Below are 56,922 nucleotides of genomic sequence, written 5' to 3'. Positions count from 1 at the left end.
GCGAGCGCAGGGTCGACCCCGAAATGCATGCCCAGGCCATGGAACGCCTGGGCCTGAACAAGCCACTGCCGGTCCAGTACCTGGACTATGTCGGCAAGCTGGCACAGGGCGACCTGGGTGAGTCGCTGCGCACCCGCGAAAGCGTGTGGAGCGAGTTCATCACCTTGTTCCCGGCCACCCTGGAACTGGCCTTCGCCGCCCTGCTGTTCGCCGGCATCGTCGGCTTGCTGGCCGGGGTAGTCGCCGCGCTCAAGCGCGGCTCGCTGTTCGACCACGGGGTGATGGGCATTTCGCTGGCTGGCTACTCGATGCCGATCTTCTGGTGGGGCCTGATCCTGATCATGTTCTTCTCGGTCAGCCTGGGCTGGACCCCGGTTTCCGGGCGCATCGATCTGCTCTACGACATCGAGCCGAAAACCGGCTTCATGCTCATCGACACCCTGCTCAGCGATGAAGAAGGCGCGTTCAAGGATGCTGTGATGCACCTGATCCTGCCGGCCATCGTGCTCGGCACCATCCCGCTGGCGGTGATCGCCCGCATGACCCGTTCTTCAATGCTCGAAGTGCTGCGTGAGGACTACATCCGCACCGCCCGCGCCAAAGGCCTGTCACCGGCCCGTGTGGTGTTCGTGCATGGTCTGCGCAATGCGCTGATCCCGGTGCTGACCGTGTTCGGCCTGCAGGTCGGCACGCTGCTGGCCGGTGCGGTGCTGACCGAAACCATCTTTTCCTGGCCGGGCATCGGCAAATGGCTGATCGAAGCCATCGGTGCCCGTGACTACCCCGTGGTCCAGAACGGCATCCTGTTGATCGCCTGCCTGGTGATTCTGGTCAACTTCGTCGTGGACATTCTCTACGGCCTGGCCAACCCACGCATCCGTCATCAGCGCTGAGGCCCAAGCCATGACTAGCCCGATTCCAAAATCCGTGTCGCCGGCCAGCCCGGTGGACCAGAGCCTGCTCTACCCCTCCCCGTACAAAGAATTCTGGCAAGCCTTCGCGCGCAACAAAGGCGCGGTGATGGGCCTGGCCTTCATGTGCCTGGTGGTGTTCTGCGCGCTGTTCGCGCCGTGGGTAGCCCCGCATGACCCCAGCGAGCAGTACCGCGACTTTCTGCTGACCCCACCCGTGTGGCTGGAAGGCGGCACCTGGCAGTTCATCCTGGGCACCGACGAACTGGGCCGTGATCTGCTTTCACGGCTGATTCAAGGTGCACGGCTGTCGCTGCTGATCGGCCTGTCGTCGGTGGTGATGTCACTGATCCCGGGCATCCTCCTGGGCCTGCTCGCAGGCTTCTTCCCGCAGTTGCTCGGCCCGTCGATCATGCGCCTGATGGACGTGATGCTGGCGCTGCCGTCATTGCTGCTGGCTGTGGCCATCGTCGCCATCCTCGGCCCTGGCCTGATCAACACCGTGATTGCCATCGCCATCGTTTCCCTGCCGTCCTACGTGCGCCTGACCCGCGCCGCGGTAATGGGCGAACTTAACCGCGACTACGTCACCGCTGCCCGCCTGGCCGGCGCCGGTTTGCCACGGTTGATGTTCGTCACCGTGCTGCCCAACTGCATGGCACCGCTGATCGTGCAGGCAACCCTGAGTTTTTCCTCGGCGATCCTCGACGCCGCTGCGCTGGGTTTCCTCGGCCTCGGCGTGCAGCCGCCTACCCCCGAGTGGGGCACCATGCTGGCTTCGGCCCGGGATTACATCGAGCGCGCCTGGTGGGTGGTGAGCCTGCCCGGCCTGACCATCCTGCTCAGTGTGCTGGCAATCAACCTGATGGGCGACGGCCTGCGCGATGCGCTGGACCCGAAACTCAAGAACGCCGCCTGAGGAGGACGCCATGTCACTGTTGCAGATCAACAACCTGAATGTGCGCTTCGGCGACGCCAACGCAGTACCGGTGGTCGATGGCCTGGACCTGGCGGTGGACGCCGGAGAAATCCTGGCCATTGTCGGCGAGTCCGGCTCGGGCAAGTCGGTCACCATGATGGCCCTGATGGGCCTGATCGATGCCCCAGGGCGCATCACCGCCAATGCCCTTACCTTCGACGGCACCGACATGCTCAAGCTCAGCGGCCGGCAACGGCGCAAGGTGGTGGGCAAGGACATCGCCATGGTCTTCCAGGACCCGATGACCGCGCTCAACCCCAGCTACACCGTTGGCTACCAGATCGAAGAAGTGCTGCGCCAGCACTTGGGCCTGAAGGGCAAGGCCGCGCGCCAGCGTGCCCTGGAGCTGCTGAAAAAGGTCGAGATCCCGGCCGCCGAAAGTCGACTGGATGCCTACCCGCACCAGCTGTCCGGGGGCATGAGCCAGCGCGTGGCAATTGCCATGGCAATCGCTGGCGAGCCCAAGCTGCTGATCGCCGACGAACCGACCACCGCGCTGGACGTGACCATCCAGGCGCAGATCATGGAGCTGCTGGTGAACCTGCAGAAGGAGCGCAATATGGCGCTCATCCTGATCACCCACGACCTTGCCGTCGTTGCCGAAACGGCCAAGCGGGTGTGCGTGATGTACGCCGGCCAGGCCGTGGAAGTGGGCCAGGTACCCGACCTGTTCGACGTCCCCGCGCACCCCTACAGCGAAGCCCTGTTGGCGGCGATCCCTGAGCACAGCATCGGTGCCGAACGCCTGGCCACCCTGCCCGGCATCGTCCCCGGCCGCTACGACCGCCCCGCTGGCTGCCTGCTGTCGCCGCGCTGCCCGTATGTGCAGGACAACTGCCGGCGCCAGCGCCCGCCCCTCGACCCTCAGGCCCATAGCCTGGTGCGTTGCTTCTACCCGCTGAACCAGGAGGTGGCGTGATGGCCGTCGTTCTATCTGCCCGGGAGCTGACCCGGCATTACGAAGTCTCCCGCGGGCTGTTCAAGGGCCATGCCCTGGTCCGTGCGCTGAACGGCGTGTCGTTCGAGCTGGAGGCCGGCAAGACCCTCGCCGTGGTTGGCGAGTCGGGCTGCGGCAAGTCGACCCTGGCCCGCGCCCTGACGCTGATCGAAGAGCCATCGTCCGGCTCACTGCAAATTGCCGGCACCGAGGTGAAGGGCGCCAACAAGGCAGAGCGCAAGCAACTGCGCCGCGATGTGCAGATGGTGTTCCAGAGCCCCTACGCCTCGCTCAACCCACGGCAGAAGATCGGTGACCAACTGGCCGAACCGCTGCTGATCAATACCTCGCTGAGCAAGGCCGAGCGCCGCGACAAAGTGCAGAAGATGATGGAGCAGGTCGGCCTGCGCCCCGAGCACTATCAGCGCTACCCGCACATGTTTTCCGGTGGCCAGCGCCAGCGTATCGCCCTCGCCCGGGCGATGATGCTGCAACCGAAAGTGCTGGTGGCCGACGAACCGACCTCCGCGCTGGACGTGTCGATCCAGGCCCAGGTGCTGAACCTGTTCATGGATTTGCAAAGAGAGTTCAACACCGCCTACGTGTTCATCTCGCATAACCTCGCGGTGGTAAGGCATGTGGCGGATCAGGTACTGGTCATGTACCTGGGGCGGCCAGCAGAAATGGGGCCGAAGGAGGACATCTACGAGAAGCCGCTGCACCCGTATACCCAGGCGCTGCTGTCGGCAACTCCGGCGATTCATCCAGACCCGTTGAAGCCGAAAATTCGTATCGTCGGGGAGCTGCCCAACCCGCTGAATCCGCCGGATGGGTGTGCGTTTCACAAGCGCTGCCCGTATGCGACCGAACGGTGTGCCAAGGAGGTGCCGGCGCTGAGGCAGGTGAGTACACGGCAGGTTGCCTGCCATTATGCGGAGCAGTTTCTTTAACTGTTAGAAAACTGGGCAGCACTCAATGCGAAAAACAGCAGTTTGCTTTGCTGCCCAGTCACTCTTCCTGACCACCGCGCACTTAGCAGGGCTAATAGTGTAGGACTGAGCATGCGTTCCAGCCCCGACGGCCTTGACGGAACACAGCTGCATACCGTTTTGAGTTCAGTGAAAAGCAAAAATTGGAAATTCACTTCGGCGCACGGCGTGTGTGAGGTCGGTGTTTCGGGCCGGGGTGAACGCGACGGCCGTGTTTATCAAGGTAGCTGGTCGATGCACAGACAACAAAGTCGACAGAAAACAATTCGCGTGCCACCAGCCCTAAGGGTGGGCTATCAGTGACTCTTATGCCAACGTCGACACCCTCGTTAATGAAGTCAAAATCCCCTTCATTAGAAATGAGCTGGACATTGACGCTGGGGTAGCATTAAAGAAACTCAGGAACGAGTTGATGACACAACACATACAACGAACGTGGCACCGCGACACGGATAAGCCCTTACGGGCTTTCGAGAAATCGCTCCTTTAATCGAAATATATTTGCTGACGACTCACGCAGCTATATCAACATAAACTTTCGCAAGGCAGCATTGATAGTCCATTGCCCTGAGCACTCATATCTACAGGACCACAGCGAAGACATGCGCCACTGGCACAACTCCCAAAAAATCTACAATTTTACATACCGAAAAAATCTCACCCATACAGGTGCAGAAGCAAAGCCCCTGACAGCACTAGGCTAACACCGCCGATCTGGATAACTGACAGCCGCTCGCGAAAAAAGAAGTACCCCAGGATCGCGGCAATACCACCCGACAAAGTACTGATGACGGTGACAACGGAAACCGAGCCATTTAGCGCCCCCCAAGAAAACGCAGAAAACCCTCCCAAGTTGAAAAGACTGGCCCCGCACAGTGAGCCATAGGTCTTCAGCGTTATCGTCGTATGGTCCCGCAGAAACCTGACGGCTTCACGGATCAGGAACATGACCCCTACCGCATACCCTAGCGCCAGCATGTTCACCGGTCCCAGCGCCGGCAAGGCGAATTTCCCCTGAATCCAGAAGCTGATGCCGTAGAGCATGGCCGCCAACAAAGCAAACCACACAGACTTCACACTGGTGACCTTACGATCGAAATCACCACCCTTATCGCTGCGGCAGGCCAACAGCACGCCGAAAAAGCAGACAAGGATACCGACCACCTGCCAAGCGGAGAGGGCATCGCCACCCAGCCATGCCAACAGCGTTGTAAAAACACCATACGAAGTGACCAGGGGCGCCACGACGGCTGTCTTGCCAATAGCGAAAGCTTTTGAAAGCGCCAGCGCTCCTACTACGGTGCTTAGAGAGGCGACAACTCCTAACCCTATGGTGAGCCAAGGTGCAGATATAAACTTTTGCCACTGATCGGCTGAAACAGCAATCAATACTGCCATCAAGAAAAGCCCTAGCAACTGCCCGAAAAATACCGCCCGCTTTACTCCGACCGCTCTTGCGTTCACGCCGACCAAGAAGTCGGTAGCCCCCCAGAACACCGCAGCCAGCAACCCCATGAATACGTCCATAGTAACGGCCTTTAATTATGAGTTATTCCTCAACCTCCCCAGACAGTAATCGGGAAAACAGCAGAAATCAAACATCTATTTTGGACGAGCGCCTACAGATCGACCTATTTCTGCACGCCCACCAGCCTAGCAACGCCATTAACGGGTTAGTTAGTACCGTAGAGACAATGGGAAGCGCCAATAGCATACTGTAGGAACTTTCAGACAACACACCCGCCTTTACTCCTACACTAAGTATCACTAATTCAAAGAGACCTTTGGCGCTCATCAGCACACCAACTTCTATTGAATTTATTGGTCTCAAGCCCCCAAAGCTTCTGGATTCGCGAAGGCGATAAAGTCAAAAAGCATGGAGAATTTCGTCGGGATAGAGGACCTGCATCTTTTGCGATGAATTCGCCGGATGGGTGTACGTTTCACAAGGGCTGTCCGTATGCGACCGTACGGTGCCAAGGAGGTGCCGGCGCTGAGGCAGGTGAGTACGCGACAGGTTGCCTGCCACTATGCGGAGCAGTTTCTCTAGGCGTTGAGTTGTCGGGTCTGCTTCCCAGCCCTTTTGCGACACAAGGCCCCACCTTGATCGCGCCAGCTTTCAGGTGTTGTGCAAGCCAGTTGTCTCCTCAGGAACTGCTCAAGCCTGCGGCGTACCTGAGCGGGCTTGCCCGCGAATAATCCAACACGGTGGATAGCACCGGCTCCGCCGGTGTTCGCGGGACAAGCCCGCTCCCACAAGGATCACGCTAGATTCTAGAAATTGAGCAAGACAGTTGCTCCCCCCAGGGTGGGAGCAGAGCAGCCTTTTGTCGCGAAGGGCGGCCTAAGCCGCCCTTCTGATCAGTGCATGAACAGGGCAATCAGGATGATCACGGGGATCGGTACCCCAAGCATCCACAGCAGTATCGAGCGCATAGTGATTCTCCTTGCTTAACGTTGAACGGTGCGGTGAGTAACGTAGTCGCCTTCAACCCACTGCACCCGGTCACGCAGACGACCGCCATACAGGGCAGCCAAGCTGGCGAAGAAGGCCCCACACAGCAACGCGACGAAGGTCCACAGCGCTGTCCAGGCAGCAACTTTGGCAGCGGTTTCAGCCGCTTGTTTGGCATCGGTTTTCAGTTGTTGTACCTGGGCCATCACCTGGTCCACGCGCGCTTCAGCTTCGGCCTGGGTCAGGCGAGTGCGTTGCGCAACCAACTGCGCCAGGTAAGCACGGTCTTCGGCGGGCAACGCACCGTCCCCTGCAATACCCTTGGCCAGAATGCGTGCGGCTACGCCATTTGCAGCATCCTCGCTGACCGGCGCCGGGCCGTCGCCACGGAACAAGCTATCGACGAAGTAGCCCATCGAGTCGTTGTCGCTACCGGTTGCCGACGAAGCACCCGCGGCGGCGGATACGGTGGCCGCCTGGGAAGCCGCACTGGCACCGGCACCCACCAGATTACCTGCAGCACCCAGTATCAGCATCGCCGCCACCAAAGTGGCCACCGCCCAAGACAGGAAGCCATGCGCGGTATCACGAAAGTACACTTCATCGCCGTGCAGGTTGGCCCACTTCACCCGCAGCCGACCCGCGATATAACCGCCAAGGCCTGAAGCAATGATTTGGGTCACCAGCAGCCAGACGATGGTCGAAACGCCCAGGGCTTTCGCACTCGCGCCTTCGTCAGCCCAAGGCGAGGTGGCCGCAAAGCCAAGGCCGGCGCCCAGTACCACCAGTATCAGGGACACCGACGCGGCGGCAGCCGCGCCAGCGAAGATCGCCGCCCAGGAAACACCTGAGCGGCTTTGCGTATCTACAACGGGATAGTCGGCAGGGGTGATCATGATGTGTGCGCCTTATGTTGTTAGCGAAAATTCCATTCGCGCATTAACCATTGCAGCGGCTGTGCCAGTTGTGACAAAAAATGACGCCCATACAAATCAATGAGTTAGAAAGCTCCGCTGAATCAGGACCGTGCAAAATGCGCGACTGGCGCTAATGCATCAGGTGTTCTGCATTCTTGTAACAAGGCCAGTCGACGGGGCATGATTCGGTCATGACGCTTCCCGACGACGCTGCCCAGACCCCGCTCACCGCCGACACCGTGCTGCGCTACCACCTCTGCTGGAAGCATCGCGACCTCGACGGTGTCATGGCGCTCTACCACCCCGATATCCAGTACCACGACTTCTTCCAGAACCGCGTGCTCGGCCACCAGGAACTGCGCGACTACGTACGCGCCTGCCTGCCCCATGAAGCCGGCGAGGACATCGTCCACAGCGACCGCATCCGCGTCGATGGCTGCACCGCGTTCATCCAGTATCAGGTCACGGTGCAGGGCGGCGACGGCCTGGTGGCGTTCCAGTCCAGCGAGGCGATCACCGTCAGGGACGGCCTGATCTGGCGGGTCAACGAGTACGCCACGCTGGTACGCCAACATGGCAATGGCCTGGTCAGCAGCGGCCCGCGCCCGGCCACCAGCCGCCTGGGCCTGTCACCGCGGCAGCTGTCGACCATGGCCCAGGACCTGGAGCACTACTTCCAGCGCCAGCGCCCGTACCTGGACCCAGAACTGGACCTGCAGCAAGTAGCGGAAGCCAGCGGGTACAGCCGCAACCAGATTTCCTACCTGCTTAACCAGGTGCTCGGGCAAAGCTTCTACCGCTACGTCAACCAGGCGCGGCTGCAGCACCTGATGGCCTGCCTGGACGACGACAGCGTCGAAACGCCGATCGACGACCTGGCATACAACGCCGGTTTCAACTCGCTGTCGGCGTTCTACAAGTGCTTCCGCGAACACACCGGGCTCACGCCCAAGGCCTACCTGAAGCAAATTTCCCTGCGTGCACGCACGTAAGACAGCCGCCCACTGACACCACTAGCATCGCCCACAGACCTTGACGGATGTGGAGCCAAACCCGATGCAACCCCTGCGCACGCTCAGCCTTTGGATGGACCAGCTCGACGAGCCACTGTGCGCCCGCCCAGCCCTGCGCGACGACCTGGACGCGGATGTGTGCATCATCGGTGCCGGCTACACCGGCCTGTGGACCGCCTATTACCTCAAGCGCCAGGCACCCCAGCTGAACATTGCAGTCATCGATGCCAACATCGCCGGTTTCGGCGCCTCGGGGCGCAACGGCGGCTGGCTGATGGGCAACCTGCTTGGCGAAGACCGCCTGCTTGCCAGCCTGTCGCCACAACAGCGACGCAGCAGTATCGACCTGCTGCACGGTATTCCCGATGAAGTACACCGCGTGCTGCAGCGCGAAGGCATCGACTGCGACTACCGCAAAGGCGGTGTGCTGTACTGCGCCGCGCGCTACCCGGAACAGGAGCGCAGCCTGCGTGGCTACCTCGATGACTTGTATCGCCAGGGCATGACCGAGGACGACTATCGCTGGTTGCGCCCCGAACAGCTGGACGCCCAGCTGCGGGTCAGCAACGCCTATGGCGCCATCTACAGCCCGCACACCGCCACCATTCAGCCCGCCAAGCTGGTGCGCGGGCTGGCCCGGGCAGTTGAGGCGCTGGGCGTACCGATCTACGAGAACACCCCGGCCATCGATTGGCAGCCCGGCGAGGTACGTACTCCGCTGGCGCGCATCCGCTGCCAATGGATGGTGCCCGCCGTGGAGGGTTATGCAGCCAGCCTGCCGCCGCTGGGCAAACATCAGCTGCCGGTACAGAGCCTGCTGGTAGCCACCGAGCCGTTGCCGGAAACCACCTGGGAGCAGATTGGCCTGAGCCAGGGCCAGGCCTTCAGTGAAAGCAGCCGCCAAGTCACCTATGGCCAGCGGACTGCTGACAACCGCCTGGTGTTCGGCGCACGGGGTGGCTACCGCTTTGGTGGCCGCCTACGCGAAAACTTCAACCTCGACGAGCACGAAATCGAGCTGCGCCGCTACCTGTTCAGCGAGCTGTTCCCACAGCTCAAGCACGTGCGCATCACCCATTCGTGGGGCGGTAACCTCGGCATGGCGCGGCGCTTCCGCCCGCACATGCTCTGCGACCGCCAGCGCGGCATCGCCCTGGCCGGCGGCTACGGCGGCGAAGGCGTCGGTGCCACCAACCTGGGCGGACGCACCCTGGCAGCGCTGATCCTCAACCAGCACAACGAGCTGACCGCGCAACCCTGGGTACTCGACAACCGACCCGTATCAAGCCTGGCCAGCTGGCCACCCGAACCCTGCCGCTGGCTGGGCTACAACGCGATCATCCAGAGTTTCGTCCACGAGGACCGGACCCTCGCCAACCCCGCCAGTGCGCCGTGGAGGCGGCGCCTGGCCAGCAACCTTGCGGACCTCATGGAAGGCTTCATGCACTGACTTCCCTTTTACCCGACACAGGATCCACCGGTCATGAGCATCACCCAGTTCAAGAACACCGACAGCGCCGTGCTCGACAGTTCCAACCCCGTTGCGGTACCGCTCGGCGAGCCAGTGGCCGTGACCTCGGTCAACAGCGTGGAGCGCAGCGATGGCGTCGAAACCGGCATCTGGGAATGCACCCCAGGGCGCTGGCGGCGGCAGATCGTGCAACAGGAGTTCTGCCATTTCATCAAGGGCCGCTGCACCTTCACCCCGGACGGTGGCGAGCCCTTGGTCATAGAAGCCGGAGACGCACTGATGCTACCGGCCAACAGCACCGGCACCTGGGATATCCAGGAGACCGTGCGCAAGACCTACGTACTTATCTTCTGATCCGCTGATCGCCTGCCTTCGATAACAACAGACAAAGCAAGGTAAACCCGACATGCGCACACTCCTTCTCGCCCCCTTGATGCTGGCCGCCAGCGTGGCCGGTGCCGCCGAAACGGTAAAGATCTACAACTGGTCCAGCTACGTTGCCCCGGACACGCTGAAGAACTTCCAGCAAGCCAGCGGTATCGTGCCCACCTACGACGTATACGACAGCAACGAAACCCTCGACGGCAAGCTGATGACCGGCAACTCCGGCTACGACGTGGTGTTTCCCTCCAACCACTTCATGGCCCGGCAGATTCAGGGCAAGGCCCTGAAGCGCCTGGACAAGTCGCAGTTACCCAACTGGCACAACCTCAACCCGGTGCTGCTCAAAGCGCTGGAGGTCAACGACCCGGGCAACCAGTACGGCTTCCCGTACCTATGGGGCAGTACCGGCATCGGCTACAACATCGACAAGGTCAAGGCGGTGCTCGGCGACAACGCGCCCGTGGACTCCTGGGACCTGATCTTCAAGCCCGAGTACATGAGCAAGCTGAAAAGCTGTGGCGTCGCGGTGCTGGACAACGGCCCCGAACTGCTGCCGATCGCCCTGCACTACCTGGGCCTGCCGCACCACAGCCAGAACCCGGCGGACTACGACAAGGCCAAGGCGCTGCTGATGCAGGTACGGCCGTACATCAGCTATTTCCACTCGTCCAAGTACACCGGCGACCTGGCCAACGGCGATATCTGCGTGGTGGTGGGCTTCTCGGGGGATGTGCTGCAGGCGAAGAACCGTGCCGACGAGGCGAACAATGGCGTGAAGGTGGGCTATTCGATTCCCAAGGAAGGCGCGCCGATGTGGTTCGACATGGTGGCCATGCCGGCCGATGCACCCGATGAAAAGGCCGGGTATGCCTACATGAACTACCTGCTGCAGCCGGAGGTGATGGCCAACATCAGCAACCATGTGCAATACGCAAACGGCAACCTCAAGGCAGATGGGCTGGTAGACCCGGCAATGAAGGGCAATACGATGATTTACCCGAGCGACGAGGTGATGGGCAAGCTGTATGCGCTGGAGGCGATGCCGGCGAAGATCGACCGTATTCGTACGCGAATCTGGACCAGTATCAAAGCCGGTAACTGATTTCAGTCGTTACGACGTCCTTGTGGGAGCGGGTTTACCCGCGAATGCAGTGTTGAATCTACCGATGCATTCGCGGGTAAACCCGCTCCCACAGAGGTCAAGAGCAAGCTCTCGAGATCAGTGGTGCTCCCGGGTAGCGCGGAACTTGATGTCCGGCCAGCGCTCTTCCATCAACGCCAGGTTGACCCGGGTCGGCGCCAGGTAGGTCAGGTGACCGCCGCCGTCGATGGCCAGGTTTTCCATGGCCTTGGTCTGGAATTCCTCGAGCTTCTTCTTGTCATCGCAGCTGATCCAGCGCGCCGACCAGACGGTGATAGGCTCGTAAGCGCACTCGACCTTGTACTCTTCCTTCAGGCGGCTGGCGACCACGTCGAACTGCAGCACACCGACCGCACCGAGGATGATGTCGTTGCTGCGCTCAGGGAAGAACACCTGTGTAGCACCTTCTTCGGCAAGCTGCTGCAGGCCTTGACGCAGTTGCTTGGATTTCAGCGGGTCTTTCAGGCGTACGCGGCGGAACAGCTCCGGCGCGAAGTGCGGGATACCGGTGAAGCCCAGCGCCTCGCCTTCGGTGAAAGTGTCGCCGATCTGGATGGTGCCGTGGTTGTGCAGGCCGATGATGTCACCGGCAAAGGCTTCTTCCAGCTGCTCACGCTCAGAGGAGAAGAAGGTCAGCGCATCGCCGATGCGCAGGTCCTTGTTCAACCGCACATGGCGCATTTTCATGCCCTTCTCGTACTTGCCCGAGCAGATACGCATGAAGGCGATACGGTCGCGGTGTTTCGGGTCCATGTTCGCCTGGATCTTGAACACGAAGCCGGTGAACTTCTCTTCCACAGGCTCCACGGTGCGCTCGTGGGCAACACGGCCAAGCGGACGCGGCGCCCAGTCGACCACCGCGTCGAGCACGTGGTCGACACCGAAGTTGCCCAGCGCAGTACCGAAGAACACCGGGGTCAGCTGACCGTTGATGAACTCTTCCTGGTTGAACTCGTGGCAAGCGCCCTGCACCAGTTCCAGTTGCTCGACGAACGAATCGTACTGGTCGCCCAGGTGGGCGCGCGCTTCGTCCGAGTCCAGCTTCTGGATGATCTTGGCTTCGGTGCGCTCGTGGCCGTGGCCCGGGGTGTACACCACGATGTAGTCACCGGTCAGGTGGTACACACCCTTGAAGTCGCGGTAGCAACCAATCGGCCAGGTGATTGGCGCGGCCTTGATCTTCAAAACGGCTTCGATCTCGTCGAGCAGTTCGATCGGGTCGCGGATGTCACGGTCGAGTTTGTTGATGAAGCTGACGATAGGCGTGTCACGCAGGCGGCACACGTCCATCAGGGCGATGGTCCGCGGCTCTACACCTTTACCGCCGTCGAGCACCATCAGCGCCGAGTCCACCGCGGTCAGGGTGCGGTAGGTGTCTTCCGAGAAGTCTTCGTGGCCGGGGGTGTCGAGCAGGTTGATCATGTGCTCGCGGTACGGGAACTGCATCACCGAGGTGGTGATGGAGATGCCGCGCTGCTTCTCCATTTCCATCCAGTCGGAGGTGGCGTGGCGGTCGGACTTGCGCGACTTCACGGTACCGGCGACGGCAATGGCCTTGCCCATCAGCAGCAGCTTCTCGGTGATGGTGGTCTTACCGGCGTCGGGGTGGGAAATGATTGCGAAAGTGCGGCGCTTCGCGACTTCGGCGGCCTGGTTGGTCATGGGAAATCGCCTGACTGGGGGATTTGAAAGGGGCAGTATCATACCTGAAGTTGGGCCTGGACCAAAATCTGCGGAAGTAGGCGCGGGTTTACCCGCGAAGATGCCGGCACAGACAAAAGAAATCCAACAGACCATCGCTTTATCACGACAAATGACCAAAGCGCAGTTATTTCAACGCCTGCAGCCCATTAAGGCGCTGTTTTTTCTCGCTATAAATCCTGCCACCCAGCGATTAACACTGGCCAAATGCCGCCTCAGATGGGAACCTTTACACCCACGGAGACGTCCACTCCCCTGCAACCCGCTTCGGTTGGGGACTGGTTTCATCAGCATTTTCGGGCCCGACGGGGTTCGGCTCATGGCCTGATCGCAGCCTTCGGCTTGCATCTCGCTGCTACTCGCGAACACACCACCCGCCGCCAGGATTGGCCGGCTTCCAAGAAGTGTGCTCGCCGACAACACAAGGAGTCCGCCTGTGGCTAAACGCTACGGAAAGGGGCTGTTGGGATGGGCCGCCGTGCTCGTCATCCTGGCCCTGCTGGTCCACTGGATCGGCATCGACACGATCGCGCGTTATCGCGACGATCTTGGGTTCTACCTGCAAGCGCACCTGGTATTGGTGCTGGCTTCGATGGCGGCGGCGTTGGCCGTGGGCATCCCCGCCGGCATTGCGTTAAGTCGACCGCACCGGGTCGACAAAGCCGAGCGCTTCATGCAGTTCTTCAACGTTGGCAACACCATTCCCCCCCTTGCCGTTCTGGCCATCGCCCTGAGTATCCTGGGCATCGGCGCCGGGCCTGCGATCTTCGCACTGTTCCTCGCGTCCCTCCTGCCCATCGTGCGCAACACCTACGAAGGCCTGAAAAACGTCCCCGCCTCGCTCAAGGAAGCCGCTACCGGCATCGGCATGACCCCGCGCCAGCAACTCTGGCAGGTGGAGCTGCCCAACGCGGTGCCGATCATCGTCGGCGGCGTACGCGTGGCCCTGGCGCTGAACGTGGGCACCGCGCCGCTGGCATTCCTGATCGGCGCCAACAGCCTGGGCAGCCTGATCTTCCCCGGCATTGCCCTGAACAACCAGCCGCAGCTGCTGCTGGGGGCCGCCTGCACCGCGCTGCTGGCACTGGTGCTGGACGCAGCGGTGAGTTTCTCCAGCAGGCGCTGGCTGGAACGTGGCCTGGCCCAATAAGGATAGGAAACGCATGAAGAAGAGAATCGCCTTGCTGCTGGGCGCGGCCCTGCTGTTCGCAGGAGTTGCCCAGGCAGCGGAAAAACCCCTGGTGCGCATCGGCGCGCGGGTGTTCACCGAACAGACCGTGCTCGCCGAAATCACCGCGCAATACCTGCGCGCCAACGGCTTTGACGTACGCGTCACCACCGGCCTTGGCAGCAGCATCGCTCGCCAGGCCCAGGAAACCGGCCAGCTCGACCTGATGTGGGAATACACCGGGGTGTCGCTGGTGTCCTACAACCACATCGATGAGCGTATGCCCAGTGCCGAGGCCACCTACGCCAAGGTCAAGGAGCTGGATGCCAAGAAAGACCTGATCTGGCTGACCCCATCGAAATTCAGCAACACCTATGCCCTCGGCTTGCCGAAGCAGGTCGCCGAGGCCTACCCCCAGATCAATTCGATCAGCGACCTCAACCAGGTGCTGCGCGACGAGCGCAAGCGTAACCACCTGGTGGCCCTGGACACCGAGTTCGCCAACCGCCCCGACGGCCTGGTCGGGCTCAAGGAGATGTACGACCTGCAGGTCGGCCGCGCCAATATCCGCCAGATGGACGCAGGCCTGGTCTACACGGCCATGCACAACAACCAGGTGTTCGCAGGCCTGGTCTACACCACCGACGGTCGCCTGAGCGCGTTCAACCTCAAGCTGCTCGAAGACGACAAGCACTACTTCCCCGACTACACCGCCGCCCCGGTGGTGCGCAAGGCCGTGCTCGACGCCAACCCGCAACTGGTCGCCCTGCTCAAGCCACTGGCCGAGCAGCTCGATGACGAGACCATGCGCCAGCTCAATGCCAAGGTCGACGTGGACCACCAGAACCCGTCCGCAGTGGCCGCCGCCTTCCTGCGAGAGCATCCCCTCAAGGAGGTACAGCCATGAGCCTGCTCGACACGTTCGCCCACCTCGACTGGGCCCAGGTGCTGCAACTGACCTGGCAGCACATCATGCTGGTCGGCATCGCCGTCGGCCTGGCGATCCTCGTTGGCGTGCCGCTGGGTATCCTGATGACCCGCTTCCCGGCGGTGGCCGGCCCGCTGCAGGCCAGCGCCACGGTGCTACTGACCATCCCATCGATTGCGTTGTTCGGCCTGCTGCTGCCGTTCTACTCCAAGTTCGGCCAGGGGCTGGGCCCCTTGCCGGCGATCACTGCCGTGTTTCTTTATTCGCTGCTGCCAATCATGCGCAACACCTACCTGGCCCTGACCAATGTCGAGCCCGGTATCCGTGAAGCCGCGCGTGGCATCGGCATGACCTTCGGCCAGCGCCTGCGCATGGTCGAGCTGCCCATCGCCGTGCCGGTGATCCTCGCCGGGGTGCGCACCGCCGTGGTGATGAACATCGGTGTGATGACCATTGCCGCCACCATCGGCGCTGGCGGCCTCGGCGTGCTGATTCTGACTTCCATCAGCCGCAGCGACATGTCGATGCTGCTGGTCGGCGCCGTACTGGTCAGCCTGCTGGCGATCATCGCCGACCTGCTGCTGCAAACCCTGCAACGTGCCCTGACTCCAGAAGGACTGCGCTCATGATCGAACTGAAGAACCTCAGCAAAACCTTCAACGTCAACGGCAAGGACGTCAAAGCCGTCGACTCGGTAAGCCTCACCGTCAACGAAGGGGAAATCTGCGTGTTCCTCGGCCCGTCGGGCTGCGGCAAGAGCACCACGCTGAAAATGATCAACCGCCTGATCACGCCGACCTCCGGCCAGGTGTTCATCAACGGCGAAGACACCACCGGCCTGGACGAAGTCACCCTGCGCCGGCACATCGGCTACGTGATCCAGCAGATCGGCCTGTTTCCCAACATGACCATCGAGGAGAACATCACCGTGGTCCCGCGCCTGCTTGGCTGGGATAAACAGAAATGCCACGAGCGCGCCCGCGAATTGATGCACATGATCAAGCTGGAGCCCAAGCAGTACCTGCAACGCTACCCACGCGAGCTTTCCGGTGGCCAGCAGCAGCGTATCGGCGTGATCCGTGCGCTGGCGGCAGAAGCGCCGGTACTGTTGATGGATGAACCGTTCGGCGCGGTCGACCCGATCAACCGCGAGATGATCCAGAACGAGTTCTTCGAGATGCAGCGGGCACTGAACAAGACCGTGATCATGGTCAGCCATGACATCGACGAAGCGATCAAGCTGGGCGACAAGATTGCCATCTTCCGTGCCGGCAAGCTGTTGCAACTGGATCACCCGGATACCCTGCTGGCGCACCCAGCGGATGATTTCGTGAGCAACTTCGTTGGCCAGGACAGCACCCTCAAACGCCTGTTGCTGGTGCGTGCCGAGGATGCGGCGGACAACGCGCCCTCGGTGAGCCCGGAAACACCGGTGAGCGACGCGCTGGAGCTGCTGGATGAGCACGACCGCCGCTACGTGGTAGTGACCGATGCACAGAACAAGGCCCTGGGCTACGTGCGCCGGCGCGACATGCACCGCCAGCAAGGCACTTGCGGTGATTTCCTGCGGCAGTTCAATGCCACGGCGTCGTACGATGAGCACTTGCGCATCCTGCTGTCGCGCATGTATGAGTTCAACCGCGCGTGGTTGCCAGTGCTGGATGCCGAGCAGGTATTCCTGGGCGAGGTGACTCAGGAATCGATCGCGGCGTACCTGAGCTCGGGGAGATCGCGCGGCGCCAAGACCAGTATCGTCTCGCCGGCCGAGGCAGTGGTTTCGTAATGCCGGGGGGCGCCTTGCGCCCCATTCGCGGGGCAAGCCCGCTCCCACAGGACGGCGTCGATATCAAGCCTGTGGGAGCGGGCTTGCCCCGCGAATGGGCCGCACAGCGGCCCCCGGCGAGTTCAGATCAGAACCCTACGCTAGCCTGCACATAGAAAGTCCGCGGCTCACCCACATAGAGGCCGGCATTGTTGTCGCTGGAGCGGGTGAAGTACTGCTTGTCGAACAGGTTCTTCACCCCCGCCGCCAGCTTCAGGTTGGACACTTCAGGCCCGAATTCATACCCACCGCGGGCATGCCAGGTCACATAACCCGGAATATCGCCATACTGCCCGTCGGCACTTGGCTCGGTAATGTAATCGCCATTGAAGCTGCCGTCGGCATTGATCCCAGTACCCGGCGCACGCTGCTTCGATTGGGCATAGGCGTCCAGGTTCCAGGTCCAGCGGTTAACGGCGTAACGCACCCCGGCAGTGGCCACCTGGCGCGAATAGAACGGCAGGTCACGGCCCTTGAAGCCCGGAATGTCCCCCTCATACGTAGCGCGGGTATAGGTATAGCCACCGCTCACCGAAAGCCCGTCCAGCCGCGGGTCCAGCCCGGCAAGGTCATAACGCACCGAAGCCTCGATGCCCTGGTGCTTGGTCGCACCGAGGTTGGTCCAGCCCACGTCGTTGCTGATGTACTGCAGCTCGTCATCAAAGTCGATGTAGAACGCGGTCAACTCACCGGCGAAACCACCGTTGTCATACCGGGTGCCGATTTCATAAGTCTTGGCCTTCTCCGGCTCCAGGCCATTGGCCGTGCTGTTGCCAGTACCGCCCTGGCCCAGCTGGAAGTACTGCAGGCTGCCAAACGAGGTCTCATAGTTGGCGAACACCTTCCACGCATCAGAGATGTGGTACATCACACTCAGCGCCGGCAGCGGCTCGTTGCTGGTGATGCTGCGCTTTTTCTCCGGCACTGGCTGACCGTTGGCGCCAAGCACCGGGCGATCGCGCCAGTCAGTGTTGATGTGCTCGAAGCGGATGCCCGGGGTGATAGTCCAGTTGCCCACATCGATCTTGTCGTCGATGTAGTAGGCGCTTGCCTCGGTGCCGCCACTGCGGTCCTGGAACACGTGGCCATCGGAAGTCGGGGTAGGCGTCGGTACATTGTCGATCAGCGCCAGACGAGTGGACTGCTCACGCATCGCTTCTTTCAGGTAGCGGTAACCGACGCTGACTTCCTGGGTGGTCGGGCCTGCGAAAAAGATCCGCGACAGCCGGGGCTCGATGGCGAAGGTGTGATAATTGCGCGGGTATGACGACAGGGTCTTCATGTCGCGCGCGGCAATGGCGCTGCCACGGAAGCTGTCGGTGTAGTAGGTCAGCACTTCGAACTGGGTGGCTTCGTCGAGCTGGCGCTGCCACTTGAACGACACATCCTTGCGGCGGCCGGCGAAGTAGTCGTAATCGCGTACCGACTGATACGGGTTGCTGTCGTACTGGGCCTGGGTCAGGCCGCCGGGCATGTCGGCACGGCCATCGTAGTAATGGAAGTTGAGCCAGAACTCATCGACGTCGGTCGGCGCCCAGTGGGTCTTGAGAATGACGTCGTCGATATCGTTGCCGTTATTGCTTTCGCGATAGCCGTTGCCGTTCACCCCGGTGTATAGCAACGCCACGCCCATGCCGTTTTCCGCCGTGCCGCCGACGAAGGCCGACTCGGTATGCTTCCAGCCACCATGCTGGGAGGTTTCCAGGGTGGTGGACAGCTCGGCCGAAGCCTTCTCGGGGATCGCCCGGGTGACGAAGTTGATCACCCCGCCGACGTTCTGCGGGCCATAGCGCACCGAGCCTGCGCCACGCACCACGTCGATGCTGTCGAGGTTGCCCGAGGAAATGGGCGCCATCGACAGCTGTGGCTGGCCATAGGGTGCGAAGGCTGCGGGTATGCCGTCGATCAGCACCGTGGAGCGCGGTGACAGGCGCGACGTCAGGCCGCGCACCCCAACGTTCAGCGACAGGTCACTACCGCCGGTGCCGTTGGAGTCCTGCACCTGCACACCCGGAATACCGCGCAGCACATCGCGCACGTTCATCGCGCCCTTCTCGACCATGGCCTCGCGGCGCACCACGGTGCGCGCGCCAGGGTGGTTCTGCACCACACTCTGCTGGGCATCCCCCAGCCAGTCACCGACCACCTTGATGTCCGTTGGTGCCAGCTCCAGGCTGCCGGTGGTCAAGGTGCCGTCGACCTGGGCCGGTTTGAGCACTACGGTGCCCTGGGACATTTCGTAGGTCAGGCCGCTGCCCTGCAACAATTGCTGCAGGGCTTGCTCAGGCGCCAATGGGCCGGACACGGCCGGGGCCTGCTTGCCAGCCACCAGTTCGGGGCTGAAGAACAGCTGCAGATTGGTCTGCTGGCCAAGCTGGTTCAGCGCCGAAGCCAGCGGCTGGGCCTGGATCTGGATCGGGCTGGCGGCCTGGACGGCCTGGCTATGGACGGCCGCGGCGCTGACCGCCAGGGCCAGCGCCAGGGCGCTCAAGCGTGGGAAGGGCTTGTTGTTGTTCACGTCGTCGAAACTTCCTGAATGCGGAATAAACGCCAACCGCGTGCAAATGGAAATGCTTGGCAGTTGCAGCTGGCGAGGAAGACGAACGAGCGGAAAAAAACCTGAATTTATTTCGCGACTATTTCGCGCGAGCCGTCTTCATGGGCCTTGATGGCCACCGGCAGGATGCTCGGCAAGGCGCGCAGCAACGCGTCAGTGTCGTCGGTGTTGAAGGTACTGGACAGGCGCAACTGGGCGGCTTTACCCGGGGCGACCCGCAATGGCTGGCTGCGGTAGCGCGAAGCTTCGGCCACCACATCGGCGAGGGTAGCGTTGTCGAACACCAGCTTGCCCTGCCGCCAGGCGGTGACGGCGCCGGTGTTCACCGCATAAGGTGCGGCTACCAGGCCTTGTGCATTTATATTCGAGCCCTGCCCAGCCGTCAGTTGTGCCAACGACGCACCCTGGCCCTGCACCCGTACCGAACCCTGCTCCACCGCCACTCGGGTGCTGGCCGGGTCCAGGCGCACATCGAAGCGCGTTCCGGTGACCGTCACGCGGCCTTGCGCAGTGTCGACCACGAACGGCCTGCTGCTGTCATGGGCGACGCTGAACATCACCTCACCGGCACTCAGGCGGATATGCCGCTGCCCGGCGCTGAAGTCGACTTGCAGTTGCGTACTGCCATTGAGCTCGAGCTGCGAGCCATCCGGCAATTCGACCTGGCGTCGCTCGTTGAAGGCAGTCTGCAAGCTGCCCTGATGGTTCAGTTGCTGGTAGTGCCAGCCGCCCCAGCCAAGGCCCAGCGCCAACACCGCGACACTGGCAGCCAGCGCCTGGCGCAGCAAACGCCGACGCGGCAACTGCTGTACCGGTGCCGGCTGGGCCAATGCTGCCAGGCGCTGGCGTGGGATGAAATCGGCGGCCTGCCACACCCGGCAGAGATGCTCGTATTCCTGGCGGTGACGCTCATCGCTGGCCAGCCAGGCACGCAACTGTTTCTGCAGCCCGGCATCCTTGGGCGCATCCTGCACACGGGCGAACCATGCGGCGGCCTGCTCGCGGACGGTTTCGCTACCGTGAGGTTTCATCGAAAAGGTCTCCTGACTCATCATGCCGACACATCCAGCTGCTCACGCAGGTGCCGAAGCGTGCGGATCATATACTTTTCGACCATGTTCTTGCTCAAGCCCATGCGCTCGGCGATTTCGGCCTGGGTCAGGCCCTCGAGCTTCTGCCAGATGAACACCTGCCGGCAGTTGAGTGGCAGCTCGGCCAGCGCCCGCTCCACGCTGTCAGCCAGCTCCAGCGCATGCACGTACGCCTCTGGGTCGCCACTGCCGGCAGCAGCGGCGTCGAAGACCCCCTGCTCCAGGGCCTGGCGGCGATCCTCGCGGCGAAAACCATCCACGGCAATGTTGCGTGCGGTCTGGTGCAAGTAGGCGCGTGGCTGCTCGACCCGCTCGCGCGGGTTTTCCAGTACCCGGACAAAGGCATCGTGGGTGAGGTCCTCGGCCTGCTGCCGACTGCGCAATTTGCGCGTCCAGGTGCCGATCAGCTCATGGTAGTGGTCGAGGAAGCCTTTGGGTCCGGACACGGTCGGGGTCATCAGGGAGGCAGACAAGGGTGCAAATAGTAATGTTTCTCATCAAAACCGGCAAATCCGCCAGTCGGTAACAAAAAATTTATAGGCGATTTCCTGTACGGGGGTACCAGGAAAATGTGGCCATAAATATGAACACCTCCGCCCTTTTCGCGGGCAAGCCCGCTCCCACATTGAACGCGTATCCCCTGTAGGAGCGGGCTTGTCCGCGAAGGGCCCAACACGCTCCATTCCACAATTTTTTACGCTTGAAACATCGCGGGGAACATCAGCCGGTCACACGAGTCGGTTATTCAAATGGCTGGTCGTCGATCAACGCCGATCACGCCCGGATTGCCTGTTGATTCTGCATTCTTCACGCCCTAAAGTGCGCGCCGAACGTCCATGCTGGAAACGATCCATCCGGCTCAAGTACTGAGTAGGCGAACCAAAGTGGGGATACGGAGGACGTTCAGTTTGCAGCCACTTATTCTTTTTGTTTGCCCATGGAGTCCCTGAGCATGTCGATCCAGGTCGAAGACTATTTCGCGCGTGACACCTTCCAGAAAATGAAGGCGTTCGCCGACAAGCAGGAAACCCCGTTCGTACTCATCGATACGCAGATGATCAGCCAGGCCTATGACGACCTGCGCGCCGGTTTCGAATTCGCCAAGGTCTACTACGCGGTCAAGGCCAACCCGGCCGTCGAGATCATCGACCTGCTCAAAGAGAAAGGCTCGAGCTTCGACATCGCCTCGATCTACGAGCTGGACAAAGTGCTGGGCCGCGGCGTCAGCGCCGACCGCATCAGCTACGGCAACACCATCAAGAAGTCCAAGGACATCCGCTACTTCTACGAGAAGGGTGTACGCCTGTATGCCACCGACTCGGAAGCCGACCTGCGCAACATCGCCAAGGCCGCCCCGGGTTCGAAAGTGTACGTGCGTATCCTGACCGAAGGCTCGACCACTGCCGACTGGCCGCTGTCGCGTAAGTTCGGCTGCCAGACCGACATGGCCATGGATCTGCTGATCCTCGCCCGCGACCTGGGCCTGGTGCCTTACGGCATCTCCTTCCACGTCGGTTCGCAGCAGCGCGACATCAGCGTATGGGACGCCGCCATCGCCAAGGTCAAGGTCATCTTCGAGCGCCTGAAGGAAGAAGACGGCATCGAGCTGAAGCTGATCAACATGGGTGGCGGCTTCCCGGCCAACTACATCACCCGGACCAACAGCCTGGAAACCTACGCCGAAGAGATCATTCGCTTCCTCAAGGAAGACTTCGGTGACGAACTGCCGGAAATCATCCTCGAGCCAGGCCGTTCGCTGATCGCCAACGCCGGTATCCTGGTCAGCGAAGTGGTGCTGGTTGCACGTAAGTCGCGTACCGCCGTCGAGCGCTGGATCTACACCGATGTGGGCAAGTTCTCTGGCCTGATCGAAACCATGGATGAAGCCATCAAGTTCCCGATCTGGACCGAGAAGAAAGGCGAAGCCGAGGAAGTGGTCATCGCCGGCCCGACTTGCGACAGCGCCGACATCATGTACGAAAACTACAAGTACGGCCTGCCGCTGAACCTGGCCATCGGTGACCGCCTGTACTGGCTGTCGACCGGCGCCTACACCACCAGCTACAGCGCAGTGGAATTCAACGGCTTCCCGCCGCTGAAGGCTTACTACCTGTAATGCAGAACGGGGCCGCAAGGCCCCGTTTTCATGTGTGCTCTCCTGTGCAGGCCTCTTACTCGCCGCGCCGCTCGATCTCTTCGGCATACCGTGCGGCAAAGGCCATCAACACCGGCCCCGCGCCCTGCAGGGTTACCAACGCAGCACGCAGGAAATTCATGTTCCCCGCAACCCGGGCCTGCTCCAGCCACTGCCCTGCCTCGGCCAACTGCCCGCGCTCGACCAACACCAACGCCAGGCTGAACATCCCGCGGAAATCCCCCGCCTCGGCCGAGCGTCGATACCAGCGCACCGCCCGCGCGGGGCTCGGTGCCGTGGCAATACCCTGCTCCAGGTAACGCCCATACAGGTTCATCGACTTGGCATGCCCCAACTGCGCAGCCTTTTCGTAACACATGAGCGCCTGCGCCTGATTGGCCGGCACCCCGCGCCCGGTAGCCAGCAGGTTACCCAGGTTGTAAAGGCCCCAGTCGAGCCCAGCGTCTGCGGCACGCGCATAATGAATGGCCGCCTGTTCCAGGCTTGGCTCCCCCCCCCAGCCATGCTCCAGGCAACGGCCGAGCATGTTGTGCGCCATGGGACTACCGCCCTGTGCAGCAATACCGAACCAACGGCGGGCAACGGTGGCATCCTCCTGGATACCACGGCCATCCAGCAGGATCTGCCCCAGCAGCAACTGTGCCTCGATCGCGCCCTGCCCCGCCGCTGCCAGAATTGCCTGGGCGGCCTTGCCGGGGCTCTCCTCGAGCATGGCCTGCAAGCCGGCCACATCCACTACTTCCTCACGTCGCAACTGATAGGACACGGCTCAGACCTCGGCCCAGCGGCGCAGCAGGTTGTGGTAGGTACCGGTCAACTGTAGCAGCGCAGGGTGCTCAGGTACGTCGGCTGTCAGTTGCTGGATGGCGTTATCCATCTCGAACAGCAACGCACGCTGGCTGTCCTCACGTACCAGGCTCTGGGTCCAGAAGAACGCGGCATAGCGTTGCCCACGGGTAACCGGGTTGACCTTGTGCAGGCTGGTACCGGGGTATAGCACCAGGTCACCGGCGGCCAACTTGACCTGCTGCTCGCCAAAGGTGTCCTGAATCACCAGCTCGCCGCCGTCGTAGCTGTCCGGGTCGCTGAGGAACAACGTCGAGGACAGGTCGGTGCGCACCCGCTCCGGGCTGCCCTTGGGCTGGCGCAAGGCATTGTCGATATGGAAACCGAAACTGCCGCCTTCGCGGTAGCAGTTGATCAGCGGCGGGAACACCTTGTGGGGCAAGGCTGCCGACATGAAGCGTGGGGTTTTCCACAGGCGGTCGATCAGCGCACTACCGATTTCCTTGGCCAGCGCATGGCCTTCTGGCAGCTGCAGGTTGTGCTTGGCCTTGGCTGACTGGTAGCCAGCCGTAACCTTGCCGTCGGCCCAGTCGGCCTGCTCCAGCGCCTTGCGGATACGGGCCAGTTCATCTGCGTCGAACAGGCCTGGGATGTGAAGCAGCATGGCGGCGGCACCGTAAGGAAATGTAAAGGCGCCAATGATATTGATTCCCTTTTGCGCTACACAAGCCCCATTCACCGCTTAAGACGTTTCAGCTGCATGAAACCGTAAGGGCAAATTGTAAAGATTGTAAATTCTTCACGAATGGTAACGAATCTCAATTGTGAGTCACAATTGCTTACATTAGTATCCGCCGCCTCAACACCTTGGGGAAGGTTCTTAGCAATGCGCCAGTACGTACCATCTGCAGTGAGCTCACCACGCCTGATCGTTACCGCCATCGGTGTCGCGCTAAGCGCCTCGTCGGTTCACGCCGCCGACCCGGCTGCCAGCAGCGCCATCACCCTGGACGCCACCAGCGTCAACGGCAAGGCTGAACAGGCCAGCACCGACTACAAGGTCGAAAAGGCCGCTTCGCAGAAGTACACCGCACCGCTGGTGGACACCCCGCGTTCGGTTACCGTGATCCCGCAGCAGGTGATCAAGGACACCAACGCGCTGACCCTGCAGGATGCCCTGCGCACCGTGCCAGGCATTACCTTCGGCGCTGGCGAAGGCGGCAACCCGCAAGGCGACCGGCCGTTCATCCGTGGCTTCGACGCCCAGGGCGACACCTACCTGGACGGCGTGCGTGACACTGGCGCGCAAACCCGCGAAATCTTCGCCATCGAGTCGGTGGAAGTGGCCAAAGGGCCAAACTCGGCCGTGGGCGGCCGTGGGGCAGCAGGGGGTACCATCAACCTGGTGAGCAAGCGCGCACACTTGGGCAACTCGCTGGACGGCGCCTGGACCTGGGGCAGCGACCAGACTCAGCGCTACACGTTCGACGGCAACTATCAGTTCAGCGATACCGTTGCTGGCCGCCTGAACCTGATGACCCACGAAAGCAACGTCGCCGGCCGCGACAAGGTCAACTACGATCGCTGGGGTATCGCCCCGTCGCTGGCCTTCGGCCTGGGTACGCCAACCCGCGTCAACCTTGACTACTACCACCTGGAAAGCGACGACCTGCCGGACTCGGGCATTCCGTACACCATCCCTGCAAACGGTAGCGCCGGGCGCACCTCGGCGCACCCGAGCAAGCCGAACGACGGTGGCGACAGCGACAACTTCTATGGCCTGACCGGTCGCGACTTCCGCAAAACCCGCGTGGACATCGCCACCTTCGCCATCGAGCACGACCTGACCGACTCGCTGACCATCAAGAACACACTGCGTCACGGCAACAGCATGCAGGACTACATCCTGACCCAGCCTGACGACAGCAAGGGCAACGTCAACAACGGCAGTGTCTGGCGCCGTGCCAACACCCGCGTCGGCAACACTGCCACCACTACCAACCAGACCGACTTGTTCGGCGAGTTCTACGTCGGCGGCCTGAAAAACAGCTTCTCGACCGGTATCGAGCTGAGCCGAGAAGAGAGCGAGCGCTCGAGCTACACCGTCAACACTGACACCGTGCCTGGCGGCGCTGCCAATTCCAACTGCACCCCGGGCATGATCGGCGCCACCAGCGGCTACAACTGCACCTCGCTGAGCAACCCGAACCCGGATGATCCGTGGAACGGCACCATCTCGCGCAACTATGCCGGCACCACCACCAACAGCAAGACCCGGGCAATCTACGTGTTCGACACGCTGGAGCTGACCCCGGAGTGGCTGGTCAACATGGGCCTGCGCTACGACCACTTCGACACCGACTACAAGACCTACAACGCTGCGGGCACCACCACCGCCAAAGGCAAAGATGTCAGCGAGTTCGTGACCGGCCAGCTGGGCCTGGTGTGGAAGCCGGCCGAAAACGGCAGCATCTACGTGTCCTATGCCACCTCCGCCACGCCACCTGGCGCCATGCTTGGCGAAGGTACCGAAGGCAACCCGCTGGGCGGCACGCCAGACCGTAACGGCAACCTGCTGGGCAGCGACATGGAGCCGGAAGAAACCACCAACTACGAGATCGGTACCAAGTGGGACCTGCTTGACGAGCGTCTGTCGCTGACCGCGGCGCTGTTCCGCACCGAGAAGGAAAACGCCCGGGTCCAGGTCAACACCAACACCTACGAGAACATCGGCGAAACCCGGGTTCAAGGTATCGAACTGTCGGCCAGCGGCAAGCTGACCGACAAGTGGCAGGTATTCGCCGGCTACACCTACATGCAGGCTCGCCAGATCGACGGCGGCCCGGTGGGCAAGGCCAACGACGGCAACCAGCTGCCGAACACGCCGAACAACAGCGCCAGCCTGTGGACCACCTACTCGATCACGCCAAAGCTGACCGTGGGCGGTGGTGCGTTCTACGTGGATGACGTGTACGGCAACGTGGCCAACACCACCATGGTCGACAGCTACGTACGCTACGACGCCATGGCCGCCTACAAGCTGACCAAGAACATCGACCTGCAGCTGAACGTACAGAACCTGACCAACGAGGTGTACTACGACAAGGCATTCTCCACCCACTTCGCCAACCAGGCGGCCGGGCGGACTGCACTGTTGACCACCAGCGTGCACTTCTGATGTCGGCGTTGGGTTGATCCGCTGGAAAGGCTGCTCCTGTAGCGGCCCTTTCGCGGGGCAAGCCCGCTCCAACAGATCCCTCACAGCGCTCGAATCCTCTGGTGTATCTGTGGGAGCGGGCTTGTCCCGCGAAGGGTTAAGCACGGGCATCACTTAAGGCAGTCCACCCCCTGCCCCGTTCAATGAGCGGGGCTTTTGCGTATCAAGGCATAATGCACGCCGCGCAGTCTGCGGCAGCAACACAAGGTGATCGATGTGGTGAAGAAGACGCTGTTCCAATTGCACTGGTTCTTTGGCATCACCGCTGGCCTGGTGCTGGCCTTGATGGGCGTTACCGGGGCGCTGTACTCGTTCCAGGAAGAACTGCTGCGCGCATTCAATGCCGATGTGCTCAAGGTCGAAGTACGCGCCGAAGGCGTGCTGCCGCCAGCTGAACTGGTGCAACGGGTCGAAGCCCAGCAGCACGATAAGGTATCGATGCTGTGGGTCGACGTGCGTGAAGGCAACGCCGCACGCATCTTCTTCACGCCGCCACCGGGCGAGCGCCGCGGTCAGCTGCGTTACGCCGACCCCTACACCGGCGAACTCAAGGGTGAAGTGGCCGGGCAAGACTTCTTCAACCTCATGCTCACCCTGCACCGCTTCCTGGCCATGGGCGATACCGGCCGGCAGATCACCGGTGCCTGTACCCTCATGCTGGTGTTCTTCTGCCTCTCCGGCCTGTACCTGCGCTGGCCGCGCAAAGCGCTGGACTGGCGCACCTGGCTGACCTTCGATTGGGCCAAGAAAGGCCGTGCTTTCAACTGGGACCTGCACGCCGTCGCAGGTACCTGGTGCCTGCTGTTTTACCTGCTGTTCGCGCTGACCGGCCTGTTCTGGTCCTATGAGTGGTACCGCGAGGGCCTGAACAAACTGCTGGCCGATAAACCGGCTGCGGGTCAGCAACAGAAGCGCGGCGAAGGCCGTGGGCGCCACGGGCCGCAGAAGGTCGACAAGAATGCCCCGCCACTGGTGGTCGATTACGACGCCATCTGGGCCAACCTCAAGAACGCCGCAGGTCCAGGCCTTGCCACCTACAACCTGCGACTGCCCCCGGTCGGCGGGCAACCGGCAAACCTGTTCTACCTGCTCGACAGCGCCGAACACCCTCGCGCCTTCAACACCCTGGTGCTGGACCCGGCCACCGGCCAGGTGAAAAACCACGACCGCTACACTGACAAGTCCTTCAAGGCCCAACTGCTGCAGAGCGTCTACGCCCTGCACGTGGGCGAGTACTTCGGCCTGCCAGGGCGCATCATCGTCACTGTCGCCAGCCTGACCATGCCACTGTTCTTCGTCACTGGCTGGCTGCTGTACCTCGACCGCCGCCGCAAGAAGCGCCAGGTGCGTGCCGCCCGCGGCAACGTTGCCCGCAACGATGGCAGCGGCGATAGCTGGCTGATCGGCTTTGCCAGCCAAAGCGGCTTCGCCGAGCAACTGGCCTGGCAGAGCGCCAGCCAGCTGCAGGCCGCCGGCATGCCGGTGCAGGTACGCGCCTTGGCCGAACTGGGTGAACATGACCTGCGCCAAGCCCGCCGTGCGCTGTTTGTGGTGAGCACCTTCGGCGACGGCGAAGCGCCTGACAGCGCCCGCGCCTTCGAGCGCAAGGTACTAGACCAGCCGTGGGCACTGAACCACCTCAACTACGCCCTGCTCGCCCTCGGCGACCGCCAGTACCCGCACTTCTGCGGCTTCGCCCGGCGTCTGCAGGCGTGGCTGGGCGAGCGCGGTGCCAGCAGCGCGTTCAGCCCGGTAGAAGTGGACAACGCCGATCAGGCGGCCCTGCAGCAGTGGCAACAGGAACTGGCGCAGCTGACGGGTGCCCAGCCGGTGGCCGCCTGGCAGCCGCCAAGCTTTGGTAGCTGGTCGCTGGTGCACCGCAAACTGCTCAACCCCGGCAGCCAGGGGCAGCCGGTTTACCTGCTCGGCCTGCAGCCCCAAGCGCCTGCCAGCTGGGAGGCCGGTGACCTGGTGGAAATTCTGCCGCTGAATGGGCAACCGCGGATCGACGCGTTCCTCAAAGGCATGGCGCTGGACGCCAATACCCCGGTGCAAGTGAATGGCCTGAACGAAACACTTGCCCAGGCCCTCGCGGGTCGCCAGCTACCAACACGCCGCGATCACCTTATCGGCCTGCATCCACAGGCGATGGTCGATGCCCTGGTGCCGATTGGCAGCCGCGAGTACTCCATTGCCTCGATTGCCAGTGATGGTGTGCTGGAGCTGATCGTGCGCCAGGAACGCCATGCCGATGGCAGCCTGGGCCTGGGCTCCGGCTGGCTGACCGAGTACCTGCCGTTGAATGGCACCCTGAGCCTGCGCCTGCGCCGTAACAGCGGCTTCCATCTGCCAGAAACCGCCGCACCGATGATACTGATTGGCAACGGCACCGGCCTGGCCGGCCTGCGCAGCCTGCTCCGGGCGCGGGTGAATGCCGGTGAGCAGCGTAACTGGCTGCTGTTTGGCGAGCGTAATCGCGCGCATGACCTGCTGTGTGGTGAGGAGCTGCAAGGGTGGCTGCAAAGCGGCGATCTGGCACGCCTGGACCTTGCGTTTTCGCGGGATCAAGCCGAAAAAGTCTATGTGCAGGATGTGTTGCTGCAGCAGGCTGAAGCGTTCAAGGGCTGGGTGGCTGAGGGCGCCTGTGTGTATGTCTGCGGCAGCCTGCAAGGGATGGCTGCAGGGGTGGATGCTGCGCTCAACGGCATGCTTGGGGAAGCCGCTGTGCAGCAGTTGATCGAGGATGGGCGATATAGGCGGGATGTTTACTGACCAGGCATTGATGTAACTCGCCCCGGCCTCTTGGCGGGTTTACCCGCGAAGAGGCCAGTACAGGCTGTCAGTGCAGCTCGAAGGTATCGGCGTCCAGGTTGGCCGGGAACTTGGCCCGGTACGCTGCCAGCTCCGCAGCGCTCAACACGGCGGTAAACACGCCGTCTGCCTCCCCGGCACTCAGCAAACTCTCGCCCTGGAAGTCCAGCACCTGGCTGTCGCCCGAATAGGCAAAGCCTTTGCCGTCCGTACCCACCCGGTTCACCGCCGCCACATAGCAGAGGTTCTCGATCCCTCGCGCCGGCAACAGTCGGTTCCAGTGCTGGCGGCGAGCAGCCGGCCAGTTGGCGGTATACAGCAGCAGATCGGTGTCCTGGGCATCGCGGCTCCACACCGGGAAACGCAGGTCGTAGCAAATCAGCGGGCGAATCCGCCAACCCTTGATCTCGAACTGCACCTGGCGCTCACCCGGGGTGTAGTGCTTATGCTCACCCGCCATGCGGAACAGGTGGCGTTTGTCGTAGTGCAAGATCTCCCCGTCCGGGCGCGCCCACAGCAGGCGGTTACGGTGGCTGCCATCTGCGGCCTGGATGATCACGCTGCCGGTAATCACTGCGTTGGACTTCTTGGCCTGGGCCTTCAGCCATTTGTAGGTCGGGCCATTTTCCGGCTCGCACAGGCTTTCCGACTGCATTGAAAAACCGGTAGTGAACATTTCCGGCAGGATCACCAGGTCCACTTCACCTACCTGCTCCAGCAGCACCTCGAAGTGCGCATAGTTGGCCTCACGGTCATGCCAGGCCAGGGTGGTCTGCACCAGGGCGACTTTCAGGTTCGGCAGTGTGCTCAGATCGCGCATAGTTTTTCCGCTGCCTGATGCAGCGTCTCCTCTCGTTTGGCAAAGCACAGGCGGACCAGGCGTTGCTCGGGGATGGGTTGCTGGTAGAACACCGATACCGGAATGGTCGCCACGCCGTGCTCACGGGTCAGCCACAGCGACATGTCGACATCGTTCAGGTCCGGGCGGATCTGCGAATAGTCCACCAGCTGGAAGTAAGTGCCCGCCGTGCGGGTAAAGCGCAAGCGCGAGCCTTCCAGCAAACCGCAGAACAGGTCGCGCTTGGCCTGGTAGAAGGCCGGCAATTCATCGACATGCCCTGGGTGCTCGGCCATGAAATCGGCCAGCGCGCACTGCAGCGGCGTCACCCCGCAGAAGTTGACGTACTGGTGCACCTTACGCAGCTCGGCGCTCAGCGCCGGCGGGGCAATCACGTAACCGGTCTTCCAGCCGGTGACGTGGTAGGTCTTGCCGAACGAGCTGACCACAAAGGCACGTTGGTACAACTGTGCGTGGGCCAGTACGCTGGCGTGGCGCACGCCGTCGTAGACCAGGTGCTCGTAGACTTCATCACTGACCAGGTAGATATCGCGGTCAGCGATAAGGCGTGCCAGCTGGTCAAGGTCTTCGCGGGTGATCAGTGCGCCGCTGGGGTTGTGCGGCGAATTGAGGATGACCATGCGCGTACGCGGGCTCAGGGCATCACTGAATGTTTGCCAGTCGATACGGAAGTTGCCGTCACTGAGCTGCACATGCACGCAGCGGCCACCGGCCAGCTGCACCGAAGGCTCGTAGCTGTCGTAACAAGGGTCGAAGACGATCACCTCGTCGCCGGCATGCACCACCGCCTGTATGGCGCAGAAGATCGCCTCGGTGGCGCCGGGGGTGATGGTCACCTCCTGGTCGACATCCACCCTGGCGCCGTACAAGCGCTCGACCTTGGCTGCCACTTGCTGGCGCAGCGCAGGCAAGCCGGTCATCGGCGAATACTGGTTATGCCCGGCGGCCACATGCCGGCCTACTGCATCGAGCAGCGCCTGCGGGCCGTTGAAGTCGGGAAAACCTTGCGACAGGTTAAGCGCGCCGGTCTGCACGGCGAGCTGGGACATGGTAGTGAAGATGGTCGTGCCGACATACGGCAGTTTGCTGCGGATCATGAAGCCCTCTTTCCTGGGGTGTATCCGGCACGGGGTGAGGTCCGAGCATAGCGGATCGAGCGGTCAGGAAAAAGGTTGAAACATTAGGGGGATTGCTTTGGATCAAAAGGCTTCTTCGCGGGCTTGCCCGCGAAGAAGCCGCCACGGAATCAGCGCTTGTCGCGACGCTTCTTCTCGGCCTTCTTGTGGTGCGACATCAGGCGGCGCTTCTTGTTGACCTGGCGATCGGTGAGGGTGTTCTTCTTGCCCTCATACGGGTTCTCGCCGCCCTTGTACTCGATACGGATCGGCGTACCGACCAGCTTCAGCACGCGGCGGTAAGTGTTTTCCAGGTAGCGCGAGTACGACTTCGGAATCTTCTCGGTCTGGTTACCGTGGATCACGATCAGCGGCGGGTTGGCACCACCCAGGTGGGCGTAGCGCAGCTTGATGCGGCGGCCGTTGACCAGCGGTGGCTGGTGCTCGCTCACGGCATCTTCGAGGATTTGCGTCAGGCGGCTGGTCGGCCAGCGCGTCACTGCCGACTTGAACGCAGCCTGCACCGACTTGTACAGGTTACCCACGCCAGTACCATGCAAGGCGGAAATGAAGTGGATGTCGGCGAAGTCGACGAAGAACAGCCGGCGCTCCAGTTCGGTCTTCACGTAGTCACGCTCGCCCGGCTGCATACCATCCCACTTGTTCAGGGCGATGACGATGGCGCGGCCGGCTTCCAGGGCGAAGCCCAACAGGTTCAGATCGTGGTCCACCACACCCTCGCGGGCGTCCATGACGAAGATCACCACGTTGGCGTCCTTGATCGCCTGCAGCGTCTTCACCACCGAGAACTTTTCGACTTCCTCGTGGATCTTGCCGCGCTTGCGCACGCCGGCGGTGTCGATGAAGGTGTACTTCTCGTCGTCGCGCTCGAACGGGATGTAGATGCTGTCGCGGGTGGTGCCCGGCTGGTCGTACACCACCACGCGCTCTTCGCCGAGCATGCGGTTGACCAAGGTGGACTTGCCAACGTTCGGCCGGCCGATGATGGCGATCTTGATGCCATCTTTTTCGCTCGGGCCAGGAATCCGGACGGCTTCTTCGCCTTCGGCGACTTCAGCGTCCAGCGCTTCCTCGACCTGGTCGCGCGGCAGGTGGCCAAGCACGGCTTCCATCAGCGCGTTGATGCCGCGGCCCTGGGAGCCGGCCACCGGGATGGCATTACCCATACCCAGCGGCGAGAACTCGGCGCGCGCGACATCGGCGTCGATGTTGTCGATCTTGTTGGCGACCAGGATCGCCTCTTTGTTGCGCTTGCGCAGGTGCTCGGCAATCATCTGGTCGGCGGCGGTCATGCCGGCGCGTGCATCGACCAGGAACAGCACGTAGTCGGCTTCCTCGATGGCCATGAGCGACTGCTCGGCCATTTTCTCGTCCATGCCCACTTCGTCACCAGTGATGCCACCGGTGTCGATCAGGATGAAAGAACGACCCTGCCAGCTGGCATCGCCGTACTGGCGGTCACGGGTCAGACCCGACAGGTCACCGACGATGGCATCGCGGGTTTTGGTCAGGCGGTTGAACATGGTGGATTTGCCGACGTTCGGGCGGCCCACCAGGGCAATTACGGGAACCATCGGCTCTCCACTCTCGAATTCTTGAAAATGCAAAGGCCGCTGCAAGGCAGCGGCCGGAGTACGGGCGGCGTGTCCTACGCCGCGGCTTGAAGCCAGCCAAGGCTTCAAGCATAGCTTCAGCGGATGGTCAGTGCCTCGAGCTTGCCGCTGTTGCCGAAGACATAGATGGTGTCACCGACCACAAGTGGGCGGGCGCGCAGGCCATCGCTGTCGATACGCTCACGGCCAACGAAGCGCCCATCGACCTGGCTGAGCAGGTGCAGGTAACCCTCGAAGTCCCCTACAGCCACATAGCTGGAATACACTTCCGGGGCAGTCAGCTGGCGACGCGCCATCGAGTCGTTGGTCCACAGGGCGCTGGAAGAACGCTCGTCGATGCCCTCGACCGAGCCCGAAGCCTCGCTCACATAGACGTTGCCAAAGCCCTGGGCGACACCCACGTAGCTCGAAGCATCGCGCTGCCACAGCTCGCGGCCGCTTTCCAGGTCCAGGCCAGCTACACGGCCCTGATAGGTGCTGACGTACAGGGTACCACCGGACAGCAGCAGGCCGCCGTCAATGTCGACCACGCGGTCAAGCTCGGAACGCCCCTGCGGAATGGCCACGCGGCTTTCCCACACCGGCACGCCGTTGTTGATGTCCACCGCAACTACCTTGCCAGTCGACAGGCCGGCGACGGCCAGGCGGTTGGTGGCGATCGGCGCACCGGTACCACGAAGGGTCAGCACGGCCGGGGAGTTTTCGTAGATCCAGCGACGGTCGCCAGTGGCAGCATCCAGGCCGATAAGGCGATCATCCTGGGTCTGCACCACCACCACGTCACCGTTGTTGGCAGGCGGAGCCAGCACTTCGCTGGTCACGCGGGAGCGCCAGCGCTCCTCACCGGTACTGGAATCCAGGGCAATCACTTCACCCTTGAGGGTACCGAGCATGACCAGGCCATAGCCTACGCCGACTGCACCGGAAACCTGCAGCTCCAGGTCCTTCTTCCACACCACGTCGCCAGTGATGCGGTCGAGGGCGAAGACTTCACCGTTGACGTCGGAAGCGTAGATGCGGTCGTTCTCGATGGCCGGTACCAGGGTGTTGTAGGTTTCACCCTGGCCGTCACCGATCGAACGGCTCCACTGCTTCTTCAGCACCACTTCCTCGGTGAACTTGGTCAGCTCGGCCGGGGGCAGTTCCTTCTTGCTGTTGCTGCTGCAACCTGCGGCCAGTACGGCCAGGGTCAGCACTGCTGCATGTTTCCAACCGATCACTTACGCGTCCCCTTTAGCCAGGTCATCCAGCTTCAATTGCAGGCCACCGACCGCCGCATCATCAGACAGCGCGGCCTTGGCTTTTTCGTAAGCGCTGTGCGCGTCGTCGGCACGACCCAGCTGTACCAGCAGGTCACCCTTCAACTCTTCACGGCTGGCCAGGAAGGCTTTGTCGGCGTCACCGTCGAGCAGCTTGAGGGCGTCCTCGGCCTTGTTCTGGGCAGCCAGTACACGTGCCAGGCGCTGGCGCGAAATTTCGCCCAGGGTAGCGTCGGCCGGTTTGTCCAGCACGCTTTTCAGCTCGGCAGCAGCGTCGTCGAGCTTGCCGCTCTCGACTGCGACCTTGGCCACGAACAGGCTGCCATACTGGGCGTAGGCGGTTCCGCCAAACTCGCTCTTGAGCTTGCCGGCCAGTTCCGCGACCTTGGTGGCGTCTGGCTGGCCAGTCGGCGTCAGGCTGGTTTCAAGCAGCGCCTGATACAGCTGCGAGGCGCCTTGCGACTGGTTGCTCTGGTACTTGTGCCAGGTATTCCAGCCCAGCACCACCACGCCAGCCAGCAATGCGCCGGTCAGCAGCGGCTTGCCGTTGCGGTTCCACCAGTCCTTGACCCCTGCCAGGTCATCATCATCGGTACTCGACACCCCAATACTCCTTTTCGCCTATTCGTTGTTGAACCGCGTTACGCCTGCGCGATCGCGGTTTCCAGGTGCTCTGCCAGAGCATCCCAGGCAATGTTCTGTTGTTCGCCCTGGCCACGCAGGGGCTTGAAGCCGATTTCTTGCTTGGCCAGTTCGTCGTCACCGAGGATCAAGGCGAACAGTGCGCCGCTCTTGTCGGCCTTCTTGAACTGGCTCTTGAAGCTGCCACCCCCGGCGTTGACCGCCAGGCGCAGGCCCGGCAGCCGGTCCCGCAGGCCTTCGGACAGGCGCAGGCCAGCCAGTTCTGCCTGTTCGCCAAAGGCGCACAGGTAGACGTCGATCTGGCGACTGATGGACGCTGGTACCTTGCCCAGGGTTTCCAGCAGCAGAATCAGGCGCTCGATACCCATGGCGAAACCAACGCCGGTGGTCGGCTTGCCACCCATCTGCTCGACCAGACCGTCGTAGCGGCCACCGGCACACACCGTGCCCTGGGCGCCCAGCTTGTCGGTCACCCACTCGAACACGGTCTTGCTGTAGTAGTCCAGGCCACGCACCAGCTTGGTGTTGATCACGAACGGAATGCCGGCAGCGTCCAGGCGGGCCTTGAGGCCCTCGAAGTGCACGCGCGACTCTTCGTCCAGGTAGTCTTCAAGCTTCGGCGCCCCCACCAGCACCGCCTGGGTGTTCTGGTCCTTGCTGTCGAGGATGCGCAGCGGGTTGCTCTTCAGGCGGCGCTGGCTGTCTTCGTCCAGTTGCTCCAGGCGCGCCGAGAGGAACTCGACCAGCGCGTCACGGTAGCGCGCACGGGCTTCGCTGGTGCCCAGGCTGTTGAGCTCCAGCTTGACCGCGTCCTGGATACCCAGCTGGCCCCACAGGCGCCAGGTCAGCATGATCAGCTCGGCGTCGATGTCCGGGCCATCCAGGTTGAACACTTCCACACCAATCTGGTGGAACTGACGGTAACGGCCCTTCTGCGGGCGCTCGTGGCGGAACATCTGACCGATGTACCACAGTTTCTGCACCTGGCCATTGCCGGTGATGCCATGTTCGAGCACGGCGCGCACGCAGGCAGCGGTGCCTTCCGGGCGCAGGGTCAGCGAATCGCCGTTGCGGTCCTCGAAGGTGTACATCTCTTTCTCGACGATGTCGGTCACTTCACCGATCGAGCGCTTGAACAGCTCGGTGAACTCGACGATCGGCGTGCGGATCTGGCTGTACCCGTAGGTGTCCAGCAGACCGGCCACGGTGCCTTCGAAGTAGCGCCACAGCGGCGACTGTTCTGGCAGGATGTCGTTCATGCCACGGATGGCTTGCAGCGATTTGCTCACGAAAAGTCCTTACGAATTCTGTGTGTCAGCCACGAGCGATCAACGCCGCGTCGGCTTCGGCCTTTTCAGCCGCTTTCTGGCGGATGAGTTTTTCCAGCTCATCGACCAGGTTGTCATTGGTCAGCTTCTGCGCCGGCTTGCCATCGATGTAGATCAGGTTCGGCGTACCGCCGGTCAGGCCTACATGGGCCTCCTTGGCTTCGCCCGGGCCATTGACCACGCAACCGATCACCGCCACGTCCAGCGGCACCAGCAGGTCTTCCAGGCGCCCTTCCAGCTCGTTCATGGTCTTGACCACATCGAAGTTCTGCCGCGAGCAGCTCGGGCAGGCGATGAAGTTGATGCCACGCGAACGCAGGTGCAGCGACTTGAGGATGTCGTAGCCGACCTTCACTTCTTCGACCGGGTCGGCCGCCAGCGAGATACGGATGGTATCGCCAATGCCTTCGGCCAGCAGCATACCGAGGCCAACGGCGGATTTCACTGTCCCTGAACGCAGGCCACCGGCTTCGGTGATGCCCAGGTGCAGCGGCTGCACGATCTGTTTGGCCAGCAGGCGGTAGGCTTCAACGGCCATGAACACGTCGGAAGCCTTGACGCTGACCTTGAAGTCCTGGAAGTCCAGACGGTCGAGGTGCTCGACGTGGCGCAAGGCCGACTCGACCAGTGCGGCCGGGGTCGGCTCGCCGTACTTCTTCTGCAGGTCTTTTTCCAGGGAGCCGGCGTTGACCCCGATACGGATCGGGATGCCACGGTCGCGGGCGGCATCGACCACGGCGCGAACACGGTCTTCGCGGCCGATGTTGCCTGGGTTGATACGCAAGCAGTCGACGCCAAGTTCAGCCACACGCAGGGCGATCTTGTAGTCGAAGTGGATGTCGGCGACCAGCGGCACGCTGACCAGCTGCTTGATCTTGCCGAACGCTTCGGCAGCGTCCATGTCCGGCACCGAAACACGCACGATGTCCACGCCGGCATCGACCAGGCGCTGGATTTGCCCCACGGTGGCGGCGACATCGTTGGTATCGGTGTTGGTCATGCTCTGCACCGCGATGGGCGCGTCACCACCCACCGGTACATTGCCGACCCAGATTTTGCGGGATTCGCGACGTTTGATCGGAGATTCGCCGTGCATGACTTACTGTCCCAACTTCAGGCGAGCAGTCTCGCCACTGGTGAACGGGGCAACATCGACGGCCTGGCCGTTGTAGCTGACCTGAGCGCCACGGGCAAAGCCCAGGCGTACCGCGAATGGCGGCTTGCCGGTCAGCTCGAGGTTGTCCCCCTTGCGCTTGATGGCGCTGAACAGCACCTTGCCGTTGCCGTCGCTGACCTGGGTCCAGCAATCGGCGGTGAACTGGATGGCAACCTTGGCGCTACCCGCCGGCACTGCGGCGGGCTCGGCGGCAGCCACCGCCGGCGCGGCCGGTGCAGCAGCCGGGGCCGGAGTAGCCGGCGCTACCGGCGCGGCAGGTGCGCTGACAGCCGGCTGTACAGGCGCCTGCTGGGCAGGTGCCGGGGTAACAGCTACGGCTTCGCCGGGTGCCGGGCTGGCAGGTGCCTGCTCGGTAGCAGCGGCCGGTTGCCCGGCAGCAGCCTGCTCCAACGGCAAGGGCGCGCTTTCAGCTTGCTGGCCAGCGGATACCGCCTGGTCTTCAGGCTCATCGAGCGGGTGAATCTGGGTAGTGCCGTCGGCGCTCTCGACTTCGACGTGCTCCAAGGCGATCTTGGCCAGGTCCTTGCCGCGCAGGCTGCCCTGGTCCTGCCACCAGACGAAGCCGCCACCCACCACGGCCACCAGCAACAGCAGGCTGACACCGCGCAGGATGTTGTGCGAAAGGCGTACCGGCTCTTCGATACGGCCCAGCGAATGCACATCGCTGCCTTTGGCGTGGGTACCGGTGTGGCGGTCGAAGGCATCGACCAGGGCGGCCTGGTCGAGGTCCATCAGCTTGGCGTAGGCGCGAATGTAGCCACGGGCGAAAGTATGCCCCGGCAGCTTGTCGAAGGCGCCGGTCTCCACGTGGTTCAGCGAACTGACAGTGAGGTTGAGCTTGCGGGCCACCTCGGCTTGAGTCCAGCCCCGTTTCTCACGGGCCAGGCGCAAAAGCTCACCGGGGTTCTGGCCAGGCGCTACTGCTACTTCGGGATGCGCGGCGTTCATCGTTGCTCCGACAGGTATTGCTGATATTCCGGCGTACCGGGATAAAGTCGTTGTAATTGCTGGCCAAGCTCGGCCAGTGTGCCCTGCTCGTCGAACACCCTGGCAAGGCGGCTGCCCAGCAGCAGGCTACGGGCATCGTGGTCGCTCAACTGGCTGAAACGATCGTAGTAGTCCCGGGCCGGCACATAATGCCTGTTTTCGTAGGACAACTCAGCCATTTCAAGCAATGCTTTCGGTTGCCGCTGGTTGAGTTGCAACGCTTTCGACAGATACCCGTGCGCCTGCTCGCGGCGCTCGAGCTTCAGGGCGGTCAGGCCGAGGTTCTCGTATACGCGTGAGCGCTCAGGATACAGGGTATCGGCACTGGCCAGGCGAAACATCTGCTCGGCCTCGGCAAATCGCCCCTGAGCATAAAGGAAACTGCCGTAATTGTTGCGAATTCGCGTGTCGCCGCGGCTGACCTGCAGGGCTTTGCGAAAGTGGGTCTCGGCCAATACCGGCTCGGCTTCGGCCTGGAACACCAGGGCCAGGGCGGCGTGCGCATCGGCATCGGAGCTGTCGAGGGCCAGGGCCTTGCCCAGCGGCGCCTTGGCCTGCTCGGTCAAACCCTGTTGCAAATAACCCAGGCCAAGCTGCACATAAGCCCGCCCTGCCTCCACCCTGCCCTGGCGGCTGGCCAAGGGGTCGCCCGCGCCGCCCGACACGCAGCCGGCCAGCAGCGAAAGCGCAAGGATCGACAGCGCGGCGCGCAGGCTCATGGGCAGGTTCCGGTCAGTGGCTGGCGGCGCTGTCTTGCAGCTCGACGTCCGCGGAAAGCTGGCGCACCGCGATGTAGCGCTCGCTGCGGCGGGTACGGTCGTTGACCTGGCCGACCAGCTGGCCACAGGCGGCGTCGATGTCGTCGCCCCGGGTGGTGCGGGTGGTCACGTTGAAACCACCGTGGTGCAGCAGGTCCTGGAAGCGGCGGATAGCGTTGTTGCTCGGCCGCTCGTAACCCGAGTGCGGGAACGGGTTGAACGGGATCAGGTTGATCTTGCACGGCACATCGCGCAGCAGCTCGATCATTTGCGCAGCATGCTCCGGCTGGTCGTTGACGTCCTTGAGCAGGGTGTACTCGACGGTGAGCACGCGCTTGCCACCCAGGGTGGCCATGTAGCCCATGCACGATTCCAGCAGCATTTTCAGCGGGTACTTCTTGTTGATGGGCACCAGCTTGTTGCGCAGCTCGTCGTTCGGGGCGTGCAGCGACAGGGCCAGCGACACGTCGATGTGCTTGGCCAGTTCGTCGATCATCGGCACCACGCCCGAGGTTGACAGGGTGACGCGACGCTTGGAAATGCCATAGCCAAGGTCATCCATCATGATTTTCATGGCGGCGATGACGTTGTCGAAGTTCAGCAAGGGCTCGCCCATGCCCATCATCACCACGTTGGTAATCGCGCGGTCGACTTTGGCAGGAACGGTCCCAAAGGATTTGTTGGCAAGCCACACCTGGCCGATTACCTCGGCGGCAGTGAGGTTGCTGTTGAAGCCTTGCTTGCCGGTGGAGCAGAAACTGCAGTCCAGGGCACAGCCAGCTTGCGACGACACGCACAGGGTGCCGCGATCGTCGGTAGGAATGTAGACGGTCTCGACGCAGCTGCCGGAGGCAACGCGGATCACCCACTTGCGGGTGCCGTCGGCGGAAATGTCTTCACTGACCACTTCCGGGGGGCGAATCTCGGCAACGGCCTCGAGCTTTTCGCGCAAGACCTTGCCAACGTTGGTCATGGCCGCAAAGTCGGACACGCCAAAATGGTGAATCCATTTCATCACCTGACCGGCGCGGAAGCGCTTCTCCCCGATAGAGTCGAAGAATTGTTCCATTTCCGGCTGGGTCAGACCCAACAGGTTGATTTTGCCAGTAGATGTCGTCATGGATTCACCCTCACCCGTAAGCTTTCGCTTAGCGAGTGGTTACCTCGGTAGCAGCGAAGAAGTAAGCGATTTCGCGAGCGGCAGCAGCTTCGGAGTCCGAACCGTGAACGGCGTTGGCGTCGATCGACTCGGCGAAGTCAGCGCGGATGGTGCCGGCAGCAGCTTCTTTAGGGTTGGTAGCACCCATCAGCTCACGGTTCAGAGCGATGGCGTTTTCGCCTTCCAGAACCTGAACAACAACTGGGCCGGAAGTCATGAAGGCAACCAGGTCACCGAAGAAGCCGCGCTCGCTGTGCTCAGCGTAGAAGCCTTCGGCTTCGGCTTTGGACAGCTGCTTGATTTTCGAGGCAACGATTTTCAGGCCGGCTTCTTCGAAGCGAGTGGTGATCTTGCCGATGACGTTTTTGGCAACAGCGTCAGGCTTGATGATCGAGAAAGTACGTTGAACAGCCATGGAAAACTCCAGAATATGAGTGTTACGAAAAATTAAACCCGCGAATTATACGCGGGTTTCAGGGGATTGCCTAACCTGCACATGACGCTTAGTCGGCTTCGTCAATCCAGGCAGCCTGGATTGCCTCAAGCACTTTCTCTCCGCCGCGTGACGGATCGTCGCTGAACTCTGGCAAGGCCAGCACCCAGCGGTGCAGGTCGACGAAATTCACATAACGAGGATCGACCTCAGGCTTGCTTTCTGCAAGCTGGATTGCGATCTCAAGTACATCAACCCATTTCAGACTCATGTACAGGCCCTCAGTGCGGTGCTTCAGCAGCGTGGTTGAGCGAATACTTGGGTATCTCGATGGTCAGGTCTTCGTCGGCGACCACCACCTGACAGCCCAGGCGCGACTGCGCTTCCAGGCCCCAGGCCTTATCCAGCATGTCCTCTTCCAGCTCGTCGGCCTCTTCGAGCGAATCGAAGCCCTTGCGCACGATGCAGTGGCAAGTGGTGCAGGCCTTGACGCCGCCGCAGGCGCTTTCCATCTCGATGTGATGGTCGTGGGCCAACTCCAGGATATTGGTCCCGGGCTCGACCTCCACGGTCAACCCCTCGGGGCAGAACTTCTCATGCGGCAGGAATGTCACCAGCGGCATCGATTACTCCTCGATCTCATTCAGGTTGCGCCCGGCCAGTGCGGCTTTGACCGTCGAATCAAGGCGACGGGCGGCAAATGCATCGGTCACCTGCGACAGACGCTTGGTCTGTTGCTCGATGGCTGCGCCATCGGTGCCGGCCAGCAAATCACGTAGTTCTTGCATCTGGAATTCGATGGCGTCGCGCTCGTCACTGCTGAGCAAGCGTTCGCCGTCGGCGTCCAGGGCGCCCTGTACCGCTTCGAGCAGGCGCTCGCCGTCCACCTGGTGCTCGCGCAACTGACGGGCGTGCTTGTCGGAACCTGCGTGTTCGAAGGAGTCCTTGAGCATGCGGGCGATTTCGCCGTCAGTGAGGCCGTAAGACGGCTTGACCTGGATGCTGGCTTCCACGCCCGAGCCCAGCTCGCGCGCAGCGACGCTGAGCAGGCCGTCGGCATCGACCTGGAACGTGACGCGAATTTTTGCCGAGCCAGCGACCATGGCCGGGATGCCACGCAGCTCGAAGCGGGCCAGCGAACGGCAATCGCTGATCAACTCACGCTCGCCCTGCAACACGTGGATCATCATGGCCGTCTGGCCATCTTTATAAGTGGTGAATTCCTGGGCACGCGCCACCGGGATGGTCGTATTGCGCGGGATCACCTTCTCCATCAGCCCACCCATTGTTTCAAGGCCCAGGGACAGCGGGATGACATCGAGCAGCAGCAGTTCACCACCTTCACGGCGGTTGCCGGCCAGGGTGTCGGCCTGGATGGCGGCGCCAATGGCCACCACCTGGTCAGGGTCGATCGAAGTGAGCGGGGTACGCCCGAACAGCGCGCCCACCGCTTCACGCACGCGCGGCACGCGGGTCGAGCCACCGACCATGACCACGGCACTGACCTCTTCCAGCTCCACGCCACTGTCGCGCACGGCGCGGCGGCAAGCCTTGAGGCTGCGGGCGACCATAGGCTCGATCATGCCCTCGAAGGCAGCACGGCTCAGTTCGCCTTGCCAGGTACCGTGGCTGACACTGACTACGTCGGCGTCGGTCAGGGCCTCCTTGGCGGCGCAAGCGGTTTGCAGCAGCGCGCGCTGGGTGGCCGGGTCAAGGTCGGACGACAGGCCAGCCTGCTCGATGATCCAGCCAGCAATGGCATGGTCGAAGTCGTCACCACCCAAGGCGGTATCGCCCCCGGTTGCCAGCACTTCGAACACGCCAGCAGTCAGGCGCAGGATAGAAATATCGAAGGTACCGCCGCCCAGGTCATAGATGGCCACCACGCCTTCGGCGTTCTGGTCCAGGCCGTAAGCCACGGCAGCTGCCGTCGGCTCGTTGAGCAGGCGCAGCACGTTCAGGCCGGCGAGGCGCGCAGCATCCTTGGTAGCCTGGCGCTGAGCGTCGTCGAAATAGGCCGGCACGGTAATCACCGCACCCACCAGCTCGCCACCCAATGTCGCCTCGGCACGCTCACGCAGCACCTTGAGGATGTCTGCAGACACTTCCACCGGGCTTTTCGGACCCTGCACGGTGTCGATGAACGGCATGTGCGACTCACCGCCAACGAAGCGGTACGGCAGTTGCTCGCCCAGTTGCTTGACGTCGGCCAGGCCGCGCCCCATCAGGCGCTTGACCGACAGCACAGTGTTCAGCGGGTCGCTGGAAGCGGCGTCACGCGCAGCCTGCCCCACTTCGATACGCCCGTCGAGGTAGCGCACCGCGGACGGCAGAATGACGTTGCCCTGCGCGTCGGGCAGGGGCTCGCTGCGGCCGCTACGCAGTGCAGCGACCAGAGAGTTGGTGGTACCCAGGTCGATCCCCACCGCCAGGCGGCGCTGGTGAGGCTGAGGGCTTTGACCGGGTTCGGCAATCTGCAGTAGGGCCATGCTTATCTGAATACCTTAGGTGTCATCACGGGCAACACCGGGTTAATCGTCGAGGCGCTCTTCCAGCTGGCGCACTTCTTGGGCGAGCTTGTCGAGGAACTGCATGCGGCGCATCAGGCGCTCAGCCTTGTCGCGCTCGCCTGGGGCATCCCAGCAGGCGGCAAAGTCCTCGTTCAGCGTGTCCTGGGCAGCCTTCAGGCGCTTCTTGAACACGCCGACACCATCAAGGTCGGCTTCGTCCTGCAACTCTTCGAGCTCTTCACGCCACTGCATTTGCTGCAACAAGAAGTCAGGGTCGTGGACCGTGACTTCCTGAGGCACTTCATGGCCGCTGATGGCCAGCAGGTAGCGGGCGCGGCGCGGAGCACTGCGCAGGGTCTGGTAGGCGTCGTTGAGTGCTGCGGACTTTTCCAGCGCTACCCGCTGCTCACGCTCGGAGGCGTCGGCAAAGCGGTCGGGATGGACTTCGCGGGCCAGCTCGCGATAGCGAGTGGCCAGCTTGTCGAGATCCAGGCGGAAGCTTGGCTGGAGGTCAAACAATGCGTAATGACAAGGAGTACCCACAGCCAGCCTCAAACGTTGAAGCTTTCGCCGCAGCCACATTCACCGCGCACGTTGGGGTTGTTGAACTTGAAGCCTTCGTTCAACCCTTCCTTGACGAAATCCAGCTCAGTGCCGTCGAGGTACACCAGGCTCTTGGGATCGATGATCACCTTCACGCCATGGTTCTCGAACACGGTGTCTTCGTCCGCCAGTTCGTCGACGAACTCCAGCACGTAGGCCAGGCCCGAGCAACCGGTGGTGCGCACGCCCAGGCGAATGCCCTCACCTTTGCCGCGCCCGTCAAGGGAGCGGCGAATGTGGTTGGCGGCGGCTTCTGTCATGCTGATAGCCATCAGGACTCCTTACCTTGCAACAGGCGACTTAGATCAAGCCTTTCTTCTGCTTGTAATCGCGCACAGCTGCCTTGATGGCATCTTCGGCGAGTACCGAGCAGTGGATCTTGACCGGCGGCAGCGCCAGTTCTTCGGCCAGCTGAGTGTTCTTGATGGTTTCGGCTTCGTCCAGGGTCTTGCCCTTCATCCACTCGGTGGCGAGGGAGCTGGAAGCGATGGCCGAACCGCAGCCGTATGTCTTGAACTTGGCATCTTCGATGACGCCTTGCTCGTTGACCTTGATTTGCAGACGCATCACGTCACCGCACGCTGGGGCGCCGACCATGCCGGTACCGACATCCGGGTCCTCGGCATTCATCTTGCCGACGTTGCGTGGGTTTTCGTAGTGGTCGATGACCTTTTCACTGTATGCCATGGTGCAATTCCTTCCTCATCAGGGAGCCGCTCTTGCCGGCGACTGCTTAGTGGGCGGCCCACTCGATCTTGGAGATGTCAACGCCGTCTTTGTACATGTCCCACAGCGGCGACAGCTCACGCAGTTTATTGACAGCCTCGCAGACTTTCTGCGCGGCGTAGTCGACTTCTTCTTCGGTGGTGAAGCGGCCGAAGGAGAAGCGGATCGAGCTGTGCGCCAGCTCGTCGTTGCGGCCCAGGGCGCGCAGCACGTAAGACGGCTCGAGCGACGCAGAGGTGCACGCCGAACCGGACGATACGGCGATGTCCTTCAGCGACATCAGCAGCGATTCGCCTTCGACGTAGTTGAAGCTCAGGTTCAGGTTGTGCGGTACGCGGGCAGTCTGGCTGCCATTGACGTACAGCTCTTCAAGGTTGGAGACCTGCTTGAAGAAGCGGTCGCTCAGGGCCTTGATGCGCACGTTTTCCGCGGCCATTTCCTGCTTGGCGATGGCAAAGGCCTCGCCCATGCCGACGATCTGGTGGGTCGGCAGGGTACCCGAACGCATGCCGCGCTCATGGCCACCGCCGTGAATGATGGCTTCCAGGCGTACACGCGGCTTGCGGCTGACGTACAGCGCGCCGATGCCTTTCGGGCCGTAGGCCTTGTGCGCCGAGAACGACATCAGGTCGACCTTGAGCTTTTGCACGTCGATGTCCACCTTGCCGGCCGACTGGGCAGCGTCGACGTGGAACAGTACGCCGCGCGAACGGGTCAGTTCACCGATGGCGGCGATGTCGTTGATCGAGCCGACTTCGTTGTTCACGTGCATCAGCGAGACCAGGATGGTGTCGTCGCGCAGCACGGCCTCTACCATGGCCGGGGTGACGATGCCGTCTTCGCCTGGTTCGAGGTAGGTGACTTCGAAACCTTCACGCTCCAGCTGGCGAGCGGTATCCAGGACCGCCTTGTGCTCGATCTTGGAGGTGATGATGTGCTTGCCCTTGGTCTGATAGAAGTGCGCCACGCCTTTCAGTGCGAGGTTGTCGGACTCGGTGGCACCGCTGGTCCAGACGATTTCGCGCGGGTCGGCGTTGATCAGCTCGGCAACCTGGCGGCGACCGTTCTCGACCGCTTCCTCGGCCTTCCAGCCGAAGACGTGGGAGCGCGAGGCCGGGTTACCGAAGTTCCCGTCAACCAGCAGGCATTCGGCCATCTTCTGGGCGACACGTGGGTCAACCGGAGTGGTCGCGGAGTAATCGAGGTAGATCGGCAACTTCATTTGTCTCTCCTATCAGGCGGTGGCGTCGCTCGTCGTCCCAAGGGGATCAATCGACGGCTGACGTCTCAATCTTGTCCAGCTGGGCGGTTCGGCCTGCGACTCGACGCAGGTCCTGGCGCTGGGCGACTTCCTGCACCTCGCGGCGCATGACGAGGTCGGCCAGGCTGATGCCGCTGAGGAATTCATGGATCTGCTGGCTGAGGTCGCACCACAGGTGGTGGGTCAGGCAGGTATCACCGGCATGGCAGTCCCCGAGCCCCTGGCAACGGGTGGCATCGACCGACTCGTTGACCGCGTCGATGACCTGCGCCACCTGGATGGTTTCCATGCCCCGGGACAGCTGATAGCCGCCACCTGGACCGCGCACGCTGGAAACCAGGCTGCTGCGGCGCAGCTTGGCGAACAGCTGTTCCAGATAAGAGAGGGAAATGCCCTGGCGCTCGGAAATATCGGCCAAAGACACCGGCCCATGCTGCGCGTGCAACGCCAGGTCGAGCATGGCAGTCACGGCGTATCGGCCTTTGGTAGTCAGTCGCATGGCTATTGGGTACCACGGGAGTTTCGGGATGTGTGCGAGTATGCGATTCCCGAGCATTTAAGTCAACTATTAGACCTACTGCTTTAGTCGGGTTTGCATCGGGGAGGCGGGCGCGATTGTAGCAGGCATGGGGCGTGAGCACACGCCCCGTATGTCACCGGGCTTTCAACACGGCGCAATCAATGCGACTGAGTGTCGCGCCGGGTGGCCTGGGCAACCTCGGTGAAGTCATCTTCCGGCAAGGCCGGCAGCTCCTTGGCACAATAGTCACTGCCCATCTTGGTCAGGGCGCCACACATGCCCTCCAGCCGCTCGTCGACGGCTTGCAAGTGGTCGAGCATCTGGCCGATGGCGCGCGCCACCGGGTCGGGCATGTCACCGCTGACACCGTAGGCGTCGAAACCGATCTTCTCGGCCATGGCCTTACGCTTGGCCTCGACCTCGTTGTCTTCGCTCTTGACGATGATCCGCCCCGGGATGCCTACCGCCGTGGCGCCGGCCGGCACCGCCTTGGTCACCACCGCGTTCGAACCGATCTTGGCCCCGGCACCGACGGTGAACGGCCCAAGCACCTTGGCGCCCGCCCCTACTACCACGCCATTTTCCAGGGTCGGGTGGCGTTTGCCTTTGTTCCAGCTGGTGCCGCCCAGGGTCACGCCCTGATACAGGGTGACGTCATCGCCGATCTCGGCCGTTTCGCCGATGACGATGCCCATGCCGTGGTCAATGAAAAAGCGCCGGCCGATGGTGGCGCCGGGATGGATCTCGATGCCGGTCATCCAGCGGCCGAAGTTCGACACTAGGCGGGCAAGCCACTTGAAATCGCGCTTCCAGAGGGCGTTGCCCAACCGGTGCAGCCAGATGGCGTGCATGCCGGGGTAGCAGGTGAGCACCTCGAAAGCGTTGCGCGCAGCCGGGTCACGGTGAAAAACGCTTTGAATATCTTCACGCAGGCGTTCGAACATCTGTCAGTCCTTCCGTTTATGCGGCTCGCCCCGGACCACTTTCTGGGTCTCGGTAAGGATGCCGCGCAAAATGCTCATTTCCGAACGCTCGACCGCCACCCGCCCATATAGCCGGCGCAGGCGCGGCATCAGGTGCTTGGGCTTTTCCGGGTCGAGGAAGCCGATACCTACCAGGGTTTTTTCCAGGTGGTCGTAGAACAGCTCCATTTCGTCCATGGTCGCCAGCTCACTGGCGTCAACCTTCTCGACTTTGCCCGGCACTGCACCGGCGGCCAGCCAGGCCATGCGCACTTCGTAGGAGAGCACCTGCACGGCGGCTGCCAGGTTCAGCGAGCTGAAGTCGGGGTTGGAGGGAATGTGCACGTGGAAGTGACATCGCTGCAGTTCTTCGTTGGTCAGGCCGGCGTGTTCGCGGCCGAACACCAAGGCGATCTCTTCACCGCCATTGGCATGCTCCACCGCCTTGTCACCACACTCCCGCGGGCCGATCAACGGCCAGGGAATGCTGCGCTCGCGGGCGCTGGTGCCCATCACCAGGTTACAGCCGACCAGCGCCTGCTCGAGGGTGTCGACCACCTGGGCGTTGTCCAGCACATCGTCGGCGCCCGAGGCACGGGCACTGGCATCAAGGGCGGGGAATTCTTTCGGCTGCACCAGCACCAGACGCGACAAGCCCATGTTTTTCATGGCACGCGCAGCGCCGCCGATGTTGCCGGGGTGGCTGGTATTGACCAGAACAACACGAATATTTTGCAGCAAGGTGTTGTGCTCACAGATGCAGGAATCAGGGCCTTCGATCTTACAGAACCGACAGACGTAACGCCATGAAAGCAAATGTGACACTTCTGCCGCCAAAGTTTTCTGCTAGAATGATCGGCTTTCTTCTTTAACATCTCCAGGTGACCCGCCCATGCAGCCTATGCTGAATATCGCCCTGCGCGCCGCTCGCAGCGCCAGTGAACTGATTTTCCGCTCCATCGAACGCCTGGATAGCATCAAGGTCGATGAGAAAGAGGCCAAGGACTACGTTTCCGAAGTCGATCGCGCCGCCGAGCAAAGCATCGTCAATGCCTTGCGCAAGGCCTACCCGAACCACTCCATCCAGGGCGAGGAAACCGGCCTGCACGCGGGTACCGGCGAAGAAGGCAAAGACTACCTGTGGATCATCGACCCACTGGACGGCACCACCAACTTCCTGCGCGGCATCCCGCACTTCGCGGTCAGCATCGCCTGCAAATACCGTGGTCGCCTCGAGCACGCGGTAATCGTCGACCCAGTTCGCCAAGAAGAATTCACCGCCAGCCGTGGCCGTGGCGCCCAGCTCAATGGCCGTCGCCTGCGCGTCAGCTCGCGCACCAGCCTGGAAGGCGCCCTGCTGGGTACCGGTTTCCCATTCCGCGACAGCCAAATGGCCGACCTGGACAACTACCTGGGTATGTTCCGCGCCCTGACTGGCCAGACCGCCGGCATCCGCCGCGCCGGCTCCGCCAGCCTGGACCTGGCCTACGTTGCCGCTGGCCGCTTCGACGCCTTCTGGGAGTCCGGCCTGTCCGAGTGGGACATGGCAGCTGGCGTGCTGCTGATCCAAGAGGCCGGCGGCCTGGTGAGTGACTTCAACGGTGGCCACGACTTCCTCGACAAGGGCCACATCGTTGCAGGCAACATCAAGTGCTTCAAGGCCGTACTGACCGCTATCCAGCCGCACCTGCCGGAAAGCATGAAGCGCTAAGCGCAAATTGCCAGACAGCAAAAAGCACCTCTCGAGGTGCTTTTTTTATGCCTGATGGTTTTGCGTGACAACGCAAATTACTGACCAGCTTCGCTCAGGATCAACTTGCCATTCTTGTCCAGCGGGATGGTCGAGCCCGGTTCGCGGTCCATCTTCACCTTGCCTACCTGATCACCGATAGAATAGGTCACGTTGTAACCCACCACCTTCTCGCTGATGTCGTTGACCGTGTTGCAGCGGGTTTGTGTAGTGGTATAGGTGTCACGCTGCTGCATGCCCTCTTGCACCTTGTTACCGGCGTAACCGCCACCGACCGCACCGGCCACGGTAGCGATCTTCTTGCCGGTACCGCCGCCAATCTGATTACCCAGCAAGCCACCCGCCAGAGCACCGACCACGGTACCGGCAATCTGGTGTTGGTCCTTGACTGGCGCCTGACGCGTCACAGCGACGTCCTTGCACACTTCACGCGGGGTTTTTACCTGCTGTTTGATCGGTTGCACGTCAGTGACCTGCGCATATTCAGGCCCCTTGTTGACCAAGCTGTAGGTTGCGACAGCACCTCCGGCAGTCACAGCGACAGCACCCAGTACCGCGCCCACCAGCATTGATTTGTTCACATGAACCTCCTGATCATACCCGCGGGGGTTACCCCGCCTTCTCCCAGCCTTGGAGCAAAAAAAAAGGCGCGAGTTCAACACTCGCGCCTTTTGGCCGCCGTACGGCGTAGGGACCAGGCCTTACGGGCGCTCGTCCACACCTTCAGCCTTGACCGGCGGGATCAGGTCTTCGCTGTTCAGGTTCAGCCAGATCAGTACCACGTTGGCGATGTAGATCGACGAGTAGGTACCGGCCAGAACACCGATGAACAGCGCCAGCGAGAAGCCGAACAGGTTGTCGCCACCGAAGAACAGCAGCGCGGCAATTGCCAGCAAGGTCGAAACCGAAGTGGCGATGGTGCGCAGCAAGGTCTGAGTAGTGGAAACGTTGATGTTTTCGATCAACGACGCCTTGCGCATGACGCGGAAGTTTTCACGCACCCGGTCGAACACGACGATGGTGTCGTTCAGCGAGTAGCCAATGATCGCCAGCACCGCCGCCAGCACCGTCAGGTCGAAGGTGATCTGGAAGAACGACAGGATACCCAGGGTCACCACGACGTCGTGGATCAGCGAAATGATCGCACCCACGGCGAACTTCCACTGGAAGCGGAATGCCAGGTAGATGAGGATGCCGCCCAAGGCCAGGAGCATGCCCATGCCACCCTGGTCGCGCAGTTCTTCACCCACCTGCGGGCCGACAAACTCGACCCGCTTGACCATGGCAGGGTTGTCACCCCCGGCCTTTTGCAGGGCTTCAGCCACTTTGTTACCCAGCATTGGATCGTCGCCAGGCATGCGCACAAGCAGGTCAGTGGTAGCACCGAAACTCTGCACCACGGCCTCGTGGAAGCCCGATTCGACCAGCTCGGCACGCACAGCCTTGACGTCGGCCGGGCGTTCATAGGTCAACTCGATCAGCGTGCCCCCGGTGAAATCCAGCCCGAAGTTAAGACCCTTATGCCACCAGCTGAACAGCGCCAGCACGGTGAGAAGCACGGTGATAGCGAACGCGACATTGCGTACGCCCATGAAATTGATGGTTTTCATCGCAGCTCCCTCAAACCCACAGCTTCTTGATGTCACGCCCACCACAAGTCAGGTTGACCAATGCACGGGTCACCATGACGGCAGTAAACATCGAGGTGAAAATCCCGAGGGACATGGTGACTGCAAAGCCTTTGACCGGGCCGGTACCCATCGCGAACAGGATGCCACCGACCAACAGGGTGGTCAGGTTGGCGTCGACGATTGCCGAGTAGGCGCGATTGAAGCCTTCATGTATGGCGCGCTGCACCGACATGCCAGCAGCGATCTCTTCGCGAATACGCGAGAAGATCAGCACGTTGGCGTCCACCGCCATACCCATGGTCAACACGATGCCGGCAATACCCGGCAGGGTCAGGGTTGCACCCAGCAGCGACATCAACGCCAGGAGCAGCACCATATTGCCCGCCAGGGCGATAGTGGCCAGCACGCCGAAGGCACGGTAGATGGCGATGATGAACAGCGAGACGAACAGCATGCCCCACAGCGACGCATCGATACCTTTGGTGATGTTGTCAGCACCCAGGCTTGGGCCAATGGTACGTTCTTCAGCGAAGTACATCGGCGCGGCCAGACCACCGGCACGCAGCAGCAGAGCCAGCTCGGACGATTCACCCTGGCCGTTCAGGCCGGTGATGCGGAACTGGCTGCCAAGTGGCGACTGGATGGTCGCCAGGCTGATGATCTTCTTCTCTTCGACGAAGCTTTGTACGGCTACGTCCTTCTCGACGCCATCGACGGTTTGCTTGACATAGCGGGTAACCGGCTTCTGCTCGATGAAGATTACCGCCATGCTGCGGCCGACGTTGCTGCGCGTTGCGCGGCTCATCAGCTCGCCACCGTGGCCATCCAGGCGAATGTTCACCTGCGGGCGGCCGTGTTCGTCGAAGCTGGCCTGGGCGTCGGTAACCTGGTCACCGGTGATGATCAGGCCCCGCTCGACCGCGGCAGAGCGGCCGCCTTCACGGAACTCGAACACCTCGGTGGTGGCTTTGGATGCACCTGGCTCAGCACCGAAGCGGAACTCCAGGTTGGCAGTTTTACCGAGGATACGCTTGGCTTCGGCAGTGTCCTGCACGCCTGGCAGCTCGACCACGATACGGTTGGCGCCCTGGCGCTGTACCAGCGGCTCGGCCACGCCCAGCTCGTTGACGCGGTTGCGCACGGTGGTGAGGTTCTGCTTGATCGAGTATTCGCGGATCTCGGCGACTTTTGCCTGGGTCAGCGCCAGACGCAGCACCGCGAGCTCGTTGCGGTCGGTGGTGGTCAGGTCGAAATCATTGAAATTCTTGCGGATCAGGGCACGTGCCTGTTCGCGGGTGGCATCGTCAGCGAAGCCCAGCATGATGCCGCCATCCTGCTGAGGCAGGCTGCGGTAGCGGACGCGCTCTTTGCGCAGCAAGGTCTTGACCTCGCCTTCGTAGACTTTCATGCGGGCAGTCATGGCCTTGTCCATGTCCACTTCCAGCAGGAAGTGCACACCACCGGACAGGTCCAGGCCCAGCTTCATGGGGCTCGCACCCAGGTTACGCAGCCATTGCGGGGTCGTCTGGGCCAGGTTCAGGGCCACGACGTAATCATCGCCCAGTGCCTTGCGCACAACATCCTTGGCTGGGAGCTGGTCTTCCTGGTTGGTCAGGCGGATCAGCCCGCTGCCCTTCTCGCCCAGGCTCGCGCCCTTGACGGCGATTTTGGCATCGACCAGCGCCTTGCTGACGCGATCGAGGTCGGCCTGGTTTACCTGCAGCGCCGAGCTGGCACCACTGATCTGCACCGCCGGGTCATCCGGGTAGAGGTTGGGAGCGGAATAAATGAAACCGACCACCAGTACCAGCACGATCAGTGCATATTTCCACAGAGGGTATTTGTTCAGCATCACGCCGCCCGTTCAAGACGCGGGGCGCGTTGCGCGCCCCGACTGGAAAATAAAACCGGTAACTCAGATAGCCTTGAGCGTACCTTTTGGCAGGGTCGCAGCGATCGCGCCCTTCTGGAACTTCAGTTCGACAGTGTCCGACACTTCCAGAACCACGAAGTCATCGGAAACCTTGACGATCTTGCCGGCGATACCGCCGTTGGTGACAACTTCGTCGCCTTTCTGCAAGTTGCTCAGCAGGTTCTTCTGCTCTTTGGCACGCTTGGCCTGCGGGCGCCAGATCATCAGGTAGAAGATGACCAGGAAACCGACCAGGAAAATCCACTCGAAGCCGGTACCGGCTGGGCCAGCGGCAGGTGCTGCAGCGTCCGCGTATGCGGCGGGGATCAAGAAGCTCATTGGGCACTCCTAATGTAATTTTCTAATAATGGATGCAGACAGTCAGTCCAAAGGCGGTACGGGAAGCCCGCGTTTGGCGTAGAAGGCGTCGACAAAGACGGCCAATTTACCCTGTTGAATAGCCTCGCGTAAACCGGCCATCAAGCGCTGGTAATGGCGCAAGTTGTGGATGGTATTCAGCATGCTGCTCAGCATTTCGCCGCACTTGTCCAGGTGATGCAGATAGGCGCGCGAGAAGTTGGTGCAGGTATAGCAGTCACAGGTCGGATCCAGCGGCGAGTCATCATGGCGATGGAACGCATTGCGGATCTTGATCACCCCTGTATCGACGAACAGATGACCGTTGCGCGCGTTGCGCGTCGGCATCACGCAGTCGAACATGTCGACGCCGCGGCGCACACCCTCAACGAGATCTTCCGGTTTGCCTACCCCCATAAGGTAACGAGGTTTGTCAGCCGGCATCTGGCCTGGCAGGTAATCCAGCACCTTGATCATTTCGTGCTTGGGCTCGCCTACCGACAGGCCGCCGATGGCCAGGCCGTCGAAGCCGATGTTTTCCAGGCCTTCCAGCGAGCGCATGCGCAGGTCCTGGTACATGCCACCCTGGACGATCCCGAACAGCGCCGCGGTGTTGTCGGCGTGTGCGTTCTTCGAGCGCTGGGCCCAGCGCAACGACAGCTCCATGGAGGTGCGGGCCACATCGTGCTCGGCCGGGTAAGGCGTGCATTCGTCGAAGATCATCACCACGTCCGAGCCCAGGTCACGCTGTACCTGCATCGACTCTTCGGGGCCCATGAACACCTTGGAACCATCGACCGGCGAAGCGAAGGTCACGCCCTCTTCCTTGATCTTGCGCATGGCGCCCAGGCTGAATACCTGGAAACCACCGGAGTCGGTGAGGATCGGGCCTTTCCACTGCATGAAATCGTGCAGGCCGTTGTGCTTCTTGATCACCTCGGTGCCCGGGCGCAGCCACAGGTGGAAAGTGTTGCCCAGGATCATCTCGGCGCCAATGGCCTCGATATCGCGTGGCAGCATGCCCTTGACCGTGCCATAGGTGCCCACTGGCATGAACGCCGGGGTTTCCACGGTGCCACGGGGGAAGGTGATGCGACCACGACGGGCCTTGCCGTCGGTGGCCAGCAGTTCGAAGGACATTCGACAGGTGCGACTCATGCTTGATCCTCGGGGCCACGTGGCGCCGGATTGCGGGTGATGAACATGGCATCACCGTAACTGAAGAAGCGGTACCCCTGCTCGACCGCCGCCGCGTAGGCGGCCATGGTCTCGGGATAACCGGCGAAGGCCGAGACCAGCATCAGCAGCGTGGACTCCGGCAGGTGGAAGTTGGTGACCAGGGCGTCGACCACATGAAACGGCCGGCCCGGATAGATGAAGATGTCGGTATCGCCGCTGAAGGCCTTGAGCACGCCATCGCGCGCGGCGCTCTCCAGCGAACGCACGCTGGTGGTGCCGACCGCGATCACCCGGCCGCCACGGGCACGACAGGCCTCGATGGCATCGACCACGTCCTGGCTCACTTCGAGCCACTCTTTATGCATGTGGTGGTCTTCGATCTTGTCGACCCGTACCGGCTGGAAGGTGCCGGCCCCCACGTGCAGGGTGACGAAAGCACGTTCGACGCCCTTGGCGGCGATTTTTTCCAGCAACGCCTCGTCGAAATGCAGGCCGGCGGTAGGCGCGGCAACTGCACCGGCACGCTGGGCATACACGGTCTGGTAGCGTTCACGGTCGGCACCCTCGTCGGGGCGGTCGATGTACGGCGGCAGCGGCATATGGCCGACGCGGTCGAGCAGTGGCAGCACCTCTTCGGTGAAGCGCAGTTCGAACAGGGTGTCGTGGCGCGCGACCATTTCGGCCTCGCCACCGCCATCGATGAGAATGACCGCGCCTTCTTTCGGCGCCTTGCTGGCACGCACATGGGCCAGCACCCGATGGCTGTCGAGCACACGCTCGACCAGCACTTCCAGCTTGCCGCCGGAGGCTTTCTGGCCGAACAACCGCGCCGGGATCACCCGGGTGTTGTTGAACACCATCAGGTCGCCGGGGCGCAGGTAGTCGAGCAGATCGGGAAATTGCTGATGCGTAAGCGCGCCGCTCGGCCCATCGAGGACCAGCAGACGGCTACCATGGCGCTCGGCCAATGGGTGGCGGGCGATCAGGGAATCGGGGAGTTCGAAGGAAAAATCGGCGACGCGCATGATGATGTTCGGTTCGGCAGGGCCGGGAAGTTTAGCCCAATGTGTGAAAATTGACCATGAAAGCCGATTGACCGACCAGCGGCACCTCTCTATACTGCGCGCCACGCCCTGATGGCGGAATTGGTAGACGCGGCGGATTCAAAATCCGTTTTCGAAAGGAGTGGGAGTTCGAGTCTCCCTCGGGGCACCAAGATCCGGAAAAAACCGACCTTATGGTCGGTTTTTTTTCGCCTGCCATTTCTTTAAGAACAGCACCCCGCAGATTTGACGCCGCATCGATGACCTCGCGGCCTGGAGCCATATCTGCATTCTATTGGCCGCGCCCATGACTAGCACTTAAGCTGTCATTCGTCGGATATAGGCTAAAAGTATTGCCGGCATGATGGCACTTAGCCATAGTTGCGCTCCCATTTCTCCACCCCTGTGTGAACCATGAAAAAAATCGCGCCCTGCATGGCGGCAATGATGCTGCTCGGTGGGTGCAATGGAGTGCCAACGTCTTACGTTTCCGACCCTGTCTACAGCCAGGCTTTCGTGGTGACTTCCGGCGCCCCGCTGCCGATGTTGCTGATGGCAAGCGCTATTCAGTGGAACGATGAATACGCCGTCACCGCCAAACACACCCCTTTCCTGCGCAACGTGGTCCACGAGGGCCTCGGCGACGTGGTGTTCTTCAAGCACAAGGCCAGCAACGTGCCGCACTGGCGCCAGTACGTGCCTGGGGAAGCGGTGACGGCGGTAGGTTTCAACAGTTTCATGATGCCGATGCAGGGCAAGGGCCATGCCTTGCCTTCGCTGGTGCGGCTTGAAGGTACGCCGGGCAGCGTCTTCTACTCGGTGCATGACGGCCCGATTACCAAGGGCATGTCGGGCGGGCCAGTCTTCGCCGATGACGGCCAGGTAGTGGGCATCAACGTTGCCATCATCCCCACCAGCGAAATCGACGCTGGCAAGCGCCCGGACCTGGCGGGCAAGGAGCGCATCAGCGTATTCATGTCGTTCAACGAGATCGACAAGGAATGGCGGCGCTATCAGTACCTGTTGGCCAACAAGGCCAGGCCGCGGGCGCCGGCCGCGGTGAAAGGCTACGTGGCAGTAGCGGCCAAGCCATGAGGTGAGGGGCAGGCCGCCTGTACGGATGCAAAGCGGCTTATGATGCAAGGCTAATGGCCTCTTCGCGGGTGAACCCGCTCCCACAGGTGCCACACAGGTCGCAGAGACTTTGGAGGTTTTGGACTGCCCCCAAGAAGTTGGACACCAATCCAACCCTTGGGGGATCTATGGGTAAGTACACCGAGCAATTCAAGCTCACAGCGATCACAGCCTACCTGGATGGCAGCAACGGTTTCCGAAAGGTGGCTCAACACTTAGGTATCGATTTCAGCCTGCTTCGACGCTGGGTGGCCAGATATCAGGCCAATAATGGCATTGGTCCAGGCTCGCATGGGCGGCGCTATACCAGTGATTTCAAACAGCAGGTGCTTAGCTATATGCACGAGCATCGGCTTTCGCTGCGCCAGACCGCTGCCCACTTTGGTCTTGGGCAGTCCTCTCAGATAGGCATTTGGCAGCGGCAGTACTACAGTGGCAGTCCTGCACCCTCTATTGCCATCAAGCCAAGAAAGCCAATCGACGTGTCGAAGAAGATCAAGCCTGCCAAACCCACCGATACCAATGATGATCAGAAGTCTCGAGATCAGCT

The 56,922-nt window shown here is 62.0% G+C and carries 53 protein-coding genes, 1 tRNA gene and 1 pseudogene (1 of these 55 only partly in view); 20 read left to right on the top strand and 35 right to left on the bottom strand.

All coding sequences use genetic code 11. The features are described 5' to 3' along the window. The 4 genes in view from E8E68_RS00360 to E8E68_RS00345 are tightly spaced (at most 10 nt apart) and all read left to right on the top strand, a layout consistent with a single transcriptional unit that may run on beyond the window. Positions 1-893, top strand: the 3' portion of a protein-coding gene (locus E8E68_RS00360) for an ABC transporter permease subunit (protein ID WP_110744900.1). 118 nt of this gene lie to the left of the window's left edge; the window shows 893 of its 1,011 coding nt (coding positions 119-1,011); its start codon lies beyond the left edge, outside the window; its stop codon occupies positions 891-893. A 10-nt stretch (positions 894-903) separates the two neighbouring features. Continuing rightward, a complete protein-coding gene (locus E8E68_RS00355) occupies positions 904-1,830 on the top strand; it encodes an ABC transporter permease subunit (protein ID WP_009685150.1) in 927 nt (308 codons plus the stop codon). 10 nt (positions 1,831-1,840) lie between these two features. After that, positions 1,841-2,809 carry an ABC transporter ATP-binding protein gene (locus tag E8E68_RS00350; protein WP_110744901.1) on the top strand — a complete coding sequence of 323 codons (969 nt, stop codon included), beginning with the start codon at positions 1,841-1,843 and terminating at the stop codon, positions 2,807-2,809. Next, positions 2,809-3,777 carry a peptide ABC transporter ATP-binding protein gene (locus E8E68_RS00345; RefSeq protein ID WP_280339096.1) on the top strand — a complete coding sequence of 323 codons (969 nt, stop codon included), beginning with the start codon at positions 2,809-2,811 and terminating at the stop codon, positions 3,775-3,777. Before E8E68_RS00350 ends, E8E68_RS00345 begins: the two co-directional genes overlap by 1 nt. A 696-nt stretch (positions 3,778-4,473) precedes the next feature. Here the strand turns inward: E8E68_RS00345 and E8E68_RS00340 are convergent. After that, complete coding sequence (locus tag E8E68_RS00340; RefSeq protein WP_266028490.1) at positions 4,474-5,343, bottom strand: DMT family transporter; 870 nt, start codon at positions 5,341-5,343, stop codon at positions 4,474-4,476. A 390-nt stretch (positions 5,344-5,733) separates the two neighbouring features. Between E8E68_RS00340 and E8E68_RS00335 the strand changes: the two are divergent. Beyond that, positions 5,734-5,866 (top strand): annotated as a pseudogene (locus tag E8E68_RS00335) (dipeptide ABC transporter ATP-binding protein); the annotation flags it as partial. A gap of 401 nt (positions 5,867-6,267) precedes the next feature. Here E8E68_RS00335 and E8E68_RS00330 read toward each other — a convergent pair. Further along, entirely contained in the window at positions 6,268-7,167 is a 900-nt protein-coding gene (locus E8E68_RS00330) for a hypothetical protein (protein ID WP_280339092.1), read from the bottom strand. 212 nt (positions 7,168-7,379) lie between these two features. On the opposite strand from E8E68_RS00330, the gene E8E68_RS00325 reads away from it, so the two are divergent. The 4 genes from E8E68_RS00325 (at position 7,380) to E8E68_RS00310 (ending at position 11,158) form a co-directional block, all read left to right on the top strand. After that, positions 7,380-8,180 (top strand): nuclear transport factor 2 family protein, encoded by an 801-nt coding sequence (locus E8E68_RS00325; RefSeq protein ID WP_280339090.1) that lies wholly within the window; start codon positions 7,380-7,382, stop codon positions 8,178-8,180. 64 nt (positions 8,181-8,244) lie between these two features. Continuing rightward, positions 8,245-9,651 carry an FAD-binding oxidoreductase gene (locus E8E68_RS00320; RefSeq protein ID WP_266028492.1) on the top strand — a complete coding sequence of 469 codons (1,407 nt, stop codon included), beginning with the start codon at positions 8,245-8,247 and terminating at the stop codon, positions 9,649-9,651. Positions 9,652-9,684: 33 nt separating this feature from the next. Continuing rightward, positions 9,685-10,026, top strand: coding sequence for a cupin domain-containing protein (locus E8E68_RS00315; RefSeq protein ID WP_266028493.1), 342 nt, complete (start codon positions 9,685-9,687; stop codon positions 10,024-10,026). A 52-nt stretch (positions 10,027-10,078) separates the two neighbouring features. Next, positions 10,079-11,158 (top strand): polyamine ABC transporter substrate-binding protein, encoded by a 1,080-nt coding sequence (locus E8E68_RS00310; protein ID WP_266028494.1) that lies wholly within the window; start codon positions 10,079-10,081, stop codon positions 11,156-11,158. Between the two features lie 117 nt (positions 11,159-11,275). Here the strand turns inward: E8E68_RS00310 and E8E68_RS00305 are convergent, their stop codons facing one another. Next, entirely contained in the window at positions 11,276-12,859 is a 1,584-nt protein-coding gene (locus E8E68_RS00305) for a peptide chain release factor 3 (RefSeq protein WP_003248481.1), read from the bottom strand. A gap of 475 nt (positions 12,860-13,334) precedes the next feature. On the opposite strand from E8E68_RS00305, the gene E8E68_RS00300 reads away from it, so the two are divergent. From E8E68_RS00300 to E8E68_RS00285, 4 genes are read left to right on the top strand one after another with little or no spacing between them, the layout of a single operon-like run. After that, positions 13,335-14,048, top strand: coding sequence for an ABC transporter permease (locus E8E68_RS00300; RefSeq protein ID WP_003248483.1), 714 nt, complete (start codon positions 13,335-13,337; stop codon positions 14,046-14,048). 13 nt (positions 14,049-14,061) lie between these two features. Beyond that, complete coding sequence (locus tag E8E68_RS00295) at positions 14,062-14,973, top strand: glycine betaine ABC transporter substrate-binding protein (RefSeq protein ID WP_110744911.1); 912 nt, start codon at positions 14,062-14,064, stop codon at positions 14,971-14,973. After that, positions 14,970-15,623: an ABC transporter permease gene (locus E8E68_RS00290; RefSeq protein WP_003248487.1), complete on the top strand. Its 654-nt coding sequence runs from the start codon at positions 14,970-14,972 to the stop codon at positions 15,621-15,623. Before E8E68_RS00295 ends, E8E68_RS00290 begins: the two co-directional genes overlap by 4 nt. Continuing rightward, positions 15,620-16,777, top strand: a complete 1,158-nt coding sequence (locus E8E68_RS00285) for an ABC transporter ATP-binding protein (protein WP_110744912.1) — start codon at positions 15,620-15,622, stop codon at positions 16,775-16,777. Before E8E68_RS00290 ends, E8E68_RS00285 begins: the two co-directional genes overlap by 4 nt. Positions 16,778-16,904: 127 nt before the next feature. Here the strand turns inward: E8E68_RS00285 and E8E68_RS00280 are convergent, their stop codons facing one another. The 3 genes from E8E68_RS00280 to E8E68_RS00270 all read right to left on the bottom strand — a co-directional run bounded on the left by E8E68_RS00280 (position 16,905) and on the right by E8E68_RS00270 (position 20,922). After that, on the bottom strand, positions 16,905-19,334 hold the full coding sequence (locus E8E68_RS00280; RefSeq protein WP_280339080.1) for a TonB-dependent siderophore receptor: 2,430 nt from the start codon (positions 19,332-19,334) through the stop codon (positions 16,905-16,907). Between the two features lie 107 nt (positions 19,335-19,441). Beyond that, the gene (locus E8E68_RS00275; RefSeq protein WP_266028499.1) at positions 19,442-20,404 is read right to left on the bottom strand and encodes a FecR family protein; all 963 of its coding nucleotides are present in this window, start codon (positions 20,402-20,404) and stop codon (positions 19,442-19,444) included. A gap of 20 nt (positions 20,405-20,424) precedes the next feature. Continuing rightward, complete coding sequence (locus tag E8E68_RS00270; protein WP_110744915.1) at positions 20,425-20,922, bottom strand: sigma-70 family RNA polymerase sigma factor; 498 nt, start codon at positions 20,920-20,922, stop codon at positions 20,425-20,427. Positions 20,923-21,416: 494 nt separating this feature from the next. Here E8E68_RS00270 and E8E68_RS00265 point away from each other — a divergent pair, with 494 nt between their 5' ends. Further along, entirely contained in the window at positions 21,417-22,580 is a 1,164-nt protein-coding gene (locus tag E8E68_RS00265) for a type III PLP-dependent enzyme (RefSeq protein WP_016713187.1), read from the top strand. Between the two features lie 55 nt (positions 22,581-22,635). On the opposite strand, the gene E8E68_RS00260 is transcribed toward E8E68_RS00265, so the two are convergent. Both E8E68_RS00260 and E8E68_RS00255 read right to left on the bottom strand, forming a co-directional pair. Continuing rightward, on the bottom strand, positions 22,636-23,385 hold the full coding sequence (locus tag E8E68_RS00260; protein ID WP_266028502.1) for a tetratricopeptide repeat protein: 750 nt from the start codon (positions 23,383-23,385) through the stop codon (positions 22,636-22,638). 3 nt (positions 23,386-23,388) lie between these two features. After that, a complete protein-coding gene (locus E8E68_RS00255; protein ID WP_110744917.1) occupies positions 23,389-24,069 on the bottom strand; it encodes a Fe2+-dependent dioxygenase in 681 nt (226 codons plus the stop codon). 222 nt (positions 24,070-24,291) lie between these two features. On the opposite strand from E8E68_RS00255, the gene E8E68_RS00250 reads away from it, so the two are divergent. Together E8E68_RS00250 and E8E68_RS00245 are read left to right on the top strand one after the other, a co-directional pair. Further along, a complete protein-coding gene (locus E8E68_RS00250; RefSeq protein WP_266028504.1) occupies positions 24,292-26,583 on the top strand; it encodes a TonB-dependent siderophore receptor in 2,292 nt (763 codons plus the stop codon). Positions 26,584-26,838: 255 nt separating this feature from the next. Continuing rightward, a complete protein-coding gene (locus E8E68_RS00245; protein WP_280339074.1) occupies positions 26,839-29,394 on the top strand; it encodes a sulfite reductase flavoprotein subunit alpha in 2,556 nt (851 codons plus the stop codon). Positions 29,395-29,461: 67 nt separating this feature from the next. Here E8E68_RS00245 and E8E68_RS00240 read toward each other — a convergent pair whose 3' ends face one another. The 21 genes from E8E68_RS00240 to trmJ all read right to left on the bottom strand — a co-directional run bounded on the left by E8E68_RS00240 (position 29,462) and on the right by trmJ (position 48,107). After that, a complete protein-coding gene (locus tag E8E68_RS00240; RefSeq protein WP_266028506.1) occupies positions 29,462-30,253 on the bottom strand; it encodes an amidohydrolase in 792 nt (263 codons plus the stop codon). Then, positions 30,241-31,389, bottom strand: coding sequence for a pyridoxal phosphate-dependent aminotransferase (locus E8E68_RS00235; RefSeq protein ID WP_280339072.1), 1,149 nt, complete (start codon positions 31,387-31,389; stop codon positions 30,241-30,243). The genes E8E68_RS00240 and E8E68_RS00235 overlap by 13 nt, the downstream gene beginning before the upstream one ends. Before the next feature lie 149 nt (positions 31,390-31,538). Further along, a complete protein-coding gene (gene der / locus E8E68_RS00230) occupies positions 31,539-33,002 on the bottom strand; it encodes a ribosome biogenesis GTPase Der (RefSeq protein WP_105946966.1) in 1,464 nt (487 codons plus the stop codon). 116 nt (positions 33,003-33,118) lie between these two features. After that, positions 33,119-34,261, bottom strand: a complete 1,143-nt coding sequence (gene bamB / locus E8E68_RS00225) for an outer membrane protein assembly factor BamB (RefSeq protein ID WP_110744923.1) — start codon at positions 34,259-34,261, stop codon at positions 33,119-33,121. After that, the gene (locus E8E68_RS00220) at positions 34,262-34,903 is read right to left on the bottom strand and encodes a tetratricopeptide repeat protein (RefSeq protein ID WP_280339069.1); all 642 of its coding nucleotides are present in this window, start codon (positions 34,901-34,903) and stop codon (positions 34,262-34,264) included. A 38-nt stretch (positions 34,904-34,941) separates the two neighbouring features. Then, positions 34,942-36,231, bottom strand: a complete 1,290-nt coding sequence (hisS, locus tag E8E68_RS00215; protein WP_280339067.1) for a histidine--tRNA ligase — start codon at positions 36,229-36,231, stop codon at positions 34,942-34,944. Positions 36,232-36,256: 25 nt separating this feature from the next. Then, a complete protein-coding gene (ispG, locus tag E8E68_RS00210) occupies positions 36,257-37,366 on the bottom strand; it encodes a flavodoxin-dependent (E)-4-hydroxy-3-methylbut-2-enyl-diphosphate synthase (protein WP_110744926.1) in 1,110 nt (369 codons plus the stop codon). Positions 37,367-37,369: 3 nt separating this feature from the next. Then, on the bottom strand, positions 37,370-38,395 hold the full coding sequence (locus tag E8E68_RS00205) for a RodZ family helix-turn-helix domain-containing protein (RefSeq protein WP_266028511.1): 1,026 nt from the start codon (positions 38,393-38,395) through the stop codon (positions 37,370-37,372). Next, complete coding sequence (gene pilW, locus E8E68_RS00200; protein WP_110744928.1) at positions 38,392-39,153, bottom strand: type IV pilus biogenesis/stability protein PilW; 762 nt, start codon at positions 39,151-39,153, stop codon at positions 38,392-38,394. The genes E8E68_RS00205 and pilW overlap by 4 nt, the downstream gene beginning before the upstream one ends. Before the next feature lie 13 nt (positions 39,154-39,166). After that, positions 39,167-40,312 carry a 23S rRNA (adenine(2503)-C(2))-methyltransferase RlmN gene (rlmN, locus tag E8E68_RS00195; RefSeq protein ID WP_110744929.1) on the bottom strand — a complete coding sequence of 382 codons (1,146 nt, stop codon included), beginning with the start codon at positions 40,310-40,312 and terminating at the stop codon, positions 39,167-39,169. 28 nt (positions 40,313-40,340) lie between these two features. Further along, positions 40,341-40,766: a nucleoside-diphosphate kinase gene (gene ndk, locus E8E68_RS00190; RefSeq protein WP_012316140.1), complete on the bottom strand. Its 426-nt coding sequence runs from the start codon at positions 40,764-40,766 to the stop codon at positions 40,341-40,343. A gap of 88 nt (positions 40,767-40,854) precedes the next feature. After that, on the bottom strand, positions 40,855-41,055 hold the full coding sequence (gene iscX, locus E8E68_RS00185; RefSeq protein ID WP_003248529.1) for a Fe-S cluster assembly protein IscX: 201 nt from the start codon (positions 41,053-41,055) through the stop codon (positions 40,855-40,857). Positions 41,056-41,065: 10 nt separating this feature from the next. After that, positions 41,066-41,407, bottom strand: coding sequence for an ISC system 2Fe-2S type ferredoxin (gene fdx, locus E8E68_RS00180; RefSeq protein WP_021781772.1), 342 nt, complete (start codon positions 41,405-41,407; stop codon positions 41,066-41,068). 3 nt (positions 41,408-41,410) lie between these two features. Continuing rightward, entirely contained in the window at positions 41,411-43,273 is a 1,863-nt protein-coding gene (gene hscA / locus E8E68_RS00175) for a Fe-S protein assembly chaperone HscA (RefSeq protein ID WP_110744930.1), read from the bottom strand. Positions 43,274-43,315: 42 nt separating this feature from the next. Next, positions 43,316-43,837 (bottom strand): co-chaperone HscB, encoded by a 522-nt coding sequence (gene hscB, locus E8E68_RS00170; RefSeq protein WP_003248535.1) that lies wholly within the window; start codon positions 43,835-43,837, stop codon positions 43,316-43,318. 8 nt (positions 43,838-43,845) lie between these two features. Beyond that, complete coding sequence (gene iscA, locus E8E68_RS00165) at positions 43,846-44,169, bottom strand: iron-sulfur cluster assembly protein IscA (RefSeq protein ID WP_060511418.1); 324 nt, start codon at positions 44,167-44,169, stop codon at positions 43,846-43,848. A 28-nt stretch (positions 44,170-44,197) separates the two neighbouring features. Further along, positions 44,198-44,584, bottom strand: coding sequence for a Fe-S cluster assembly scaffold IscU (gene iscU / locus E8E68_RS00160; protein WP_003248539.1), 387 nt, complete (start codon positions 44,582-44,584; stop codon positions 44,198-44,200). Positions 44,585-44,630: 46 nt separating this feature from the next. Next, a complete protein-coding gene (locus E8E68_RS00155) occupies positions 44,631-45,845 on the bottom strand; it encodes an IscS subfamily cysteine desulfurase (protein WP_110744931.1) in 1,215 nt (404 codons plus the stop codon). A 46-nt stretch (positions 45,846-45,891) separates the two neighbouring features. Then, a complete protein-coding gene (iscR, locus tag E8E68_RS00150; RefSeq protein ID WP_008092572.1) occupies positions 45,892-46,383 on the bottom strand; it encodes a Fe-S cluster assembly transcriptional regulator IscR in 492 nt (163 codons plus the stop codon). A 179-nt stretch (positions 46,384-46,562) separates the two neighbouring features. Continuing rightward, positions 46,563-47,348, bottom strand: a complete 786-nt coding sequence (gene cysE / locus E8E68_RS00145) for a serine O-acetyltransferase (protein WP_266028518.1) — start codon at positions 47,346-47,348, stop codon at positions 46,563-46,565. 3 nt (positions 47,349-47,351) lie between these two features. Next, complete coding sequence (gene trmJ, locus E8E68_RS00140; protein WP_110744933.1) at positions 47,352-48,107, bottom strand: tRNA (cytosine(32)/uridine(32)-2'-O)-methyltransferase TrmJ; 756 nt, start codon at positions 48,105-48,107, stop codon at positions 47,352-47,354. Between the two features lie 151 nt (positions 48,108-48,258). On the opposite strand from trmJ, the gene suhB reads away from it, so the two are divergent. Then, entirely contained in the window at positions 48,259-49,077 is an 819-nt protein-coding gene (suhB, locus tag E8E68_RS00135) for an inositol-phosphate phosphatase (RefSeq protein WP_110744934.1), read from the top strand. 77 nt (positions 49,078-49,154) lie between these two features. On the opposite strand, the gene E8E68_RS00130 is transcribed toward suhB, so the two are convergent. The 6 genes from E8E68_RS00130 to queA form a co-directional block, all read right to left on the bottom strand. After that, positions 49,155-49,697 (bottom strand): glycine zipper 2TM domain-containing protein, encoded by a 543-nt coding sequence (locus E8E68_RS00130; RefSeq protein ID WP_110744935.1) that lies wholly within the window; start codon positions 49,695-49,697, stop codon positions 49,155-49,157. A gap of 120 nt (positions 49,698-49,817) precedes the next feature. Beyond that, the gene (gene secF / locus E8E68_RS00125; protein ID WP_266028520.1) at positions 49,818-50,726 is read right to left on the bottom strand and encodes a protein translocase subunit SecF; all 909 of its coding nucleotides are present in this window, start codon (positions 50,724-50,726) and stop codon (positions 49,818-49,820) included. A gap of 10 nt (positions 50,727-50,736) precedes the next feature. Further along, the gene (gene secD, locus E8E68_RS00120) at positions 50,737-52,599 is read right to left on the bottom strand and encodes a protein translocase subunit SecD (RefSeq protein ID WP_019750504.1); all 1,863 of its coding nucleotides are present in this window, start codon (positions 52,597-52,599) and stop codon (positions 50,737-50,739) included. 63 nt (positions 52,600-52,662) lie between these two features. Then, positions 52,663-52,998: a preprotein translocase subunit YajC gene (gene yajC / locus E8E68_RS00115; protein WP_008092587.1), complete on the bottom strand. Its 336-nt coding sequence runs from the start codon at positions 52,996-52,998 to the stop codon at positions 52,663-52,665. Positions 52,999-53,040: 42 nt separating this feature from the next. Next, positions 53,041-54,156 carry a tRNA guanosine(34) transglycosylase Tgt gene (gene tgt / locus E8E68_RS00110; protein ID WP_266028721.1) on the bottom strand — a complete coding sequence of 372 codons (1,116 nt, stop codon included), beginning with the start codon at positions 54,154-54,156 and terminating at the stop codon, positions 53,041-53,043. Positions 54,157-54,170: 14 nt separating this feature from the next. After that, positions 54,171-55,220 (bottom strand): tRNA preQ1(34) S-adenosylmethionine ribosyltransferase-isomerase QueA, encoded by a 1,050-nt coding sequence (gene queA / locus E8E68_RS00105; protein WP_280339048.1) that lies wholly within the window; start codon positions 55,218-55,220, stop codon positions 54,171-54,173. A 105-nt stretch (positions 55,221-55,325) separates the two neighbouring features. On the opposite strand from queA, the gene E8E68_RS00100 reads away from it, so the two are divergent. The 3 genes from E8E68_RS00100 to E8E68_RS00090 all read left to right on the top strand — a co-directional run. Next, positions 55,326-55,410: transfer RNA gene (locus E8E68_RS00100), tRNA-Leu, on the top strand. Positions 55,411-55,685: 275 nt separating this feature from the next. Further along, positions 55,686-56,333 carry a trypsin-like peptidase domain-containing protein gene (locus E8E68_RS00095; RefSeq protein ID WP_266028722.1) on the top strand — a complete coding sequence of 216 codons (648 nt, stop codon included), beginning with the start codon at positions 55,686-55,688 and terminating at the stop codon, positions 56,331-56,333. A 167-nt stretch (positions 56,334-56,500) separates the two neighbouring features. Beyond that, the coding region (locus E8E68_RS00090; protein WP_280339046.1) for a transposase at positions 56,501-56,922 on the top strand (422 nt) is incomplete at its 3' end.

The sequence above is a fragment of the Pseudomonas sp. BN607 genome (assembly GCF_029871175.1).
GTDB lineage: Bacteria > Pseudomonadota > Gammaproteobacteria > Pseudomonadales > Pseudomonadaceae > Aquipseudomonas.
The sequence above is the reverse complement of the archived record's forward strand: the minus strand, read 5'-3'. Positions and strand labels throughout refer to the sequence as shown.

What these genes read in the sequence shown, in the direction of transcription:
- E8E68_RS00355 (WP_009685150.1), top strand. Translation starts at nt 904, where the DNA reads ATGACTAGCCCGATTCCAAAATCCGTGTCGCCGGCCAGCCCGGTGGAC.
- E8E68_RS00350 (WP_110744901.1), top strand. Translation starts at nt 1,841, where the DNA reads ATGTCACTGTTGCAGATCAACAACCTGAATGTGCGCTTCGGCGACGCC.
- E8E68_RS00345 (WP_280339096.1), top strand. Translation starts at nt 2,809, where the DNA reads ATGGCCGTCGTTCTATCTGCCCGGGAGCTGACCCGGCATTACGAAGTC.
- E8E68_RS00340 (WP_266028490.1), bottom strand. Translation starts at nt 5,343, where the DNA reads ATGGACGTATTCATGGGGTTGCTGGCTGCGGTGTTCTGGGGGGCTACC.
- E8E68_RS00330 (WP_280339092.1), bottom strand. Translation starts at nt 7,167, where the DNA reads ATGATCACCCCTGCCGACTATCCCGTTGTAGATACGCAAAGCCGCTCA.
- E8E68_RS00325 (WP_280339090.1), top strand. Translation starts at nt 7,380, where the DNA reads ATGACGCTTCCCGACGACGCTGCCCAGACCCCGCTCACCGCCGACACC.
- E8E68_RS00320 (WP_266028492.1), top strand. Translation starts at nt 8,245, where the DNA reads ATGCAACCCCTGCGCACGCTCAGCCTTTGGATGGACCAGCTCGACGAG.
- E8E68_RS00315 (WP_266028493.1), top strand. Translation starts at nt 9,685, where the DNA reads ATGAGCATCACCCAGTTCAAGAACACCGACAGCGCCGTGCTCGACAGT.
- E8E68_RS00310 (WP_266028494.1), top strand. Translation starts at nt 10,079, where the DNA reads ATGCGCACACTCCTTCTCGCCCCCTTGATGCTGGCCGCCAGCGTGGCC.
- E8E68_RS00305 (WP_003248481.1), bottom strand. Translation starts at nt 12,859, where the DNA reads ATGACCAACCAGGCCGCCGAAGTCGCGAAGCGCCGCACTTTCGCAATC.
- E8E68_RS00295 (WP_110744911.1), top strand. Translation starts at nt 14,062, where the DNA reads ATGAAGAAGAGAATCGCCTTGCTGCTGGGCGCGGCCCTGCTGTTCGCA.
- E8E68_RS00290 (WP_003248487.1), top strand. Translation starts at nt 14,970, where the DNA reads ATGAGCCTGCTCGACACGTTCGCCCACCTCGACTGGGCCCAGGTGCTG.
- E8E68_RS00285 (WP_110744912.1), top strand. Translation starts at nt 15,620, where the DNA reads ATGATCGAACTGAAGAACCTCAGCAAAACCTTCAACGTCAACGGCAAG.
- E8E68_RS00275 (WP_266028499.1), bottom strand. Translation starts at nt 20,404, where the DNA reads ATGAAACCTCACGGTAGCGAAACCGTCCGCGAGCAGGCCGCCGCATGG.
- E8E68_RS00270 (WP_110744915.1), bottom strand. Translation starts at nt 20,922, where the DNA reads ATGACCCCGACCGTGTCCGGACCCAAAGGCTTCCTCGACCACTACCAT.
- E8E68_RS00265 (WP_016713187.1), top strand. Translation starts at nt 21,417, where the DNA reads ATGTCGATCCAGGTCGAAGACTATTTCGCGCGTGACACCTTCCAGAAA.
- E8E68_RS00255 (WP_110744917.1), bottom strand. Translation starts at nt 24,069, where the DNA reads ATGCTGCTTCACATCCCAGGCCTGTTCGACGCAGATGAACTGGCCCGT.
- E8E68_RS00250 (WP_266028504.1), top strand. Translation starts at nt 24,292, where the DNA reads ATGCGCCAGTACGTACCATCTGCAGTGAGCTCACCACGCCTGATCGTT.
- E8E68_RS00240 (WP_266028506.1), bottom strand. Translation starts at nt 30,253, where the DNA reads ATGCGCGATCTGAGCACACTGCCGAACCTGAAAGTCGCCCTGGTGCAG.
- E8E68_RS00235 (WP_280339072.1), bottom strand. Translation starts at nt 31,389, where the DNA reads ATGATCCGCAGCAAACTGCCGTATGTCGGCACGACCATCTTCACTACC.
- der (WP_105946966.1), bottom strand. Translation starts at nt 33,002, where the DNA reads ATGGTTCCCGTAATTGCCCTGGTGGGCCGCCCGAACGTCGGCAAATCC.
- ispG (WP_110744926.1), bottom strand. Translation starts at nt 37,366, where the DNA reads ATGCACGGCGAATCTCCGATCAAACGTCGCGAATCCCGCAAAATCTGG.
- E8E68_RS00205 (WP_266028511.1), bottom strand. Translation starts at nt 38,395, where the DNA reads ATGAACGCCGCGCATCCCGAAGTAGCAGTAGCGCCTGGCCAGAACCCC.
- pilW (WP_110744928.1), bottom strand. Translation starts at nt 39,153, where the DNA reads ATGAGCCTGCGCGCCGCGCTGTCGATCCTTGCGCTTTCGCTGCTGGCC.
- rlmN (WP_110744929.1), bottom strand. Translation starts at nt 40,312, where the DNA reads ATGACGACATCTACTGGCAAAATCAACCTGTTGGGTCTGACCCAGCCG.
- ndk (WP_012316140.1), bottom strand. Translation starts at nt 40,766, where the DNA reads ATGGCTGTTCAACGTACTTTCTCGATCATCAAGCCTGACGCTGTTGCC.
- iscX (WP_003248529.1), bottom strand. Translation starts at nt 41,055, where the DNA reads ATGAGTCTGAAATGGGTTGATGTACTTGAGATCGCAATCCAGCTTGCA.
- fdx (WP_021781772.1), bottom strand. Translation starts at nt 41,407, where the DNA reads ATGCCGCTGGTGACATTCCTGCCGCATGAGAAGTTCTGCCCCGAGGGG.
- hscA (WP_110744930.1), bottom strand. Translation starts at nt 43,273, where the DNA reads ATGGCCCTACTGCAGATTGCCGAACCCGGTCAAAGCCCTCAGCCTCAC.
- iscA (WP_060511418.1), bottom strand. Translation starts at nt 44,169, where the DNA reads ATGGCTATCAGCATGACAGAAGCCGCCGCCAACCACATTCGCCGCTCC.
- iscU (WP_003248539.1), bottom strand. Translation starts at nt 44,584, where the DNA reads ATGGCATACAGTGAAAAGGTCATCGACCACTACGAAAACCCACGCAAC.
- E8E68_RS00155 (WP_110744931.1), bottom strand. Translation starts at nt 45,845, where the DNA reads ATGAAGTTGCCGATCTACCTCGATTACTCCGCGACCACTCCGGTTGAC.
- iscR (WP_008092572.1), bottom strand. Translation starts at nt 46,383, where the DNA reads ATGCGACTGACTACCAAAGGCCGATACGCCGTGACTGCCATGCTCGAC.
- cysE (WP_266028518.1), bottom strand. Translation starts at nt 47,348, where the DNA reads ATGTTCGAACGCCTGCGTGAAGATATTCAAAGCGTTTTTCACCGTGAC.
- suhB (WP_110744934.1), top strand. Translation starts at nt 48,259, where the DNA reads ATGCAGCCTATGCTGAATATCGCCCTGCGCGCCGCTCGCAGCGCCAGT.
- secF (WP_266028520.1), bottom strand. Translation starts at nt 50,726, where the DNA reads ATGAAAACCATCAATTTCATGGGCGTACGCAATGTCGCGTTCGCTATC.
- secD (WP_019750504.1), bottom strand. Translation starts at nt 52,599, where the DNA reads ATGCTGAACAAATACCCTCTGTGGAAATATGCACTGATCGTGCTGGTA.
- yajC (WP_008092587.1), bottom strand. Translation starts at nt 52,998, where the DNA reads ATGAGCTTCTTGATCCCCGCCGCATACGCGGACGCTGCAGCACCTGCC.
- tgt (WP_266028721.1), bottom strand. Translation starts at nt 54,156, where the DNA reads ATGTCCTTCGAACTGCTGGCCACCGACGGCAAGGCCCGTCGTGGTCGC.
- queA (WP_280339048.1), bottom strand. Translation starts at nt 55,220, where the DNA reads ATGCGCGTCGCCGATTTTTCCTTCGAACTCCCCGATTCCCTGATCGCC.
- E8E68_RS00095 (WP_266028722.1), top strand. Translation starts at nt 55,686, where the DNA reads ATGCTGCTCGGTGGGTGCAATGGAGTGCCAACGTCTTACGTTTCCGAC.